The following is a 57671-nucleotide window of genomic DNA, read 5'->3' on the forward strand; positions in this document are numbered from 1 at the left end:
TCGTCGACAACACCCCCGGGGTGTCGCACACCGTGGTGGTCTCCGCTGACGGTCTGCTGCTCGCGATGTCCGAGGGCTTCCCCCGGGACCGGGCGGACCAGCTCGCGGCGGTGGCCTCCGGCCTCACCTCGCTGACCCAGGGCGCGTCCCGGATCTTCGAGGGCGGCAAGGTCTCGCAGACCGTGGTGGAGATGGAGCGCGGCTTCCTCTTCCTCATGGCCGTCTCCGACGGCTCCTCCCTCGCCGTGCTCGCCTCTCCGGACAGCGACATCGGCCTGGTGGGCTACGAGATGGCGCTGCTCGTGGACCGCGCCGGCACGGTGCTGACCCCGGCGCTCCGCGCCGAACTCCAAGGCAGCCTGCTGCACTGACGTGGTGTCGGTTCCGTGAAGGACCGATGAGAGATAGACCACCTCGGCCCGTGAATCCCGACCCGGTCGGTTCTCACGGGCCGTGGGCCCCGTACACTCCGGTGCCACTCCTGCCCGAGGCTTCGGCCCCGGGGAGGACGACCCTCAGGCACCACGAGCAGCACCCCGCAGCACGCCAGGCCCGCAACACGCAGGACCCGCCTCGCCGCGGAAAGCACGACGGCCGCTGCAGCGCACTAGGAGGACCGATGACGACACCGCACGGAGGCCACGGCGGCGCACGCCAGCCGCTGGTGCGCCCGTATGCGATGACGGGCGGCCGGACTCGTCCGCGCTACCAGCTCGCCATCGAGGCGCTGGTGACGAGCACGCCACAGGCCTACCGTTCCGGCACCCTGCTGCCGGAGCACGCGCGGATCGTGAACCTGTGCCGCGAGGTGAAGTCGGTGGCGGAGGTCTCCGCCCTCGTCCCCATGCCGCTGGGTGTCGCCCGCATCCTCGTCGCCGACCTGGCCGAGGCCGGCCTGGTCGCCATCCACCAGCCCGCGGCCGCCTCCGAGACCGGCGGCGCCCCCGACGTCACGCTGCTCGAAAGGGTGCTCAGTGGACTTCGCAAGCTCTAGTCCGGCCATGGCCGCCAGGGCCACCACCTCCGCGAAGATCGTGGTGGCGGGCGGCTTCGGCGTGGGCAAGACCACCCTCGTCGGCGCGGTGTCCGAGATCAACCCGCTGCGCACCGAGGCCGTGATGACCTCGGCCTCGGCCGGGATCGACGACCTGACCCACGTCGGTGGCAAGACCACGACCACGGTCGCCATGGACTTCGGCCGCATCACCCTCGATGCGGATCTGATCCTCTACCTGTTCGGCACGCCGGGCCAGGACCGCTTCTGGTTCATGTGGGACGACCTGGTCCGCGGCGCGATCGGCGCCGTCGTCCTGGTCGACACCCGCCGCCTGGCGGACTGCTTCCCGGCCATCGACTACTTCGAGAACAGCGGCCTGCCGTTCATCGTCGCGCTGAACAACTTCGACGGCTTCGCCACCCACAGCCCCGAAGAGGTGCGCGACGCGCTCCAGTTGGGGCCCGACACACCGATCATCGCCACGGACGCACGACGACGGGACAGCGCCAAGTCGGCGCTGATCACGCTCGTCGAGCACGCGCTGCTCGCCAGGCTGCGCTGAGACCCCCGACGGACGCCGTCACCGTTCCCGAGCCGGGGACGACCGCGCGCTGAACTTTCTATAACGGTTCGGCACGCATTTCCCACCCGGCTCTCACCAGCGGTAGGCGAACGCACACGCTGTGCCCACAGCAGCGTGGACATTCGCCGCCCGTGGGTGTTTATGTCCCATTTACAGCTGGATCCCAACGAACCGGAGGGTGTTTGGCCCAGGCCATTCGCCCGTGCTGAAATGCCAGCCACCGCCGGATGACCCCCGGATGCACGACAAGGCCGCCCCGGCCGAGAGGTTGAGTCGAGTGAGCCACAACGAGGCAGCTCCAGGTGCCGGTAGCGCACCCAAGGTCCGGCCTGCGGGTCGGCTCTCCCTGAGCAATCGCCGCCTGCCCTTCAAGCTGATCGCGATCCTCTTGGTCCCGGTCGTCACGGCACTGGCCTTCGCCGGCCTACGCGTCCAGAGCTCCTACACCACGTGGAAGGCAGCCCAGGACGCGGTGAAGACCGCGCAGATCGTCGAGGCGGCGACCGAGGTCGCACAGGACCTGGACGAGGAACGCGACAGCTCACTGCCGTACCTGATCAAGGGCGACACGAAGAATCCGGTGGTCACCGAGGCCCAGGCGAAGAGCAACGCCGCGATCTCGAACTTCCAGGCGCTGGCTGCGAACGCACCGAACGTGGGTCACCTCCAGGACCGTGTCAAGACGGCCAACGCGGAACTGAAGGGCCTGACCGACCTCCGGAACGGCACCTACCAGACGTACGACACCCAGACCGAAGAGGGATACTCCCACCTTCTGTCCGCGCTCCAGGCTCTCGACAACGAGCTCGTCGTCGGCAACGGCAGCAGCATCAACTCCGACGCCCGCTCCATCTACGCCATCACGCTCACCAAGGACGCGATGTCGGTGGACCGCGCCATCGGCCTGCACATGCTGCTGGAGAAGGTGCCCACCACCAAGGACGAGATCACCGGCCGCCAGAGCCAGATGATCCACCTGTGGAGCTTCCTCTTCCTGGAGCAGGTCGCCGAGAACGAGTTCGACAACGCGGCCGACCCGCAGTTCAAGCAGGCCCTCGCCAACGCGGAGGCCCAGGCGGCGCAGCAGGGCAAGACCCTGGCCACCCAGGCCGCGCAGCAGGCCGCGCAGGCCGGCAAGAGCTACGTGCCTCCGCCGGCCAACATCCAGGACATGGTGAACGACATCGCCAGCGGCTCGCTGAGCAACAAGCAGCTGGCCGCGAAGGGTGTCACCGTCCAGAACTGGACGGCCGTCATGACTCTCTCGTTCAACGCCTTCCGCGGCGTCGAGAAGCAGCTGACCTCCACCTCCGTGCAGCAGGCCTCGGCCGACGCCAACAAGGCCCGCAACGACGCGATCATGAACGGCGCCATCGTGCTCGGCGCCGTCCTGCTGGCCGGCCTGATCAGCGCGATGGTCGCCCGCTCGATGATCCGCAACATGCGCCGCCTGCGGGACGGCGCCCAGCAGATCGCCCAGCAGCGCCTGCCCGACCTGGTGCGTCAGCTCTCCAAGACCGACCCGGGCAAGGTCGACCTGACGGTCGCCCCGATCCAGGTGTCCGGCAAGGACGAGATCGCCGAGGTCGCCCGCGCCTTCGACGAGGTCCACAGCGAAGCCATCCGACTCGCCGCCGAGCAGGCCATGCTCCGTGGCAACGTCAACGCGATCTTCACCAACCTGTCCCGCCGGTCTCACGGCCTGATCGAGCGCCAGCTGGCGCTGATCACGGACCTGGAGAACAACGAGGCCGACCCGGACCAGCTGGAGAACCTCTTCAAGCTCGACCACCTGGCCACCCGCATGCGCCGCAACGGCGAGAACCTGCTGGTTCTCGCGGGCGAGGACGCCGGGCGTACCTGGGGTGAGCCGATCCCGCTGGTGGACGTGCTCCGCGCGGCCGCCTCCGAGGTGGAGCAGTACGAGCGCGTCGAGCTGGCCGGCATACCCGAGACCGACGTGGTCGGTCCCGCGGTCACCGACCTCGTGCACCTGCTCGCCGAGCTGCTGGAGAACGCCACCACCTTCTCCAGCCCGCAGACCAAGGTCCGGGTCACCGCGACCCGCCTGCCCGACCAGCGCGTGCTGGTCGAGATCCACGACAAGGGCATCGGCCTGACCGCCGACGACTTCGCGGAGATCAACGCCAAGCTGGCCGACCCGCCCACCGTGGACGCCTCCGTCTCCCGCCAGATGGGCCTCTTCGTGGTCGGCCGCCTGGCCGAGCGCCACGACGTCCGGGTCCAGCTGCGCCCCTCCGGCGAGTCCGCCGGCACCACCTCGCTGGTCATGCTGCCCGAGCGGCTCACCCAGGTCGGCGCCGTCACGCAGCCCGAGGAGGAGTTCACCGTCTCCCGCATCTACCCCGACTCGGGGCAGGGCGGCGACGCGCAGGGCATGCGCACCGCGAGCGAGCTGGGCTTCGACGACAGCCGCTACGACCGGTCCCTGGAGCCCGGCGACGGTTCGGCCCTGGACTCGGTGCAGCGCTCGCTGCGCCTCGGCCAGCGCCGCCAGCAGGCCGCGCTGGAGTCGGGCGACCCGTACGCCCCCGGCGCCCCCCAGGCTCCGGCCGCGGAGTACGGCGGGTTCGACGGCCAGCCGTACGGCGGCGGCCAGAACCTCGGTGGCCAGAACCTCGGCGGCCAGAACCTCGGCGGTCAGAACCTCGGCGGTCAGAACCTCAGCGGCCAGAACCTCAGCGGCCAGAACCTCAGCGGCCAGAACTTCGGCCAGAGCGCCGGTGGCCGGGACTTCGACGCCGAGTACCGCGCCGAGTTCGGGGCACAGTACGGCGCCGACTCCGGCGGCGGCTACAGCCGTGGTTACGGCGCGGAGGCCCCGACCGGCCACCCGCAGGACCTCGGCCAGGACCGCGGTCACGGCCGGCAGTCGTCCGGCTACCCGGCCCAGGACGGCGGCTACGAGGCCGGTCGCTACACCGCCCAGAACTTCGAGTCCGGCGTCGCCGAACAGGGCGGCTACGGCGCGGAGTACGGCGAGGACACCTACCTGACCCCCGGCTCCACCCCGGGCATGCAGCACTACGGCACCGGCAGCCAGGGGTACGAGCCCGGCCCGGCCCCCACGCAGGGCGCACAGCCGTCCGCCGGGGCCCCCGGCGGCCTGCCGACCCGGCGCCCCGGCGCCGCGCTCGGCGGCAACGCCATCGGCGCCCGGGAGACCGGCGAGCGCCCCAACTGGTTCACCGGGGCCAAGGAGTCCGGCCAGACCACCAGCGCCATGCCGGTCATGCCGCCCGCGAACGGCCGCCCCGCGGCCGCGCTGCCGGCGGCCGGCCCGGCCGGATCCGCGGCCCGGGAGACCAGCGACGGCGGCACCACCACGGCCGGTCTGCCCCGGCGCGTGCCCCGCCAGAACCTGCTGCCCGGTCAGATCCAGGACCCGGACGCCGCAGGCAACCCCGATCCGACGTCGTCGCAGCCCCAGCTGTCCCGCTCCCCCGAGGAGGTCCGGGGCAGGCTGACCAACCTGCGCCGCGGCATCCAGCAAGGACACAACGCGGGCGACACCCCCCACCAGGGCTCTGGCCCGTACGGCACCAACCCCCAGGAGCGTTGATCCAAGATGAGTCAGATGAGCCAGGCGGCCCAGAACCTCAACTGGTTGATCACCAACTTCGTCGACAACACCCCCGGGGTCTCGCACACCGTGGTGGTCTCGGCTGACGGTCTGCTGCTCGCCATGTCGGACGGCTTCCCCCGCGACCGGGCCGACCAGCTCGCCGCCGTCGCCTCCGGCCTCACCTCGCTGACCCAGGGCGCGTCCCGCATCTTCGAGGGCGGCAAGGTCACCCAGACCGTCGTGGAGATGGAGCGCGGCTTCCTCTTCCTCATGGCCGTCTCCGACGGCTCCTCCCTCGCTGTGCTCGCCTCTCCGGACAGCGACATCGGCCTGGTCGGCTACGAGATGGCGCTCCTGGTCGACCGAGCCGGTACGGTGCTCACTCCGGCGCTCCGCGCCGAACTGCAGGGCAGCCTTCTGCACTGAAACGGCGTCAGCTGACGCCGAAGCGAACCACGTCCGCACCATTTCGACTGTGAGGAGGAACCGTGACACCGCCCGAGGACCAGAACGGCCAGTACGGCGCTGCCTATCCGGGAACAGGCCATGACGCGTTCGGCGGTCCCGCCGGCGGCTACGCCCCGGCTCCTGGGTACCCCGGTTACCACCAGGCGCCCCACGCCGGGCAGTCCGGCTACTGGCAGGACCAGCAGCCGCAGGAGTGGCAGCAGCAGTCCGCACCGCACAACGGGCGCCCGCAGGCGCCGGTCGAGCCGGAGCCGGACGAGGAGCCGCTCATCCGCCCGTACGCGATGACCGGCGGCCGGACGCGTCCGCGGTACCAGCTCGCCATCGAGGCGCTGGTGTCGACCACGGCCGCCCCGGAGCGGATCGGTTCGCTGCTGCCCGAGCACCAGCGCATCTGCAGCCTGTGCAACGACATCAAGTCGGTCGCCGAGATCTCGGCGCTGCTGTCGATGCCGCTCGGTGTGGCCCGCATCCTCGTCGCGGACCTGGCCGAGTCCGGCCTCGTCGCGATCCACCAGCCTGCCGCCGGGGGCGAATCCGGCGGAACGCCTGATGTGACACTGCTCGAAAGGGTGCTCAGTGGACTTCGCAAGCTCTAGGCCGACTGCCCCGGCCGCGACCGGGGGCCGCAGCACGACCTCCGCGAAGATCGTGGTGGCGGGCGGCTTCGGCGTGGGCAAGACGACCCTCGTCGGCGCGGTCTCGGAGATCAACCCGCTGCGTACCGAGGCCGTGATGACCTCGGCCTCGGCCGGGATCGACGACCTCAGCCACGTCAGCGGCAAGACGACCACGACGGTCGCCATGGACTTCGGCCGCATCACCCTCGACGAGGACCTGATCCTCTACCTGTTCGGGACTCCGGGCCAGGACCGCTTCTGGTTCATGTGGGACGACCTGGTCCGCGGCGCGATCGGCGCCGTCGTGCTCGTGGACACCCGCCGCCTGGCGGACTGCTTCCCCGCGATCGACTACTTCGAGAACAGCGGCCTGCCGTTCATCGTCGCGATCAACGCCTTCGACGGCAGCCAGACCCACACCCCGGACGAGGTCCGCGAGGCCCTCCAGCTGGGCCCGGACACCCCGATCATCACCACGGACGCCCGCCGCCGTGACAGCGCCAAGTCCGCGCTGATCACCCTGGTCGAGCACGCCCTGCTCGCCCGCCTGCGGTAAGTCGCCGAACAGCCGAAAGGGGCGCGAGGAACCCTCCTCGCGCCCCTTCGGCGTTTCGTCAGGGATTCAGGCCGGCGCGCACGAGACCGAAGGTGTAGGCGTCGTCCAGGGCCTGCCAGGAGGCGCCGATGACGTTCTCGGCGACGCCGACCGTGGACCAGGTGGACTCGCCGTCGGTGGTCTCGATGAGGACGCGGGTCTTGGAGCCCGTGCCGTGCTGGCCCTCCAGGATGCGGACCTTGTAGTCCGTCAGTTCCAGCTTGGCCAGCTGCGGGTAGAAGCGGCCCACGGCGGCCCGCAGCGCGGCGTCCAGCGCGTCGACGGGACCGTTGCCCTCCCCCGTGGCGACGAGGCGCTCACCCTTGGCCCAGAGCTTCACCGTGGCCTCGTTGGCCGTCGAGCCGTCGGCCCGCTGCTCGGCGATCGCGCGCCAGGACTCGAGGGTGAAGAAGCGGTCCTGCGCGCCCTGCACCTCGGCGCGGAGCAGCAGTTCGAAGGAGGCGTCGGCGGCCTCGAAGGTGTAGCCGGCGAGCTCCTTCTCCTTGACCCGGTCGACCACGCGGCCCGCCAACTCACGGTCGGTGGACAGGTCGTAGCCGAGCTCCCGGCCCTTGAGCTCGACCGAGGCGCGGCCCGCCATGTCGGAGACGAGCATCCGCATGGTGTTGCCCACCAGGGCCGGATCGGTGTGCTGGTAGAGGTCGGGGTCGACCTTGATCGCCGAGGCGTGCAGGCCGGCCTTGTGGGCGAAGGCTGAGACGCCGACGTAGGGCTGGTGCGTGGAGGGGGTGAGGTTGACGACCTCGGAGATCGCGTGCGAGATCCGGGTCATCTCCGCCAGGCGGCCCTCCGGCAGCACACGCCGGTCGTGCTTCAGCTCCAGCGCGCCGACGACCGGGAAGAGGTTGGCGTTGCCGACCCGCTCGCCGTAGCCGTTGGCGGTGCACTGCACGTGCGTCGCGCCCGCGTCCACCGCGGCGAGGGTGTTGGCGACGGCGCAGCCGGTGTCGTCCTGGGCGTGGATGCCCAGGCGCGCGCCGGTCTCGGCGAGGACGTCGGCGACGATCTCACGGACGCCGCCGGGCAGCATGCCGCCGTTGGTGTCGCAGAGCACCACGACGTCGGCGCCGGCCTCGTGCGCGGCGCGGACGACGGAGAGGGCGTAGGTGCGGTTGGCCTTGTAGCCGTCGAAGAAGTGCTCGCAGTCGATGAACACCCGCTTCCCCTGGGCGCGCAGGTACGCGACGCTGTCGCGGACCATCGCGAGGTTCTCGTCCAGCGTGGTGCGCAGCGCCAGGTCCACGTGCCGGTCGTGGGACTTGGCGACCAGGGTGACCACCGGTGCGCCGGAGGCCACGAGCGCGCGCAGCTGGGCGTCGTCCTCCGCGGTGCCGCCGGCTCGCCGCGTCGCGCCGAAGGCGACCAGCTGGGCGTTCTCCAGCTTGAGTTCGGTCGCGGCCCGGGCGAAGAACTCGGTGTCCCGCGGGTTGGCGCCCGGCCAGCCGCCCTCGATGAAGCCCACGCCGAACTCGTCCAGGTAGCGGGCGATGGCGAGCTTGTCCGCGACGGTGAGGTTGATGCCCTCGCGCTGCGCGCCGTCGCGCAGCGTGGTGTCGAAGACGTGGAATTCGTCGGAGAGGGAACTCATGGCCGGGGATCTCCTGTCGGCGGGGGCTGCTCGTTGAACGAAAAAGACCCCTCGCGGGATGCGAGAGGTCTGCACGCTGGCTGGTTCTGCTTCCGAGAACTCAGGCCGGCGCGCTGCAGCTAATAATCAGTGCGAGCTTGGGCACGTTCGCAGTCTGGCACACAATCCACAGGACGGGCCGCGCATCTTGGGATACGAGATACGCGGCCGTCCTCGTAGTCGGCGGGGTCAGACGATCGGGTGCATCCAGCCGTGGGTGTCCTCGCGCCGACCGGTCTGCAGCGCCAGCAGGGTCTCGCGCAGCTTCATGGTGACCGGGCCGGGCTTGCCGTCGCCGACCTGCCAGTCGCCACGGGCGGACTTGACCGAGCCGACCGGGGTGATCACGGCGGCGGTGCCGCAGGCGAAGACCTCGGTGAGCGCGCCGGAGGCGTTGCCCTCGCGCCACTCGTCGGTGGAGATCTTCCGCTCCTCGGTGGCGTAGCCGAGGTCGCCGGCGATGGAGAGCAGCGAGTCGCGGGTGATGCCGGGCAGCAGCGAGCCGGACAGCTCGGGGGTGACGACCTTCGCGTTCTCGCCCTCGCCGAAGACGAAGTAGAGGTTCATGCCGCCCATCTCCTCGATCCAGCGGCGCTCCACGGCGTCCAGCCAGACCACCTGGTCGCAGCCCTGCTCGGCGGCCTGGGCCTGGGCGACCAGCGACGCGGCGTAGTTGCCGGCGCACTTGGCCGCGCCGGTCCCGCCGGGGGCGGCACGGACGTACTCCTCGGAGATCCACACCGAGACCGGCTTGACGCCGCCGGGGAAGTAGGCGCCGGCCGGGGAGGCGATCAGCATGAAGAGGTACTCGTTGGCCGGACGCACGCCCAGGCCCACCTCGGTGGCGAACATGAAGGGGCGCAGGTAGAGGCTGGCCTCCTCCTGGGTCGGCACCCACGCCTGGTCCTGGTTGACCAGGGCCTCGACGGCGCCGACGAACAGCTCCTCGGGCAGCTCCGGCATGGCCAGGCGCGCGGCGGAGGCCTGGAAGCGGCGGGCGTTGGCCTCGGGACGGAAGGTCTGGATCCGACCGTCGGCGGTGCGGTACGCCTTCAGGCCCTCGAAGATCGACTGACCGTAGTGGATGGTCATGTTGGCGGGGTCGATCTCCAGCGGGCCGTAGGGCACCAGCTGCGCGTCGTGCCAGCCCCGGCCCTCGGTCCAGCGGATGGTCACCATGTTGTCGGTGAAGAAGCGACCGAAGCCGGGAGAGGCCAGGCGGGCCTCCCGCTCGACGGCGGGAAGCGGGTGAGCCGAGGGCTTGAGCTCGATAGAGAGGGAGGTCATCGACGTTTGTCCTTCACCGTGTCGTCTGGTCGGGGTGCTCGGCGGGGGCGAGTCCCCACGGTCGATAGTCGCACCGATCGGGTTGCGAGCGACAGCCAGGTGGTGTGGTGAGGAGCGCAAACGCGCAGCACCGGGCCGTCGCCGGCCCGGTGCTGTGGTTGAGGCAGAGGGAGCCGGCGGGTCAGCCGGCTACTCGGGCGGCGAGCGCGTCGCCGATCTCCGAGGTGCTGCGCGGCGCCGCGAGGGCGGCGCGCTCGGCCAGGTCGGCGGCGACGGCCACCTCGATCTTCGCGGCCTCCGCGGCGTAGCCGAGGTGGCCCAGCAGCATGGCGACCGACAGGATCGTGGCCGTCGGGTCGGCCTTGCCCTGGCCGGCGATGTCCGGGGCGGAGCCGTGGACCGGCTCGAACATGGACGGGAAGGCGCCGGAGGGGTTGATGTTGCCCGAGGCGGCCAGGCCGATGCCGCCGGTGACGGCCGCGGCGAGGTCGGTCAGGATGTCGCCGAAGAGGTTGTCGGTGACGATCACGTCGAAGCGCTCGGGCTGGGTGACGAAGAAGATCGTCGCCGCGTCGACGTGCAGGTAGTCGGTGGCGACCTCGGGGTACTCGGCGGCGACCGCGTCGAAGATCCGCTTCCACAGGTGACCGGCGTGGACCAGCACGTTGTTCTTGTGGACCAGCGTCAGCTTCTTGCGCGGGCGCGCCTGCGCGCGGGCGAAGGCGTCGCGGACGACGCGCTCGATGCCGAACGCCGTGTTGAGGCTGACCTCGGTGGCGATCTCCTGGTCGGTGCCGGTGCGCAGCGAGCCGCCGTTGCCGACGTAGGGGCCCTCGGTGCCCTCGCGGACCACGACGAAGTCGATGTCCGGGTTCCCCGCCAGCGGGGAGGCGACGCCGGGGAAGAGCTTGCCCGGGCGCAGGTTCACGTGGTGGTCGAAGGCGAAGCGCAGCTTCAGCAGCAGCCCGCGCTCCAGCACCCCGGAGGGAACGGACGGGTCGCCGATGGCACCCAGCAGGATCGCGTCGGCGCCCTTGAGCTCCTCCAGCACGCTGTCCGGCAGGGTCTCGCCGGTCGCGTGGTAGCGGCGCGCACCGAGGTCGTACTCGGCGGTCTCCACCTTCACGTCGGCGGGGAGGGCCGAGGTAAGGACCTTCAGCCCTTCGGCCACGACCTCCTGGCCGATACCGTCACCAGGGATCACTGCGAGGCGGAGAGTGCGAGACATGTCGTCGACCATACTCCGCGCGTCCATCAGCTGACATCGACTGTCCGCGATACGGACCGCGCGGAGGCACGGAACCAGAACGTGTTCCTGGGCGTCCTTCCGGTGAACACCGCGTAAGGGGCGAAGAAACCTGCTCTTACCGCATGCTCTTGCACGTCTGGTCTATCGTGCAGCGGCAACCTTTAGGCAAGACGAGCGACACCCAAGCCGGAGTTGGTAGGGCTCCCCCCGCGATGAGGAACATTCAGGAGATGGCACCCATCACCCGCCGTCAGGCTCTGTGGCTGACCGGCGGCGCCGCCGCCACGGTGCTGGGGGCCGCGGGGGTGTGGCAGCTGATGCCCTCTGACTCGAGCCCCACGGACAACTCCGGCGGTGGCACCGGGACCGCCCAGAAGGCCGGGGATCTGCACGCCGCGTCCTATGTGCACGTGATCGCGCACGCGGACGACGGCCTCTTCTTCCACAACCCCGATCTGCGGCTCGCGATAGCCTCCGGCGCGCCCGCCGTCACCGTCTGCCTCACCGGCGGCGAGTCCGACGGCGTGAACGAGCCGCTGATCCTGCGCCGCAAGGACAAGGGGAAGAAGTTCCCGTCCAACCGCGCGAACTTCGTCCGGGCCCGGATGAACGGCCTGCGCGCCGCCCACGCCTACATGGCGACCGGCCGCTGGGACGCCCCCTGGACGATCGACACCGAGGAGCTGGTCCCCGGCTTCCAGGTCGAGAAGAACACGCTGCGGGACTTCCCGAACGTCAAGATCTACTGGATGGAGCTGCAGGAGGCGCGGGCGCTGGTCGCCCCGCGACCGGTCAGCCTGCGCGGCCTCTGGGTCGGTGCCACGGCGACCCTGCCCACCCTGCTCCCCACCGAGAGCCCGGTCGAGGGCCAGTACGCCTACAGCCGGCAGAACCTGATCGACAGCCTGGTCAGGATCTTCAGCCAGTACAACCCCACCGTGGTGCGCACCCTGGACCCGAGCCCGATCCACCGGCCGGCCCAGGACCCGAACTTCGACAACGGCAAGGGCGGGCCCCCGGTGCCGTCACTGCGGCTCCCGGAGTACCTGGACCACCAGGACCACACCTACGCCACCTACTTCGCCCAGCAGGCGCTCAACGAGTTCTGGGCGGCGGCGAAGACCACCCAGCACACCTCGGTCGAGCACTACCGCGGCTACATCAACGCGAACCTGCCCAACAACCTCGGCCCGGTCCTGCTCGGCCCGAAGCAGGAGGCCACCCAGCTGTACTCCTGGAGCGACGACCGCGACTGCGGCGACCCGGCCGGCTGCGGCGACCTCAAGGTCAGCACCTACGCCAGCGGCCCCTGGTCCCGCTCGACCCGCACCACCGCGCCCGGCTCGACGGACTGGGTCGCGCAGCTGAGCGACGGCCGCCTGGCCGCGTTCGCCCTGGTGAACGGCGGCGCAGTGGTCTGGACGGAGCGCCGGGCAGGCCAGGACGACTGGAACGAGCCGATCCGGATCCCCGGCAACGGCCTCTTCGGCGAGATATCCGCCGTCCGGCGCCCGGACGGCAAACTGACGCTCTTCGCGGTGCGCACGACGCTGGCGCAGGACGCCACCAAGCAGTTCCGCGAGGTGGTCACCTGCGCGCAGACCGGCTTCGACGCGCAGCAGGCGCCGACCTTCGGCGCCTGGCAGAGCCTCGGCTCGCCGGAGAACGACCCGCTCAAGTCGATCGAGATGGGCTTCCCCTCGGTCCTGGCCGACGGCAACGGCACCATCACCATGGTGGTCCGCAACTGGGCCGGCTCGATCAGCTACCGCCAGCAGCCCGCGAACGGCGCCTGGTCCGGCTGGACCTCCGTCGCTCCGCCGCCCGGCTCCGGCCCGGCCCCGAGGCAGCCCTGGGTCGGTGTCCAGGACGGCCTCGGCCTGGCCGCGACCCCCGACGGCAACCTGCACGTCTTCGGCGCGGCGACCACCGCCGTGGTGCAGTGGTCGACCAACGGTCCGGGGACCCCGCTGCGACCGGGCCAGCCGACGGGCCTGCCCGCCTCGTGCACCCCGGTCTCCGCGCTGGCCCTGCAGGACGGCACGATCCGGCTGATGTACCGGGAGCCCAACAGCGCCCAGGTGATCGTCGCGGACCTGCCGCAGGGCAGCCAGAGCTGGCGGGTCACCGACACCCTGGACACCGTCGGCGGCTACGGGCGCGTCGTCGGCGTCGAGGTGAACCCGAGCAGCACGCCGGGCCTGGTCCTGGCCACCCGGAACAACCTCGGCGGGGTCTCCGTCGCGGCGGCCTCCGGGGTCCCGGCCAGCTGGGCCGACGGCAACCGGTTCCACGTCCACGTGCCCGGCATCGCCCTGGACGCGAAGGGGCGCGCGGTGGTCGTCGCCCTGGGCTCCGACGGGACGCTGAGCTCGATCCGCAAGACCAGGGCGAGCGCCGACTCGCCGCTGACCCAGTGGCCCACCGCCGCACCGATCAGTCATTCGAATTGAGCACTCCGGTAGGCTTCGGAGTTCGGCCCGTGAGCGCGCGCCGTCGGCGTGTCGCCCACACCCGTGTCAAGCGCAGGAAGCAGGTAGGCAAGAGGTGTCCGCCACCGCCGATTCCACGACCGAGGCGAGCGGCATAACGGGAGCGCCCGACGCGGCGACCTCCCCCGTGCCGACGCTGCGGCCCCGGACGGAGCTGCTGGCCGGTCTGCTGGCCGCGGTTCTCGCCATGCTCGCCTACTGCGTCGCCATGGCCGCCCGCGGCACCTACCCCTTCGGCTCGCGCGGCCGCGCGATCAACGACCTGGGCAACCAGTTCGTGCCGTTCCACGCCCACCTGTGGGACCTGGCGCACGGCGCCGCCCCCGGCGACCTCTTCTACAACTGGAACAGCGCCTTCGGCGTGCCGTTCCTGGGCGACGCCTTCACCTACCTGGCCAACCCGTTCTCGTGGCTGACCGTCGTCTTCCCGCGCGACATGGTGGACCTGCCGGTCTTCCTCACCACGCTGCTGAGCATCGGGCTCGGCACCGGGCTGATGACGCACTACCTGGGGCGCCTGCGTCCCGGCTCGCCGTGGCTGCGGGCGCTGCTGGCCGTCGGCTTCGGCCTGTGCGCCTGGGCCGTCAACGACGCCTCCCCCGACCCGATGTGGTGCTGGGGCCTGGTCTCGGTGCCGCTGATCGGCATCGCGGCGGACTGGGCGCTGCAGGGCCGCCGCTGGGTGCTGGGCTCGCTGGCGGTCGCGCTGTGCTGGTTCGGCAACTTCTACACCGCGGCGATGGCCACCCTGGCGATCGGCCTGGTCACTCTCGTCCGCGTCTTCCTGCGCGACGAGGACCGCCGGGCGAAACTGCTGGGCCTGGCGCGGGCCGCCGGGATGGTCGTGGTCGGCGTGGCGCTGGCCGCGCCGGTGCTGCTGGTCTCGCTGAACGCCAGCAAGTCCGCGGCACCGATGCCGGACACCACGCTGAAGATGACGTCGATCGTCGACCAGGTCGCCATGCTGCTGCCGGCCTCGCGCTACAGCACCTCGGTGCCGAACATCGCGGTCGGCATGCTCGGGCTGATCCTGCTGCTGACCTTCCCGTTCGTCCGGCGCGTGCCGGTGCGCGAGCGGGTGGCCTGGCTGGTCATGCTCGCCGTGACCTGGGCCTCGATGATGCTCCCCGCCACGCTGATCCTCTGGCAGGGCGGCGCGAAGCCGAACGGCAGCCCGTTCCGTGACGTCTTCGTCTTCAGCGCGATGACGATCATGGTGGCCTGGCTGGCGCTGAGCCGCCGCCCTCAGCCCAGGGAACTGCTGGGCGGCACCGGCCTGCTGCTCGTGGTGGTGCTCTGCGCGGCCTTCGGCCCGGTCTCGCAGCACCACGGCTCGCAGGAGTACGTGTGGATCACGCTGGCCCTGTGCGGCGCGCTGACCCTCGGCGGACTGCTGGCGCTCAACTTCACCCGCGGCAAGACCGGCCCGACCCGCGCCGTCGGCGCGGTGCTGGCGTTCTCCGTCCTCGCCTGCGGCACGCTGTCCGTCTACGCCATCGACACGCTGCGCGACCGGGACCGGCCCTTCTTCACTCCGCACGCCACCGTGAACAGCCAGACCAAGGCGGCCAGGGCGGCACTCGCGGCCACCAACGACTTCCCGGTCTCACGGACCGACCCCGGCCCGCACCTGTTCGTCAACAACGACTCCGAGCTGCTGAACGGCCAGGGCGCCGACTACTACAGCAGCTACACCCCGCAGCAGACCGCCGAGGCCCTCGGCGCGCTGGGCTTCCCGTACACGATGGCCGGCCGGCACGTCTTCAGCCCGTCCGACCCGGCCTCGCGCGCGATCTTCGGCATCACCTCCTACCTGGAGACCGACAAGACGAACCCGAACGGCTTCGTCCAGCGGCACCAGGCGGCCTCGCCGCTGCTCACCGTGCACGGCGCCGCGCCGGCCGGCAAGGCGGCGGTCAACCCCTTCGCCAAGATGAACGACCTGCTCGGCGCGGACGTGTGGACCGTCCCCACGCTGACGCAGACCCGCGGCCCGGCGGCGACCCAGCACGCCGACGGCAGCATCACCGTGCCCGCGCACGCCAAGGGCTCCGCCTTCCCGACCTTCACCGCCACCGGCTGCACCGTCGGCGCCCCGGTCTACGTCAACACCGCCTTCGCCGCCGGCACCCTCCAGGTGAACGGCCAGACGGCGGACCTGGCCGGCACCTACCCGATGACCAAGGCGGGCCTGCGCCAGGTCGGCACCGTCGGCGCCGACGGGAAGATCTCGCTGGCGCTCGGCTCGTTCAAGGAGCAGAAGCTCCCCGCGGGCGTGCTGGGCTGCCTGGACACGGGCAGGCTCGACGGCGCCGTCGCCGCACAGAAGGCCGCCGCGCCGACCGACCTCAAGGTCGGCGGGCACGGCTTCAGCGCCACGCTCCCCAGTGGCAGCACCGGCTACGCGGTCATGGCCACCACCGTGCGCGACGGCTGGAGCTGCACGGTCGACGGACGCAGCGTCAAGCCGGTCGACTACGACGGCCTCTTCGGGATCCCGCTGGGAGCCCACGGGGCCAAGAACCTCTCCTGCTCGTACACTCCCCCCGGGCTCAAGTCCGGCCTCGCCGGCACCGGCGTGGGTCTGCTCGGGCTGCTCTCCCTGCCCGGCTACGCCTGGCTCCGTCGCCGCTCCACTCTCCCCCGCGCCCGCGCCTGATCCGACCCGGAATCGCCCATGAGACTGTCGATCGTCGTCCCCTGCTACAACGAGGAAGCCGTCCTCGCGCTGTTCGACGCCAAGATCCGGGAGACGCTCGACGAGCTGCCGCTCGAGTACGAGCTCTGCTACGTCGACGACGGCAGCCGTGACGGGACCCTGAACCAGCTGCGGATGCTGGCCAAGGACAACCCGGAAACCACCAAGTACGTCTCCTTCAGCCGCAACTTCGGCAAGGAGGCCGGCATGCTGGCCGGCCTGAAGGAGTCCACCGGCGACGCCGTCGTGCTGATGGACGCCGACCTGCAGCACCCGCCGGCGCTGATCCCGCGGATGCTGGAGCTCTACCAGCACGGCCACGACCAGGTCATCGCGCGGCGCTCCCGCGAGGGCGACAAGTTCGTCCGGACCGTGTTCAGCAAGCTCTACTACCGCCTGATCAACCGCGTGGTCGACGTCGAGCTGACGGACGGCGTGGGCGACTTCCGTCTGCTGTCGCGTCAGGCCGTGGACGCGCTGCTGTCGCTGCAGGAGTACAACCGCTTCTCCAAGGGCCTGTTCTCCTGGATCGGCTTCGACACCGTCACCTTCGACTACAAGAACGCGAGCCGCGAGGCGGGCGAGACCAAGTGGCGCTTCAGCTCGCTGCTGAACTACGCCATCGACGGTCTGATCTCCTTCAACAACCGCCCGCTGCGTCTGGGCATCCACGTAGGCCTGCTGCTGACCGCGCTCGCGGCGGCCTACGCGGCGATCATCACCATCCTGGCCATCGTCAACGGGATCACCGCGCCGGGGTATGTCACCCTGATCGTGGCGATCGTCGGCCTCGGCGGCCTGCAGATGGCCATGATCGGCCTGGTCGGCGAGTACATCGGCCGGATCTACTACGAGACGAAGCGACGCCCGCACTACCTGGTCAAGGAGCGCGCGGGGGATCGGCTGGACCGGCGGTGACGACCTTGACCACGGCGCGCGTGGACCGCAAGGACCTCTGGCAGATCATCAAGTTCGGCATGGTCGGCGGCGTCAACACGGCCACCTTCTACGGCTGCTACCTGCTGCTGCACCCGCACATGCCGTACTTCCTGGCCTACACGCTGGCGTTCGTGATCAGCATGGTCGGCTCGTTCTTCATGAACACCTACTTCACCTACCGGACCAAGCCGACCTGGGCGAAGTTCATCCGCTTCCCGCTGACCAACATCACCAACTACGTGATCACCAGCGTCGGGACGGTCGCGCTGGTCAGCGGCGTCGGCATGAACAACAAGATCGCGCCGCTGGTCGCGGCCGTCGTGGCGATCCCGTTCACCTTCGTGCTGTCCCGGAAGATCCTCACGAGGACGGCATGACACAGCAGGTCGAAGCCGGGTCCATAGCCACCGGCGGGACCCGGCCCGGGAGTGCGGCCACGGCCGGGGCGAGGCGCCTGGCGACCGTACCGGTCTGGGTCTGGCCCGCCGCGCTGACCCTGGTGCTGACGCTCTGGCAGATCGGCCGGCCGCAGCTGTGGCGGGACGAGAACGCCACCTGGAGCGGGGTGAGCCGCAGCTTCGGCGAGCTGCTGCACCTGCTCGGCAACGTGGACGCGTCCACCGGCGCCTACTATCTGGTGCTGCACACCTGGACGCAGGCCTTCGGGCTCTCCGCCGTCGCCATGCGGGTCCCGTCCGCGCTGTTCATGACCGTGGCCGCCGGGGCCGTCGCCTGCGTCGGCCGCCGCCTCTTCGGCGGCGCGGCCGGCCTGTCCGCCGGTGTGCTCTTCGCCCTGCTGCCCACCGTCTCGCGCTACGGCCAGGAGGCACGCGCCTACGCGCTCGTCGTCATGGCCGCGGCTCTGGCGACGCTGCTCCTGCTGCGCGCCCTGGAGCGCCCCGGCGTCACCCGCTGGGCCCTGTACGGGGTGGCGGCGGCACTCACGGGCGCCGCGCACCTGGTGGCGCTCACGGCGCTGCTCGGCCACGCCGCCGCGGTGCTGCTGCACGTGCGCCGCACCCGCTCGTGGAAGCCCGCCGTGGGCTTCGGCGTCACCGTGGCCTGCGTGGCCGCCGCGCTCTCCCCGCTGCTGCTGCTCAGCCACGCGCAGGTCGGCCGGCAGCTCTACTGGGTGCACCACCCCGACCTCACCCGCCCGTGGTCCACCTTCGGCGGCCTGGCCCAGGCCCTGGTCGGCTCGACCGCCGGGGCCGTGGTGCTCGCACTGTTCGTCCTGGCCGGGCTCTGCGTGGTCCGCGGGCGGGGCCCGGCACCGGCCGTCGCCGCCGCCGGTGCGGTGCTGCCGATCCTGGCCGTGGTGGTGGTGTCGGAGTTCGGCACCTCCTACTTCCTGGCCCGGTACCTGCTCTTCACGCTGCCCTGCTGGGCGGTTCTGGCCGGGGCCGGCCTCGCCGAGATCGGCCGCCGGGCGGCCCGCCCGCTGCCCGCCCTGGCAGGCCGGCGCGGGGTGGCCCTGGTCGCCGCCTGCGGCCTGGCACTGACCGGTGCGGTCACCCTGCACGACCAGCACGAGCTGCGCGGCTTCCGGGCCCACGAGTGGATCAGCTACCCGCTGCGGCCGCTGGACACCTACTTCTCCTACCAGGGCGCCGCGAACACGATCCTCGCCCACGCGCGCCCGGGGGACGGCCTGGTGTACGTGGCCTACTGGGGCGACATGATCGACCTGGGCGTGGACTACTACCTCGGCTCCCACGAGAGCTCGCTCGACCAGTTCTTCATGGCCCGCACCCCGCAGGCGAACGGCACCTACCGGCCGACCTACTGCAAGAACCCGGCCACCTGCGTCACGGGCGCCCCCGACCGCGTCTGGCTGGTCCGCCAGACGTCCGGCTTCACCCACCCCGGCGTTCCGTTCGACGCGCAGCTGGCGGTGCTGAAGCAGCAGTACCGGGTGGTGCACACCTACCGCCTGTCCCGGGTGGACGTCACGCTGCTGCAGCGCTGATTTGGGGCGCAAAACGTACGAATGGGAAGCGGCCGTAAGGTGAACATCCCGATCCGGTATATCGTCTCCGGGTGCAGACCTCAGCAGCGCCCCGCCGCCTGATACACCACAGCGGGGACACCGGCCGATCGGCGACGCGCCTCGACGCGCTGACCAGCCTGCGGTTCTTCGCCGCGTTCGCCGTGTTCGTGCACCACTTCAACGGCTTCGCGAAGAACGGCGGAGTCGCCCGGGTGCCGCTGCTGTACCCGTGGTCCACGATCGGCGCGCACGGGGTCACCTTCTTCTTCGTGCTCTCCGGCTTCCTGCTCACCTGGAGCTGGCGTCCCGGGCGGCAGAGCCTCGGCGGCTACTACTGGCGTCGCTTCGGGCGGATCTGGCCGGCCCATCTGGTCGCCACGATCCCGGCGATGCTGCTCTTCTACGACATCGGCTGGGGCTCGGACCACACCAACCTGCTCTCCACCGTCTCCTCGCTGTTCCTGCTCCAGACCTGGTTCCCCGGGGTGCAGCCCACCCTGCCCGGCAACCCGGTCACCTGGACGCTCAGCGTCGAGCTGCTGTTCTACGCGCTCTTCCCGTTCTTCGTCCGCTGGTTCGGCCGGCTGCGCACGCGCACGCTGATGCTGGTCAGCGGGGCGGGGCTGACGGCCATGTGGGCGGTGGACGTGTGGGCCTACTACCAGGCGCCCACCATGGAGTCCTGGATCCTGCGCACGCCGGTGGTCTATCTGCCGGAGTTCGCCCTCGGCATGGCGTTCGCCTTCGCGATCCGTCGCGGCTGGCGGATGCGGCTGCGCCCGTGGGTGGTCCTGGTGGCACTCGCCGCCTACGTGCCGGTGTACGCGCTGCACGCGGTCGGCCCCTACGGCTTCTACGGCATCCAGATCGAGGCGAGCGTGCGACCGACCGTCGCGGTGCTGTCGGTGCTGCTGATCGCCGCCTTCGTCCAGCGCGAGCTGGAGGGCCGCCGCGGGCTGCTGCACTGGCGGCCGCTGGTACTGCTCGGCGCCTGGTCGTACTGCTTCTACCTGGTGCACCAGCTGGTCATCCAGGCCATGTACGACATGGGCCTGTGGCAGCCCGCGGGCAACCGCAACATCTGGATCCTGCTGGTGACCTCGGCGATCGGCACCTTCTTCGCCTGGGCGCTCTACACCTTCGTCGAGGAGCCGGCCCGCAAGTGGTGGTCCGCGCGGGTGCCCCGCGCGGTGGAGAACTGGCGCAGGCCGGAGCCGAGCGGCCCCGCCGTCGCCGTCGAGCGGCCGTACACGCGGGACCGCGTCAGCTCCTGAGGTCCTGGACGTGAGGTCCTAGACGGCGGCCGGGGTCTGCGTGTGCAGCTCGTGCCCGGTGGCGCCGCCGTTGTCGCGGCGGTCCAGCGCGCGCTGCAGCGCGGCGGCGGCCTGGGCGCGGTCCTTGGCGGTGGCGGAGGTACGACGGGTACGCGTCTTGACAGCGTGCATGGGGAGACTCCTGGGGAGAGAGTACGGTCCGGTTTCTGGTGGGGATGCGGGCCGGACAGGGGTCTCCTGCGCGAAGGCCGAGCCGGACATGGCCGTGGATACGGCAGACCATCCGACTGCTTGCCATTTCACGTTACGACAAGGTTCTCCAACTGTCTCCACAGATACTTGGATTTCCTACTATCCGAGACGGGCGATCGGTCGGCGCCGTGCGCAACCGGGGTCTAGCCTCGGACTATGAGCTTCCAGGGTTGGCCGGCCGAGGCCCTCGAGTTCTACGAGGGCCTCGAGGCGGAGAACAGCAAGGAGTACTGGACGTCCCACAAGGACGTCTACGAGCGCTGCGTGCGGGAGCCGATGGAGGCCCTGCTGGAGGAGCTGGCGCCCCGGTACGGGGAGGCCAAGATCTTCCGCCCCAACCGGGACATCCGCTTCTCGGCGGACAAGTCCCCGTACAAGACCCACATCGGGGCGGTCCTGGAGCACGGCGGCTACGTCCAGCTCTCCGCCGACGGCCTCGGCGCCGGCAGCGGTTGCTACCAGATGGGGCCGGGCCAGCTCGCCCGGTACCGGGAGGCCGCGGCTGACGAGAAGTCAGGCAAGGCCCTGCTCTCCGTCATCGCCAAGCTGACCCGGGCCGACATCGAGCTCATGTCCCACGACCGCCTCAAGTCCGCGCCGCGTGGCTACCCGAAGGACCACCCGCGCATCGAACTGCTGCGCAACAAGAGCCTGGTGGCCTGGCAGCAGTGGCCGGTCGAGCCGTGGCTCGGCACACCGGAGGCCAAGACCCACGTGGCCGGCTTCCTGAAGGCGACCCGGCCCCTGGGCGACTGGCTCGCGGAGCACGTGGGCCCGGCGGACGACCGGCCCTGAGCCAGGCCGTAGACCGCGCGGCCCTCAGCCGGCCGGGGTCTCGACGGGCTGCTTGGGGCGGCCGCAGTCGGGACGCCCGGGGAGCGGCTCGGGCAGCGGGGTCCTCTCGACACCACCGATCCGGTTGGCCCACCAGACGGTCAGCTCGCGGACCGCGAAAAGCGGAATCCTCGGGTATTTATTGGTCTTGCGGAAGACGCCGACCGTGTCGCCCCAGTAGGCGTTCTTGGCGTCGATCTCGCCGTACTGGTGCCAGATTCCGTTCTTCGGCGGGAAATCCGTGAACGCCTCACGCAGTTCGAGCCCGGAGAAGGCGGCCATGGCCCGGTAGCCGTCCGGGTAGTACCGCCAGCAGTCCTGCGCGTCGTGGACGTGGCCGCGCGAGGGCGCGGTGATGAAGGCGTGGCCGCCGGGCTTCAGGATGCGGGCGATCTCCAGCATCGAGGCCCAGAAGAACGGGATGTGCTCGAAGGCCTGGCCGGAGAAGACGTAGTCGGCACTCGCGGACCGCACCGGGATCCGGTACGGCTTCTTCATCACCCGGTCGACGTTCGGCCCGTCGAGCACGTCGACGCCGATGTAGTCGATCTCGTGCTCGGCGAGCAGGGCGCGGTGCGTCAGCGTCTGCTTCGGGGAGATCCGGGAGCCCAGGTCGACCACGCGGTGGCGGCCCTGCGGCGGCATGTACTCCTTCACGCACAGTTCCATGTGTTCGTAAGCAGACCTGTGCATGGCGCCCCAATTCACAACAGCTGAACAGTACGGACCGAGCAAGTGCACAGCATCCAACAGAGAGCCCCGCCGGGACAAGGTCCCGGCGGGGCTCGACTTCGCTGCGATCAGGCCGAAAGGTTCACGCTACGAGCGAACTTGGCGCCGATCTCGGCGGTGATCTCGGCCAGCAGGTCCTGCGGGATCTCGCTGTCGACGGTGAGCGAGACGAGCGCGTCGCCGCCCTCCTCGTCACGGGAGACCTGCATCCCGGCGATGTTGATGCCGGCGTCACCCAGCAGCTTGCCGAGGGTGCCGACGACGCCCGGGCGGTCCTCGTAGCGGAAGAAGCCCATGTGGTCGGTGAGCGCGACGTCCACGTCGAACTCGTTGACGCCGACGATCTTCTGCTGGCGCTTCGGGCCGGTGAGCGTGCCCGCCACCGAGATCTCGCGGCCGTCGTTCAGGGTGCCGCGGACGGTGATGACGTTGCGGTACTCCGGGCTCTCGCTCAGCGTGGTGAGGCGCACCTCGAGGCCGCGCTCCTGGGCGAAGAGCGGGGCGTTGACGTAGGAGACCGTCTCCGCGACGACGTCCTCGAAGACACCCTTGAGCGCGGACAGCTCCAGCACCTTCACGTCGTGCTGGGTGATCTCGCCGCGCACCTCGACGTCCAGGCGGACGGCGACCTCGCCGGCCAGCCCGGTGAAGATGCGGCCCAGCTTCTCGGCCAGCGGCAGGCCCGGACGGACGTCCTCGGCGATGACGCCGCCCTGGACGTTGACCGCGTCCGGCACCAGCTCGCCCGCGAGGGCGAGACGCACCGAGCGGGCGACGGAGATGCCGGCCTTCTCCTGCGCCTCGTCGGTGGAGGCGCCCAGGTGCGGGGTGGCCACGACGTTGTCGAAGCCGAAGAGCGGCGAGTCGGTGCAGGGCTCCTTGACGAAGACGTCCAGGCCCGCGCCGGCGACCCGGCCCTCCTTGAGGGCGGCGGCCAGCGCCTCCTCGTCGACGATCCCGCCACGGGCGGCGTTGACGATGCGGACGGTCGGCTTGACCTTGTGCAGCGCCTCGTCGCCGATCAGGCCCACGGTCTCCGGGGTCTTCGGCAGGTGGACGGTGATGAAGTCGGAGACCTCCAGCAGCTCGTCCAGGGTGAGCAGCTTGACGCCCATCTGCGCCGCGCGCGCGGCCTGGATGTAGGGGTCGTAGGCGACGATCTTCATCCCGAAGGCGGACATGCGCTGCGCGACCAGCACGCCGATCCGGCCGAGGCCGACGACGCCGAGGGTCTTCTCCGCCAGCTCGACGCCGGTGTACTTGCTGCGCTTCCACTCGCCGCCCTTGAGGGCGTGGTTGGCGGCGGGGATGTGACGGGCCGTCGACAGCAGCAGGCCGCAGGCGAGCTCGGCGGCGGTGACGATGTTGGAGGTCGGCGCGTTGACCACCATGACGCCCGCCTTGGTGGCGGACGGGACGTCCACGTTGTCGAGACCGACGCCGGCGCGGGCGACGACCTTGAGCTTCTTCGCCGCGGCGATCGCCTCCGCGTCCACCTTGGTGGCGGAGCGGATCAGGATCGCGTCCACGTCCGCGATCGCGGGCAGCAGCTCGGCGCGGTTGGCGCCGTCGCAGTGGCGGATCTCGAAGTCCGGGCCGAGCGCGTCGACGGTGGCAGGAGAGAGCTCTTCAGCGATGAGAACTACAGGCTTGCTGCTCACGACAGTTGTCCTTACTGTCCGGTGTCCCCGAAGCCGTGCGATGGGGGTGGCACCCGCGTTGCGGCGGTGACGGCATGGAGGGGGAGGGTGGCATGCCGCGTTGGAGACGCACGACGCTGTGAGCCTGACGCGCAGATTGAGTCTATCGGCGGAGGCGCATCCGCCAGGCGCCCCAGCGGAAGAATCACCCGCCGGGGACCGTACGATCCGTACAACAAGAGGTGCGCGGCGCAGCCGCCCGAACAAGGGTGGTGGTGGGCGACGGGCGGGCGGGGGCGGTCCGCAGACCGCCCCCGCGGACAAGGCGGCTTACGCCTCCTCGTCCACCCAGCTCATCAGCTTGCGGAGCTTCTTGCCGGTGGTCTCGAGCAGGTGCTCGCTGTCGGCGTTCTTGTACTCGTTGTACTTCGGCAGACCCGCCTTGTACTCGGCGATCCAGGTGTTGGCGAAGGTGCCGTCCTGGATCTCGCCGAGGACCTTCCTCATCTCGGCCTTGGTCTGGTCGGTGATGATGCGCGGGCCGGTGACGTAGTCGCCCCACTCGGCCGTCTCGGAGACGGACCAGCGCATCTTCTCCAGGCCGCCCTCGTACATGAGGTCGACGATGAGCTTCAGCTCGTGGAGGCACTCGAAGTAGGCGATCTCGGGCTGGTAGCCCGCCTCGACCAGGGTCTCGAAGCCGGCCTTGACCAGGGCGGCGGTGCCACCGCAGAGGACGGCCTGCTCGCCGAAGAGGTCGGTCTCGGTCTCCTCGGTGAAGGTGGTCTTGATGACGCCGGCGCGGGTGCCGCCGATGCCCTTGGCGTAGGACAGCGCCAGCTCCAGGGCCTTGCCGGTGGCGTCCTGCTCGACGGCCACGATGCACGGAACGCCGCGGCCCTCCTCGTACTGGCGGCGGACCAGGTGGCCCGGGCCCTTCGGGGCGACCATGCAGACGTCGACCTCGGCCGGGGGCTTGATGAAGCCGAAGCGGATGTTCAGGCCGTGACCGAAGAAGAGGGCGTCGCCCGCCTTCAGGTTCGGCTCCACGACCTCCTTGTAGACGTCGGCCTGGATCGGGTCCGGCACCAGGATCATGATGACGTCGGCCTCGGCGGCGGCCTCGGCCGGCGTGACGACGCGCAGGCCCTGCTCCTCGGCCTTGGCGCGGGACTTGGACTCGGGCAGCAGGCCGACGCGGACGTCGACACCGGAGTCGCGCAGGGAGAGCGCGTGCGCGTGGCCCTGGCTGCCGTAGCCGAGGATGGCGACCTTGCGGCCCTGGATGATGGACAGATCGGCGTCGTCGTCGTAGAACAGCTCGGCCATCGCTGGCTTCTCCTTGCGGGATGGATTCCTTGGGGACACCGTACGCGCGATCACTTGCGCGGACGGTCGGGTCTCAACAGGTGAGATGAGCGTCTCACCGGTATTCGGGCAGCTCAGGCGCTGCGTTCGACCGCTCGCAGGGAGCGGTCGGTAATGCTGCGGGCGCCGCGACCGATCGCGACCATGCCGGACTGGACCAGCTCCTTGATGCCGTAGGGCTCCAGCATCTTGAGCATGGCCTCCAGCTTGTCGCTGCTGCCGGTGGCCTCGACGGTGACCGCGTCCGGGGAGACGTCGACCGTCTTGGCCCGGAACAGCTGGACGATCTCGGTGACCTGGCCGCGCGTCTCCGCGTCGGCCCGGACCTTGACCAGGACCAGCTCGCGGCGGACCGCCGCGTCCGGGTCCAGCTCGACGATCTTTATCACGTTGATCAGCTTGTTCAGCTGCTTGGTGACCTGCTCCAGCGGCAGGTCCTCCACGTTGACGACGATCGTCATGCGGGAGATGTCCGGGTGCTCGGTCGGCCCGACGGCCAGCGAGTCGATGTTGAAGCCGCGCCGCGAGAACAGCGCCGCGATCCGGGCCAGGACGCCCGGCTTGTTCTCGACCAGGACGGAGAGGGTGTGCTTGGACATGGCTTTCGAAAGGCCCCTTCGTCTCAGTCGTTCTCGTCGCCGAAGTCCGGACGGACGTCGCGCGCGGCCAGGATCTCGTCGTTGCTGACGCCAGCCGGGACCATCGGCCAGACCATGGCGTCCTGGTGGACGATGAAGTCGATGACGACCGGCGCGTCGTTGAGCGACATCGCCTTCTCGATCACCGCGTCCAGGTCCTCGGGGCGCTCACAGCGCAACGCGTGGCAGCCCATCGCCTCGGACAGCTTGACGAAGTCCGGGATGCGGGTTCCCTGCCACGGGCCACTGTCCTCGCCCTCGGCGGAGCCGCCGTTGTTCCCGGCCGGGCCGTCGTGCAGGACGGTGTTGGAGTAGCGCTTGTTGTAGAAGAGCGTCTGCCACTGGCGGACCATGCCCAGCGAGCCGTTGTTGATGATCGCGACCTTGATCGGGATGTTGTTCAGCGCGCAGGTGACCAGCTCCTGGTTGGTCATCTGGAAGCATCCGTCGCCGTCGATCGCCCAGACCTCGGCGTCGGGGCAGCCGGCCTTCGCGCCCATCGCGGCCGGGACCGCGTAGCCCATCGTTCCGGCGCCGCCGGAGTTCAGCCAGGTGGCGGGCTTGTCGAAGTTGATGAACTGCGAGGCCCACATCTGGTGCTGGCCGACGCCCGCCGCGTAGATCGCGTCCGAGCCGACCAGCTGCCCGATTCGCTCGATGACCTGCTGTGGGCTGAGCATGCCCTCGGGGGCGGGCTCGTAGCCGACGGGGTAGGTCTTGCGCCAGGTGTTCAGCTGCTCCCACCACTGGCCGTAGTCGAAGCGCTGCTCGCCCGCCGCCTGGCCGGCGGCCTGCTCCTGCTGGACCGCGACGATCAGGTCCGCGATGATCTCGCGGGCGTCGCCGACGATCGGGACGTCCGCCGCGCGGTTCTTGCCGATCTCGGCCGGGTCGATGTCGGCGTGGACGACCTTGGCGTGCGGGGCGAAGGTGTCCAGCTTGCCGGTGACCCGGTCGTCGAAGCGGGTGCCCAGCGCGAACAGCAGGTCGGCCTTCTGCAGCGCGGTGACCGCGGCGACCGAGCCGTGCATGCCCGGCATGCCCAGGTGCTGGTCGTGGCTGTCCGGGAAGGCGCCCAGGGCCATCAGCGTGGTGACGACGGGCGCGCCGGTCAGCTCGGCCAGGATGCGCAGCTCGGCGGTGGCGCCGGCCTTCAGCACGCCGCCGCCCACGTAGAGGACCGGGCGCCTGGACGCGGCCAGCAGGCGTGCGGCCTCGCGGATCTGCTTGGCGTGCGGCTTGGTCACCGGGCGGTAGCCGGGCAGCTGCGTCTCGACCGGCCAGCGGAACACCGTCTGCGACTGCAGCGCGTCCTTGGCGATGTCGACCAGGACCGGGCCGGGGCGACCGGTGCCCGCGATGTGGAACGCCTCGGCGATCACGCGCGGGATCTCGTCCGGGTCGGTGACCAGGAAGTTGTGCTTGGTGATCGGCATCGTGATGCCGCAGATGTCCGCCTCCTGGAAGGCGTCCGTGCCGATCGCCTTGGAGGAGACCTGGCCGGTGATCGCGACCATCGGGACGGAGTCCATGTACGCGTCCGCGATCGGCGTCACCAGGTTGGTGGCCCCCGGGCCGGAGGTCGCCATGCAGACGCCGACCTTGCCGGTCGCCTGCGCGTAGCCGGTCGCGGCGTGGCCCGCGCCCTGCTCGTGACGGACCAGGATGTGGCGCACCCGGGTCGAGTCCATCAGCGGGTCGTAGGCCGGGAGGATCGCGCCGCCCGGGATGCCGAAGACGGTGTCCGCGCCGACCGCCTCGAGAGAGCGGATGAGCGACTGGGCACCGGTCATCGGTTCGGGGCCCGCGTGCTGCGGGACGGGCGCTGCTGCCTGCTCGGTCATCTGCTGTTCCTTCGTGGCTGCTCGGACTTCTCGGAGGGGGATCTCTAGGGCGGTTCGCGCTGCGCCGGCTGCCTCACGGCAACAAAAAACCCCTCGTGCCCGTGCGGGCATGCGAGGGGTAGCGCGTCGGCCTGGTCAGCTCGGGAGTTGACTCCCGGCTCAGCCGACGCGCCCGCCAAGTACGAGAATTCGGGTGCGCATGCTGACGACCATCCTCCGACGCCCAGGGGAGTGTCAAGCTCACTCGTTTCGTGTCTCATCATGCGGAATCATCCTCGGACGTCCTGGCATTCGCCAGGAGCAGTTCCTGCAGTTCATCCTCCCTCATCGGCGGCGCGAAGTGCAGCCCCTGGCCACGTGAACAGCCGAGATCCCGCAGGATCCGGGCCTGCTCGGCGCGGTCCACGCCGTCGGCGACGGTCTCCAGCCCGAGCTCCCGGCCGATCCGCAGCACGGTCGAGGCCAGGGTGCGCAGGAACGCCGAGTCGAGCAGCCCGTCGACGACGCCGCGCTCCAGCTTGAGCGCGTCCACGGGCAGCCGGCGCAGCTCGCTGAGCGGCGTCGCGCCGCCGCCCAGCCCGTCCAGGACCAGGCCGACGCCGAGCTGCTTGAGCCGCCCGAGCCGCTGCACCAGCTCGTCGACGCCGTGGGCCCGCCCGTCGGGGAGGCCGCCCGGACCGCTCTCGCCGAGCTCCACCACCAGCCGGGTGGCGGGCAGGCCGCAGCGCCGCAGCGCCGCCTCCGCGGCCTCGACCAGCCCCGGCGCGGTGAGCGCGCGCGGTGAGAGCCGGACCGTGACGGGCAGCGCGCCGCCGCGCCGGGCGGCCTGCTGGACGGCATGCTCGACCATCCAGCGGGCCAGCCGCAGCGCGCGCTCCCCGCCGCCGGCGGCGTGCAGGAACTCCGCCGGGGTCAACAGCAGGCCCTGCGCGGAGCGCCAGCGGGCCTGCGCGGCCAGGCCGCTCACCGTGCCGCCGCGCAGCTCGACGATCGGCTGGTGGACCAGGGTGAACTCGCCCTCGCGCACCGCGACGCGCAGCCGCTGGTCCAGCTCGGTGCGACGGCGCAGCTCACTGCGCAGCTCCGGCGAGTACTCGTGCACCCGGTCCTTGCCGCGCTTCTTCGCCTGGTACATCGCCAGGTCGGCGCTGCGCAGCAGCTCGGCCGCGCCCTCGGGCCCGGCGCCCGCCTCGGCGAACGCGATGCCGATGCTCGCGGCGACCGTGTGCTCCTCGCTGGCGACCGCGTAGGGCGCCGAGACCGCGACGCGCAGCCGCTCGGCGATGCCGAAGGCCCGCTCCCGGTCGACCTCGCCGACCAGCAGCACCGCGAACTCGTCGCCGCCGAGCCGGGCGACGGTGTCGCCCTCGCGCACCGACTCGCGCAGCCGCTGCGCGGCCACCACCAGCAGCTCGTCGCCGACCTGGTGGCCGGCGGTGTCGTTGACGGCCTTGAAGCCGTCGAGGTCGACGAAGAGCACGGCCACGTCGGGGCGGCGCTCGGCCCTGGTGGTGAGCGCCTCCCGGCCGCGCTTGAGGAACAGCGCCCGGTTGGGCAGCCCGGTCAGCGTGTCGTGGAACGCGTTGTGCTCCAACTGCGCCTGCAGCCGCACGCGTTCGGAGACGTCACGACAGTTGAAGATCAGCCCGTCCCGGTAGCGGTTGACGGTGGACTCCACGTCCAGCCACTCCCCCGCGCCCGAGCGGACCCGGCACTCGATCCGCGCGGTCGGCTCCGTCGTCGTGCCGTGGGCCGGGGCCTTGGCGAGGTAGCGCTGCACCTCCCACAGCACGTGGCCGAGGTCGTCCGGGTGGACCATCTCCGGCAGCCGGGTGCCGACCAGCTCCTCGGCCGGGCGCCCGTAGACGCCCGCGGCGGCCGGGCTGACGTAGCGCAGCACGCCGTCCGGATCGGCGATCATGATGACGTCGCTGGAGCCCTGCACCAGCGAGCGGAAGTGCCGCTCCTGGTGGCTCAGCCGCTGCGCCAGCGCCAGGTTGTCCAGCAGCATCACGCCCTGACGCAGGATCAGCGCGATGACGACGGTGCAGCTGACGATGAGGACGAAGCGGTCCAGGTGGTGCTGGCCGAGCGCGTTGTAGAGCAGGCCGACGGTGCAGACGCCGGTGGCGGCGTAGGGCGTCAGCGCGCTGAAGGTGGACGCCACCCGCGGCCGCCGCACGGACTCGCGGGTGAGCGCGCGGCCCCCGCCCGCCCAGGGCGCCCAGGCCAGCAGCATCGAGCCGCAGAACCAGCCGGCGTCCAGCAGTTCGCCGGAGTGGTAGGCGTCCTTGAACGACTGGCTGGTGAAGACCGCGTCGCAGACCACCGTCAGGGCGAGACCCACGGTGGCCGTGTGCGCCGCCGCGCGGTTGCCGTCCTGGCGGCGGAAGCGCAGGCCGAGGACCATGCTGATGAGCAGGATGTCCAGCAGCGGGTAGGCGAGCCCGACCGCCAGCCGCAGCGGGCTGTGCTGGTCGCCGGAGGCGGTCCTGGCCAGCGCGAGCGACCAGCTGAGAGTCAGCAGCGAGCCGGCGATCAGCCAGCCGTCCAGCGCCAGGCAGAGCCAGCCGGCGGCGTTGCGCGGCCGCTTGGACAGCATCAGCAGCCCGAGGATGGCGGGCGGGGCGAAGAAGAGGAAGACGAAGTCGGCGATCGAGGGCGACGGCAGCGACTGGCCGAGCACGCACTCGTACCAGCCCCAGATGCCGTTGCCGAGCGCGACCATCAGCGAGCTCAGCCCGAAGCAGAACCAGGCGCCGCGGTGCCGCCCGCCGGAGAGCAGGCCGTAGCCGAAGCAGGAGAACGAGGCGGTCAGCGCGGCACCGGCCAGGCCGAAGTCGCCCATGAAGTCGGCCAGCCCCGGCGACCCCCAGCCGTAGGCCGCCCCCGCGAGGTAGAGCAGGCACACGAGCATCGCGAGTATCCGCGGCAGCCGGGCCGCGGCCTGGGAGAGCCGGAGTGGCTCGTGTGCGGTCACGTCGTGGCCCGCCGCGTCCGGCGACGGCGGCCCCGCGACGAGGTCGTCGGGGTGCTCCTGCTCCATCAGGTCGCTCTCGCCGTAGGCGAACGGCGAGGCGGCGGATCTGCCGTGCTCCTCGTCCGGCCAGGCCTGGCCGGACCGCGCGGACCGGCCAGGCTGGCCGGGCAGCAACCCCTCGGTGGTCAGTTCGGTCGTGCTCAGCTCAGTGCTCAGCATGGGCAATCCCCCTCCGGCCCCGGGCGTGATCGGACCAGCGGGGCGGACAACTCCGTACCGGTTCTCCCGGTCGGGAACCTACACCACAGTCGTCACTCAGAGACATGCACACTCAACTCAGAGTAATGGCGACCGTCGAGGTAGCTGTACCCGATTCGGACGAAAGCGTCCGGTGCTGCTGCGCAGGAAGGGGGTGCCCTGGGCGCACGCCGGGGGCGCACGGACGCGCGGTGCGCGTCAGCTCAGGTCGCCGAAAGGCTCACCGCGCTCGTAGCGGAGGATCTGCTCGCGCAGGATGCGCTTGGCCCGAGGCAGGAACGCACTGCTGGGCCCGCCGACATGAGGCGTGATCAGCACGCCGGGGGCGAGCCAGAGCGGGTGGTCCGCCGGCAGCGGCTCCGGCTCCGTGACGTCCAGCGCGGCCCGCAGTCGCTGCATGGTCAGCTCCTTGAGCAGGGCCTCGGTGTCCACGACGGGCCCGCGCGCCACGTTGACCAGCAGCGCCCCGTCCTTCATCCGGGAGAGGAACCCCGCGTCGACGAGGTGACGGCTCTCAGGGGTGAGCGGCGTCAACAGGACGACGACGTCGGCGGACGGAAGCAGAGCCGCCAACTCGTGTGCGCCGTGCACCTCCTCCTCGGGGCGCGCGCGACGTGCGACGCGGACCACGTCGCACTCGAAAGGCCGCAGACGTGCGTCGAGCGCGCGGCCGATCGAGCCGTACCCGAGGATCAGCACGCGCTTGTCCGCGAGGGACTGATGGAACTCCTGGCTCCAGCGGCCCTGGTCCTGCAGCCGGGTGAAGTGTGGGATCCCGCGCAGCGAGGCCAGGATCAGCGTCACCGCCAGCTCGGCGGTGCTGGCGTCGTGCAGCCCGCGCGCGTTGCACGCGGCGACCCCGGCGGGCACGTGCGGCAGCACGTCGTCCATCCCGGCGGTCAGCGTCTGCACCACCTTGAGCGCCGGCAGGCGCGGGATCACCGACAGCGCGGCGGCGTGCCGCATGTACGGCAGGCAGAAGAACTCCACCCCCGCCAGCTTCTCGTCCCCGGGCAGCGGCCCGTCCCCGTCCCACACCAGGGCGTCGAGTCCGGCGGGCAACCCGCCGATGGCGTCAGGAGCGTACGGGAGCAGATAGCGAGCACTCATGCCTCGACCTTAGCCACGCTCGCACCCCTTAGCGGGTGGCAACGAGCCGTAGGCGGTGGGCGACCGCGGCGGCTTCGCCGCGGCCGGTGACGTCGAGCTTGGCGAGGATGTTGGAGACGTGGACACTCGCCGTCTTCGGGGAGATGAAGAGCTCCTCCGCGATCTGGCGGTTGGTGCGGCCCAGGGCGAGGAGCTTGAGGACGTCCTGTTCGCGCGGGGTGAGGTGGAAGGTCTCGTCGTCCTCCTGCTGCGTCGCCGTCGTCGGCGGCGCGAGCCGGGCGCGGCCGGTGAGGGCCTGGAGGTCGTCGAGGAGGAGCTGGTTGCCCTGCTTGCGGGCGAGTTCGCCGGCAAGCAGGGCGGCCTGGGCCGCCTCCGCGCGGTCGCCCTCGGCGGCCAGGGACTCGGCGAGGCGGAAGAGGGCCAGGCCGCGGGGGAAGGGGCACTCCAGCACGGCGAGGGCGTCGGTCGCACGACGCCAGTGCGCGGTCGTCACCGTCCCCTCCGCGCGGGCGAGTTCCGCGTCGAGGACGGCCTGCCAGCCGGCGTACAGCGGGAGCTCGACGGTGAGGCCCGTGGCAGTGCACCGGATCCGGTCGAGGATCTCGGCCTGGCCGGGGGCCATCGTGGGCAGTCGGCGGGCGTCCGCCTCCACCGCCGCGCCGGCGGCCAGCAGGGCCCACCAGCTGCGGTCGTGGCCCTCGGGGCGGCCGCGGTCCAGGACCGAGACGAGCTCCGCGCGGGCCTCCGCGTACCGGCCCTGCGCCGCGGCGATCCGCATGGCCAGCAGCGACGTCGGGACGTACTTCTGCGGCTGCCACAGCACGCCCACCCGCCGGACCTCGGCGAGATGCTCGGCCGCGCCCGCGACGTCGCCGCGCAGCAGCGCGATCTCGCCGCGCAGCCGGTGCATGAAGTCGCGGTGGGCGCGCTGGCCGGACCAGTCGGGCTCCTCGGCGAGCAGCCGCTCCGCCTCGTCGAGCTCGCCGAGTGAGATCAGCGGCTCGGCGAGGTTGCCGAGGATGATCGTGCCGGAGTAGCCGGTCATGCCGTTGGCGCGGATCATCGCCAGGCCGGTGCGGGCCACCTCGGCGGCCTCGCGGGAGCGGCCCTGGGTCTCGTGGTGGCTGGAGAGGTTGGTGTAGACGCGGCTCAGCAGGTTCACGTCGCCGGCGGCCTCCGCACGCTCGCGGATCTGCGCGAGCAGCGCCGCGCCCTCCTCCAACTCGCCGAAGGAGCAGTGCAGCATGCCCAGCGTCAGCTGCGCGTGCAGCTTCAGCGACGCGGCGCCGACCTGCTCGGCGATCTCGACGGCGCGCCGGGCGCAGTCCAGGTGCTCCCGGCCGGGGATGCCCAGCATGCCGTCCAGGGCCTGACGGTGCAGCAGCTCGGCGAGGACCGCCGACGGCTTGCGGCCCTCCAGAAGGCCGAGGGCTTCCAGCATCTCCTTGTCCGGCCGGGCGCCGACGTCGTAGCTGAGCGCGTGGGCGCGGGCCAGCATGAACCAGACGGCGCGCTCAGGGGACTTCTTCTCGTCGATCAGGCGCAGCGCGCGCTTGGTGTAACGCAGGCTGCGGTCGGTCTCGCCGCTGAAGCGGGCGGCGACGGTGGCCTCGGCGAGCAGGTCGACCAGCTGGATCGCGCTGCAGTCGCCCGCGCAGTCACAGCCGCCCTCACAGGAGCAGGCCGGATAGCTCTCGTCGGCGTGGTCGTAGTCGCGCAGCGTGTCGCGGACCTCCGCCGGGACGTCCTCCCACAGCTCCAGGGCCCGGTCGAGCATCCGCAGCTGCTCGGCGAAGGCGTTGCGACGGCGGGCCTCGCGGCCGGCGTCGAGCACGGCGGGGACGGCGCGGGCCGCGTCGTGGGAGCAGTACCAGTAGCCGGCCAGGCGGGAGGCGCGCTGGTCGGTGGAGACGAGCGTGGGGTCGGCCTCGAGCGCCAGCGCGTAGCGGCGGTTGGCGCGGGTGACCTCACCGGGCATCAGGTCGTCGGAGACGGCCTCACGGACCAGGGCGTGGCGGAAGCGGTAACCGTCCCCGTCCGAGGTCTGCTGGATGATGTTGGCGCCGACGGCGGTGCGCAGCGCGTCGATCAGCTCGTCCTCGTCGAGGGTGCCGGTCGCCTCGACGACCGCGGCGAGCAGGCCGTGCTCGACGCGGGAGCCGCCCTGGGCGAGGAGGCGCAGCATCGTCTGGGTGGTCTCGGGCAGCGTCTCGATGCGGACCAGCAGCAGGTCGCGCAGCGTCTCGGTGAGGCCGGTGCGACACCCCTGCTGGGAGGCGACCGCGAGCTCCTCGACGAAGAACGGGTTGCCCTCGGAGCGCTTGAAGATCTGGTCGACCAGCTCGGCCTTGGGCCGGTCCGGGCTGAGGATGCCGGCCAGCTGACGGGCCACCTCGCGGCGCGCGAGGCGCGGCAGTTCCAGCCGCTGGACGGTGCGCAGCCGCTCCAGCTCGGCGAGGTAGGGGCGGACCGGGTGGCGCCGGTGCAGGTCGTCGCTGCGGTAGGTGGCGAGCAGGACCAACCGCGCCCGGTGCAGGGTGCGGATCAGGTAGGCGAACAGCTCGCGGGTGGACCGGTCGGACCAGTGCAGGTCCTCGACGGCCAGGACGAAGGTCCGGTCCGCCGCCAGCTGCTCGAAGAGCTGCGTGGTGTGCTCGAAGAGGCGGGCGCGGGCGTACTCGTCGTGGGCCTCGGGCGGGGCCTCGCCCATGTCCGGCAGCAGCCGGGCGAGGCTGCTCTCGCGTCCGACGGCGGCGGCGTCCAGCTCGGGGCCGATGGCCCGGTGCAGTCGGCGCAGGATCGTGGCGAAGGGCGCGTAGGGCAAGCCCTCCGCGCCCACCTCCAGGCAGTTGCCGACCACGGCCGTGGACCCCCGTGCCACGGCCGTGGCCTCGAACTCCTCAAGCAGCCTGGACTTGCCGACCCCTGCTTCTCCCCCGATCAGCAGGACCTGCGGTTGCCCCCCGTCGGCGCGCTCCAGCGCGTCGGTGAGGGCGGCCATCTGCGATCCGCGTCCGATGAACACGGGACTGACTGATATCCGCTCCACGTTCGGCAGCATCGCACACGACCCCGCTGATCAGCACGCATTTAGCGCGCCGGCCGAGGAGCTCGCCCGCCCTCGGGGCCGACGGCGGTCACTCTCCCTCCGGGCCTTGTTCGCGCGTCGTACCTCGCGGACGAGACGCTCGTGCTCGGCCTGGGCGATGAGCTCGTTGGTGCGGCTGACGATGAACTGGTACTCGAACATCTTGGCTCTCCCCTGTGGGTGGGCTGTCTCCCTGACAACCTCTAATTTCCTCTCCCAGGGGGGTGCCCGGCATCGGGCGCATGCCTGATCTTGGGCGCTCAGGAGGTCTTAGAAACGAAGGACCGCCGCCCTGAGTACACCTAAGTACTCAGGGCGGCGGTCCGTTCGGGCTAAGACGTCTTACTGCCTACTCCGGAGTGACGCCGAGCTTCTCGAAGATCAGCTCCTTGACGCGGGCGGCGTCGGCCTGACCGCGCGTCGCCTTCATGACCGCGCCGACCAGCGCGCCCGCCGCGGCGAACTTGCCCGAGCGGATCTTGTCGGCCACGTCCGGCTGGGCCGCCAGCGCCGCGTCGATCGCGTCGCCGAGCGCGGAGTCGTCGGAGACGACGGCCAGGCCGCGCTTGGCGACGACCTCGTCCGGCTCGCCCTCGCCGGCCAGCACGCCCTCGATGACCTGACGGGCCAGCTTGTCGTTCAGCTTGCCCTCGGCCACCAGCGCCGAGACCTTGGCCACCTGGGCCGGGCTGATCGGCAACGCGGCCAGCTCGACGCCGTCCTCGTTGGAGCGGCGGGCCAGCTCGCCCAGCCACCACTTACGGGCCTGGTCGGCCGGGGCACCGGCGTCGATCGTGGCCAGGATCAGGTCGATGGCACCGGCGTTGAGCGCGGACTGCATCTCGGTGGCCGAGATGCCCCACTCCTCCTGCAGACGCTGACGCCGCACCCGCGGCAGCTCCGGCAGCTCCCCGCGGAGCTGCTCGACCCACTCGCGCGAGGGCGCGACCGGCACCAGGTCGGGCTCGGGGAAGTAGCGGTAGTCCTCCGCCTCCTCCTTGATCCGGCCCGAGGTGGTGCTGCCGTTGTCCTCGTGGAAGTGACGCGTCTCCTGGACGATCGTGCCGCCGTCGTCGAGCACCGCGGCGTGGCGCTGGATCTCGAAGCGGGCGGCGCGCTCGACGCTGCGCAGCGAGTTGACGTTCTTCGTCTCGCTGCGGGTGCCGAACTTGGTCGCGCCCTTGGGCATCAGCGACAGGTTGACGTCGCAGCGCATCTGGCCCATCTCCATGCGGGCCTCGGACACGCCGAGGGCACGGATGAGCTCACGCAGCTCCGCGACGTACGCGCGGGCGACCTCGGGCGCGCGGTCACCGGCGCCCACGATCGGCTTGGTGACGATCTCGATCAGCGGGATGCCGGCCCGGTTGTAGTCCAGCAGCGAGTACTCCGCGCCGTGGATGCGGCCGGTGGCACCGCCGACGTGGGTGGACTTGCCGGTGTCCTCCTCCATGTGGGCGCGCTCGATCTCCACGCGGAAGACCTCGCCGTCCTCCAGCTCGACGTCCAGGTAGCCGTTGAAGGCGATCGGCTCGTCGTACTGCGAGGTCTGGAAGTTCTTCGGCATGTCCGGATAGAAGTAGTTCTTCCGGGCGAAGCGGCACCACTCGGCGATCTCGCAGTTGAGCGCGAGACCGATGCGGATCGCGGACTCCACGCCGGTCGCGTTGACGACCGGCAGCGAGCCCGGCAGACCCAGGCAGGTCGGGCAGACCTGGGTGTTCGGCTCCGCGCCCAGCGCGGTCGAACAACCGCAGAACATCTTGGTCTTGGTTCCCAGCTCGACGTGGACCTCAAGGCCCATCACCGGGTCGTACGAGGCGAGAGCCTCCTCGTACGGGACCAGGTCAATGACGCTCACTAAGGCGTCCTTTCGGGGTAAGGCTTGCGGTCTTGGTCAGTCGGCGAGGACGTCGTTCTTGGCCAGCTGGCGCAGCTCGCGGACGAGCAGCAACGTGCTCGTGACCAGGGCGAGCGCACCGACCGCGGCGTTGATGAGCTTGAGGGTGTCCGCCTCGGAGCGGGCCTTCTTCAGGTCCTTGACGATGCCGAAGGCACCGAAGGCGCTGCCGCCGATGCCCAGCATCAGGCCCGGCTTGGAGTGCTTGAAGCCCTTTGCCGTCTCGAGCTTGCTCATAGTGCCGGTGCCTCCTCCAGCAGGGGGTGTCCCCACTTGTCGTTGAGAGCCGCCTCGACCGCCGCACCCACGCGGTACAACCGGTCGTCGGCCAGCGCGGGCGCGATGATCTGCAGGCCGACCGGGAGATTGTCCTCCGGGGCCAGGCCGCAGGGCACCGACATGGCCGCGTTGCCGGCCAGGTTCGACGGAATGGTGCACAGGTCCGCCAGGTACATCGCCATCGGGTCGTCGGCGCGCTCGCCGATCGGGAAGGCGGTGGTCGGCGTGGTCGGGGAGATCAGCACGTCCACGTCCGCGAACGCGCGGTCGAAGTCGCGGGTGATCAGCGTCCGGACCTTCTGCGCCGAGCCGTAGTAGGCGTCGTAGTAGCCCGAGCTCAGCGCGTAGGTGCCGAGCATGATGCGGCGCTTGACCTCGGGACCGAAGCCGGCCTCGCGGGTCAGCGCGGTGACCTCCTCGGCCGAGCGCTCGCCGTTGTCTCCGACGCGCAGGCCGTAGCGCATGGCGTCGAAGCGGGCCAGGTTGGAGGAGCACTCGGACGGCGCGATCAGGTAGTACGCCGGGAGCGCGTAGGTGAAGGACGGGCAGGAGATCTCGACGATCTCCGCACCGAGGCTGCGGAGCAGCTCCACCGACTCGTGGAAGCGCTGCATCACGCCGGCCTGGTAGCCCTCGCCGCCGAACTCCGTGACGACGCCGACACGCATGCCCTTGACGTCCGCCTGCCGCGCCGCGGCGACGACCGCCGGGACGGGGGCGTTGATGGACGTCGAGTCCATCGGGTCCCAGCCGGCGATGGCCTCGTGCAGCAGGGCCGCGTCGAGGACGGTGCGGGCGCAGGGGCCGCCCTGGTCCAGCGAGGAGGAGAAGGCGATCAGGCCGTAACGCGAGACGCTGCCGTAGGTCGGCTTCACGCCGACCGTGCCGGTGACGGCGCCCGGCTGACGGATCGAGCCGCCGGTGTCGGTACCGATCGCCAGCGGCGCCTCGTACGCGGCGAGCGCGGCGGCGGAGCCACCACCGGAACCGCCGGGGATCCGGGAGAGGTCCCACGGGTTGCCGGTCGGGCCGTAGGCCGAGTTCTCGGTGGAGGACCCCATGGCGAACTCGTCCATGTTGGTCTTGCCGAGGATCACCACGCCCGCCTCCTTGAGGCGGCGGGTCAGGGTCGCGTCGTACGGCGGGCGCCAGCCCTCCAGCATCTTCGAGCCGGCGGTCGTCGGGATGCCCTTGGTGGTGAAGACGTCCTTCAGCGCGAGCGGCACGCCGGCCAGCGGGCCGAGCTCCTCGCCCGCGGCGCGCTTGGCGTCCACGGCGCGGGCGGCCTCGAGCGCGCCCTCGGTGTCCACGTGGAGGAAGGCGTGCACCTTCTCGTCCACGGCGCCGATGCGGTCCAGGTGCGCCTGCGCGACCTCGACGGCGGAGACCTCGCCGGAGGCGATCGCGTTCGCGGTCTGGGCCGCGGTGCTGCGGATCAGGTCAGTCACGTTTCTCAGTCCTCCCCGAGGATCTGGGGGACACGGAAGCGCTGCTCTTCCGCGGCGGGCGCGGCGGCCAGCACCTCGTCCGGACGGAGCGAGGGACGGACCTCGTCGGCGCGCATGACGTTCGTCAGCGGCAGCGGGTGCGAGGTCGGCGGAACGTCTTCGGCGGCGATCTCGCTGACGCGGGCGACCGCGTCGACGATGTCGTTCAGCTGCTCGGCGAAGTGGTCAAGCTCTTCGCTCTTGAGCTCCAGCCGCGACAGCCGGGCGAGGTGGGCGACCTCCTCGCGCGTAATGCCAGGCATGCAGCGATCCTCTGATGGGTGAAGGAAACGGACCTGGCCGAGTCTATTGACACGGAGGTGTCCCCATCCTACGGAGGTCCGGCGCCCGCCCGCAGCCGCGTTAGCGGCCGGCGCGTGGTGCCACGCTGAGCAAGGGGCGGAAGAAGCCCGCCGGGTGGGGTTCGCCCACGGGCTCGTCGTCGACCTGGATCCAGGCGTGGGCGGCGAAGGGGTGGGTGCGCACCCCCGTGCACCAGGTCGGCCAGCTGCCGCGGGCACGGCAGAGCAGCGCGGCGGCGATCGAGCGTTGGAGACAGTTGTTGCCCGCGCAGCGCATGCTCACGGAAACCACGTCCTCGCGGGCGCGCAGCGCCTGCTCCGCGCTCGCGGGCCTCGCCCCGCGGCGGGTGAACTCCAGGACCGTGCGCAGCTTCGCGGGCTTGACCCGCGCCAGGAGGCGGGCCGCGCCGACGGCGAGCAGCGGAAGGGGTCGGCGCCACAGCGGGAGGACCGCCCGGGCGTCCAGGGACATCTGCACGCTCATGGCAGCACCAGCTCCGCCGAGGCCAGCTGCGCCAGAACCGCCTTGACGTCGTCCTTGGCCCGCTCCGCGGCGACGCCGTGGGCAGTGGCGAGGGCGGTGGCGACCGCGGACGGCGCCTGGCCGCCGAGGAGGCCGTGGAGGACCTCCCGACCCGTCAGGTTGAGCTGGAAGTAGCGTCCGGTCCGGCCGTGCAGCAGGACGGTGCCGTCGTCGGTGTCGGTCATGGTGACGTCGGGATGGAGCCGCATGATCAGTCCTCAGGGCCGGAACGGGGGAGCGCGCGGAGCCAGGTCTCGCAGCCGACGAGGCTCTCCAGCGCCTGGACGGCGCTGTTGTCGGCCTGCGGGCCGGTGAGCCGGACGCGCAGGGCCGCCGGGTCGAGCAGGCCGCGGGCGGCCAACTGCGAGTCGGGGCCGAGCAGATCGAGCAGCGCGGGCAGGTGGGCGCGCAGGCCGCGCCGCACGTCCTCGCCGAACTCGCCCTTGGTGGCGCGGGTGCGGACCCGCTCGGGGACGATGCCGCGCATCGCCTCCGCCAGCAGCGGCTTGAAGCGCCACGGGCCGGCGTGCTCCTCGGGACGCACCCGCAGGACCGCCTCGACGACCCGGTCGTCGAGACAGGGCGCGTCGAGGGCGATGCCGCGCTCGGCGTAGAGGTCGCCGAGCAGGCGGTAGGTGCTGGTGTTGGAGCGGATCACGACCAGCGTCTGGTGTGAGCCGAGGTCCCGCGCGAGCGGCTCGGCGGTCTCCGCGGTGCGGCGCAGCGCCGCCCGGGCGAGGTCGGCGCCGGCCGGGGTGACCCAGCCGGGGGCGCGGATCGGTCCGAGGCCCCAGCCGAGGGCGGCGCGGCGCAGCGGCGGGCGCGGTTCGGTCAGCGCCTCGGCCTCACCGGCCCACCAGTCGGCGAACGAGCTCGGGCGCAGCAGTTCGGCGAGCGTGGCTCGCATGGGCCAGCGCCGTAGGGCGACGTGGGCGCGCAGGTGCCGCAGTGCGGTGAGCGGGCGGCGGCGCAGCAGCGGATGCAGGTAGCCGGGCATGGGCGAGAACAGCTCGTCTCCGCCGTGGCCGGACAGGTGCCGGACGGAGCCGTGTTCGGCCAGCAGCTCGGCGGTACGCCGGATCCGCGCGGTGGCGCGGGTGAGCGGGCTCGGCATTTCCGCGCTCACCGGAATTCCGGAATCGGCGAACATGTCCGGGAGCTCGCCCTGCGCGACGACGAGGTGCTCGGCCCGGTCGAGTTCCTTTGTCGCGAATTCCGCGAAAACGGTGTCGTCGTTTCCGCTGTCCGCCTCACCCCAGCGGAATGTGAGGATTTCGGGGTCCGCCCGGGCCGCGAGAAAGCAGATGGAACTGGAATCCAGTCCGCCGGAGAGATCGGCGCTGAGCCTTCCCTTTTCTGGTGACTTTCCCGCAGTCGCCGCCGACAGGGCGCTGCGCACCGCCTCGGCCCCCGCGGAAAGCGACAGTTCGGGTGCGGGCGGCTGCCACCAGCGGAGCTCGCCGAGGGTGTCGGCGTCCCACTCCAACGCGTGGTCCGGCGCGAGCGCGGAGACGCCCGACCAGAGGCTGCGGGCGTTCGCGGGGTAGGGCAGCTGCAGTCCGCAGACCACGCGGAGCGCGAGCGCCTCCTCGTCCAGGCCTGCTCCGGTGAGCGTGGCGAGCAGGTCGGCGCGGTCGGTGGCGACGGCGACGCCGCCCTGCCGGGCATGGAAGAGGCGGCGCAGTCCGGAGGCGCTGCCCTGGAAGCGAGACCAGTCCGGCAGCGAAACGCCCAGGTGACAGCTGCCGCGCAGGCCGGCGAGGACACGTGCGGCGTCGGCCGGGCCGCTGATCCGGCCGGCGAGCTCGGTCAGCCGGGAGCGGCTGACGGGAAGGTCGCCGACGACCGCGAGCCGCACCGGGCCGGCCTCGGCCATCGTCAGCGCCTCCACCGGCCAGTGGCCGAGAAGCCAGGGACGCCCGGAGGCGTGGGCGACGACGCGGGCGCCCTCCAGCAGGGGACGCGGAAGGCGCGGGAGGAGGTGCTCGGCCTGCGGCCGGTCCGGCAGGACCACGAACCCGGATCTCATGCTGCTTCCACCGTTTTCGGATCGACCGCGGACCGGGCCCGAAAAAAGCCCGGCCCGCAGCAAGGATCAGCTCGACGAATCAGTAGATCATGTTGAAGAACCAGTCCGGGACATTGCCCCAGCCGCCGAGGGTGTCCTCATTGAACTCACCGACCTCGACCAGAGCCGGTGCCATGTACTCGTTCGACTGCTCGGTGCTCTCAGCCATGGGAGCCTCCCAGATCCGAATCCGCCTTGACAAACCCCGGGAATTCCCGAGGGCGGGCCCGAATCTAGCATGTACACGCTCAGCGGTTAAGTGATCCACGTCACGCGATTTTCGGCCACGAATTCAGGCCGATTTCGTACGACAAGGTTTAGGTACGGATTGGCTGAATCGTGCCGGGTCAGCGCTGGTGCGGCGCGGTGACTCGGCTGCGCAGCCAGGCGGTGGCCTGGTCGGCCGGCATGGCCTTGGAGACCAGCCAGCCCTGGACGGCGTCGCAGCCCATGCCCTGCAGGCGCTTCCACGTCTCGTCGTCCTCGACGCCCTCCGCGACGACCGTCAGGCCGAGCGAGTGCGCGAGCTGGACGCTGCAGAGCACCACGGCCGCGTCGTGGTCGTCGGCGACCATCCGACTGACGAAGGAGCGGTCGATCTTCAGCTCCGCGACCGGCAGGCGGCGCAGCCGGACCAGCGAGGAGTAGCCGGTGCCGAAGTCGTCCAGCGACATGCCGACACCGTGGCCGCGCAGCTCCTCCAGCGTCTCGGCGGCCCGCTGGCCGTCCTCCAGCAGCAGCCGCTCGGTGATCTCCAGCTGCAGCGCGCCGGCCGGCACGCCGTACCGCTCCAGCCGCCCGGCGACGCCCGCGGCGAAGCCGGGACGGAGCACATCCCGCGGGGAGATGTTGACCGCGACGGGCACCTCGATGCCGTCCGCGCGCCAGCGGGCGAGCTGGGAGACCGCGGCCTCCAGCACATAGTCCGTCAACTGCGGCATCAGGCCGCTGGATTCGGCGAGCCCGACGAACTCCTCGGGGCTGACCGGCCCGCGGTCGGCGCGGGACCAGCGCACCAGCGCCTCCAGGCCGACGACGCTGCCGTCGAAGGCGACCTTGGGCTGGTAGTGCACCTGCACCTCGCCCTGGTCGAGCGCGCGGCGTAGCTCGCCCAGCAGGCCGAGGCGGAGCGGGGTGTCCTCCTCCTGGCCCGGCTGATAGAGCGTCACCCCGGCGCGGCTGCGCTGCGCGTGGACCATGGCGATGTCGGCGCGGCGCAGCAGCGACTCGGCGTCCGGGGCGTGGTCGGGCAGGACCGCTATGCCGGTGCTGGACTCCAGGATCAGCTGCAGGCCGCCGAACTGGATCGGTGCGGCGACCTCGGCCGCGAAGGCACGCGCGAGCCCGAGCAGCGCGCCGGACTCCTCCGGCGGCTCGGGCACCAGCACGGCGAACTCGTCCCCGCCGAGGCGCGCCACGAGCGCGCCGGTGTCGAGCGCGAGGGACTGCAGCCGTTGCGCGACCTGCACCAGCAGGCGGTCGCCGGCGAAGTGGCCCAGGGTGTCGTTGAGGGAGCGGAACCGGTCCAGGTCGATCAGCACGAGCGCGCTCCGGGCGCGCACCGTGGCCGCCTGCATCGCCGCGAGGTGCAGCGCGGCGCGGTTCGGCAGCCCCGTCAGCTGGTCGGTCACCCCCTCCCGCACCCGCTGCCGCCCGAACCACCAGGCGGCGAAGAGCACGGCGATGGGCACGCCGAAGAGTGGCAGCAGCGCGGGCGAGTGCCGCGCCACCACATCGGCCAACGGCACCAAGGGCGCCGCCCCGGCGAAGCCAACGCCGAGGAACACCGCCGCCCGGACGGCGAACCCGGCACGGTCAGGACCCAGCACTGACCGAGGCGTGCGCTCCATCGGTTTTCCTCTTGCTCCCCGGTCGCCCGGATGGGCCGCACAGGACGTACGGACCGACAGGATCGGGCTACCTCCAGCCTAGGCTGACTGCCCCTCGCGAGAGTGGCAATCAGCGGAGCTGTGACCGAGCGGTGTCCTCAGCCGATGGAATAATGACCTGATTACTCCCCTATGCCCGACAGCAGGGTGAGTAAAGAAACATGACAGACCACCACGGACCGCACCCACGGCGCGACTCCGCGTCACCTGACGCAGGGTCACCCCGCGCGGTGGCCCGCCGCCAACGCACCGCTGATAGCGTGCCCCTGACAGTCGGCGCACGGGGTCGTTCGGTGAGTCAGATCGCGCATGCCTTGGCGGAGGCGGCCCGAAAGGCCGGCCAGGGGCTCGCCAGGGACTTCTCGTCTGACGACCACGCGCTACGCCTACGACGCACACGGACGACTGGTCGAGGCTGACTCACCGGCCTCGGGAAAGCTCGCCCGGACCTTCGACGCGGTGGGCAGGCTGCTCAACGAAACGGTCGACGGCCGCACCCTCCGGTTCGGATACGACGCTCTCGGCCGTCCGACGCACCGTAGGACGCCGCGAGGTCATGGCACCGCCTGGTCCTATGACGACGCCGACCGGCCCGTACGGGTCGACTGCACGGGCGGCACCCTCGACTTCGCCTACGACGAGGCGGGACGCGAGCTGCGGCGCGTCCTGGCCGGCACGCTCAAGCTCACCAGCGACTGGGACGAGCGGGACCGGCTCATCAGCCAAACGCTGACCGCCGCCGGCAGCGGCCCCGACCGTCCGCTCCAGAGGCGACGCTGGAACCGGCGCCCGGACGGGCACCTGATCGGCGTCGACGAACAGACGGGCACGGCACGGTCGTTCGACCTGGACGCGGTCGGCCGGGTCACCGCGGTCCACGCCGAGGGTTGGTCCGAGCGCTACGCCTACAACGGCGCGGGTGACGTCACCGACGCCTCCTGGCCCGCCACAGCAGCCACGCGGGCAGCCGAAGGGCCACGCGAGTACGCCGGCAGCCGCCTGCTGTCCGCCGGGCGAGTACGTTATGAGCACGACGCGGCAGGCCGGGTGACGTTGCGCCAGGTGACCCGTCTCTCCCGCACGCCGGACAACTGGCGCTACCGCTGGAACGCGGAGGACCAGCTCACCGAGGTCACGACCCCGGACGGGACAGTCTGGCGCTACCGCTACGACCCGCTCGGTCGCCGCAGCGCGAAACTGCGCGTCGGCGCGGACGGTGCGACGGTGGTCGAGCGCACCGAGTTCACCTGGGACGGCGCAGTCCTGTGCGAACAGACCACCGAGGCCGACTACCTACCGGGTTCGCACACCCTGTCCTGGGACCACGACGGCTTCACGCCGCTCGCCCAGACCGAGACCATCACGGCGCAGGAGCGTTCCGATCGGCGCTTCTTCGCTATCGTCACCGACCTCGTCGGCACTCCGACCGAGCTGATCGACACCGGGACGCAGACCATCGCCTGGCGCGCGACCAGCATGTTGTGGGGCAATACGACCTGGCCGGCCGACAGCACCACCTACACCCCGCTGCGCTTCCCCGGGCAGTACTTCGACCCGGAGAGCCGCCTCCACTACAACGTCAACCGCTACTACGACCCCGAGACCGCCCGCTACACCTCGCCCGACCCGCTCGGTCTGCTCCCCGGCCCCAACCCGTGCGGCTACGTGGGCAACCCGCATGCGTGGACGGACCCGCTGGGGCTCTCGCCACACCCCCACGACGAGGATCCGGAGGTCTTCTACCGGGCCATGAGCGAGAAGGAGTACCGCCAGCTCGGGCCCAAGGGCGAGATCACCGTGAAGGGGACGGAGAACTTCGTCACGCAGTCCCGCGAGTACCTCCAGGGCTTGCGTGACCGCTTCACCAGGCGCGGCGGTCGAAACGCCGAGAAGTACACCATCCTGATGCGGTACGAAATGGCTCCCGGCACCCGCGACGCGATGGTCGCGGCGGGCAAGCTGCCCGAGGACATAGGCTCGGACATCAACGCCATCCACCTGAAGAGCGAGCGCGGCTCGGACACGTTCGGCCTGCGGCCAGGCTCCGTGGGGGTGTTCAACTCCAACATTCTGAAATCCGAACGAATGGATGACTGGTGATGCAGGACGGACCGTCTCCTGAGCTCGACGACCTGCTGCTCGCCGGCTACTTCACGCCGGAGCGGGCCGCGGAGCTCGACGCGGCGCAGCCCGGTACCCGGGGCTCCGTGCTCGGCTGGGCACGCGAGGCGCTCGCGGCGGGGAACTGGGCCCGGGCCGGTGGGCTCGTCAACCTCGCGGCTGCCCTGAGGGTGCCCGGTCTCGGCGAACTGCTGTGTGGGCTCGTCGAGACCGGGGATGTCCGCCCCGGCGGGCCCAACCTCGAGGACGCGGTGGACATCCTCGGCGAGCTCCAGGACGAGCAGGCTGTCGGCCCGCTGTTCCGCCTCGTACAGCGGGTGGTCGAGGCCGGCACCGATGCGCCGGCGTTCTGGCTCTGCCAGAAGGCCGTCTTCTCTCTCGCCGAGATCGGCACGGACGAGGCCGATGCCCGCCTCATCGAACTGACCGGTGAGGCGTGGCCCGGCCCGGTCCGCTGGCACGCCGCGGTCGCCCTGGGCGTCGAGGACGAGCTCGGATTCGACGAGGACGAGCTCCTCAACGAGCGCTGAGGCCGGGGACGGTCAGGGCTGCTCCCCCGCTACTCCTCGACCGGCAGCGCGGCCTCCCGGGCCGCGTCCGGGCCCTGCTCCAGGAGGACGGCGAAGCCGGCGTCGTCGAGGATGGCGAGCTTGAGCTGGACCGCCTTGTCGTACTTGGAGCCCGGGTTGTCGCCGACCACGACGAAGTCGGTCTTCTTCGACACCGAGCCGGTGACCTTGGCACCGCGCGACTGGAGCGCGTCCTTGGCGCCGTCACGGGTGTGGTCGGCGAGGGTGCCGGTGACCACCACGGTCAGCCCCTCCAGCGGCCGCGGGCCTGAATCCTCCTCGGAGACCTCGTCGACGAAGCGGACGCCTGCGGCGCGCCACTTCTCGATGATCTCCCGGTGCCAGTCCTCGGCGAACCAGTCGGCGACGGCCTTGGCGATGCCGGGGCCCACCCCTTCCACCCCGGCCAGCTCCTCCTCGCTGGCGTTGGCGATGCGGTCCAGGTCGCGGAACTCCCGGGCCAGCGCCTGCGCCGCGACGGGACCGACCCGGCGAATGGAGAGGGAGTTGAGAACCCGCCAGAGCGGCTGCCTCTTGGCCGCCTCCAGGTTCTCCAGCAGCTGGGTGGTGGTCTTCTTCGGCTGTCCGGCAATCGTCGCGAAGAAGGAGACAACCTTCTGCTCGCCCGTCTCCTCGTCGATCTTGGGCAGACCCGTCTTCGCGTCCCGGACGAGCGCCTTGATCGGCAGCAGGTCCTCGACGGTCAGATCGAACAGGTCGCCCTCGTTCTCGATCGGCGGGGTCGTGGGCTGCAGCGGCTGGGTCAGCGCGACTGCGGCGACATAGCCCAGGTGCTCCACATCCAGGCCCTCGCGGCTGCCGAGGAAGGCGACCCGCTCACGCAGCTGGGCCGGGCAGTGGCGAGCGTTGGGGCAGCGCAGATCCTTGTCGCCCTCGGTCAACGGGCGCAGCTCGGTGCCGCACTCGTGACAGTGCGTCGGCATGACAAAGGGGCGCTCCGAGCCGTCGCGCAGCGCGACGACCGGGCCGAGGATCTCCGGGATGACGTCGCCGGCCTTGCGGATGACGATGGTGTCGCCGATCAGCACGCCCTTGGCCTTCACCACGTCCTGGTTGTGGAGCGTGGCGTACTGGACCATCGAGCCCGCGACCTTGACCGGCTTCTCCAGCACCGCGTACGGCGTGGCCCGGCCGGTGCGGCCGATCCCGACGAGGATCCGATCGAGCTTGGCGTTGACCTCCTCCGGCGGGTACTTCCAGGCGATGGCCCAGCGCGGCGCACGAGAGGTGGAGCCGAGACGTCCCTGCAGCGCGATCTCGTCCACCTTGATCACGACGCCGTCGATCTCGTGCTCGACGCTGTGGCGCTGCTCCCCGAAGCGCTTGATGAACTCCTTCACCTCGTCGAGCGTGCTCACGACGGCGTTGTGCCGCGCGGTGGGCAGCCCCCACGACCGCAGCAGGTCGTAGGCGTGCGACTGGCAGTCGATGTCGAAGCCACGACGGGCGCCAATGCCGTGCACGATCATGTGGAGCGGGCGCTGGGCGGTGACCGACGGATCCTTCTGGCGCAGCGAACCGGCCGCGGAGTTGCGCGGGTTCATGTACGGCTCCTCGCCGGCGGCAACCCGGGCGATGTTGAGCGCGTCGAAGTCCTCGATGGGGAAGTAGACCTCGCCGCGGATCTCCACGAGCTCCGGCGGGTTCTCCCCTGCCAGCCGGTTCGGGATCTCCTTGATGGTGCGGACGTTGGCAGTGATGTCGTCGCCGACGCGACCCGTGCCGCGCGTCGCCGCGCGGACCAGCACGCCGTTCTCGTAGGTGAGGTTGACCGCGAGCCCGTCGATCTTCAGCTCGCACAGGTAGTGGAACTCCAGGCCGGCCAGGTCGCGCTCGACCCGCTCGGCCCAGGCATCCAACTCCTCGTCATTGAAGGCGTTGTCCAGGCTGAGCATCCGCTCCAGGTGCTCCACCTTGGAGAAGTCCGCTGTCGCCTCACCGCCGACGGTCTGCGTCGGGGAGTCCGAGGTGCGCAGCTCGGGGAACCGCTCCTCGATCCCCTCCAACTCGCGCATGAGGAGGTCGAACTCGCCGTCGCTGATCGTCGGCGCGTCCTGGTTGTAGTACCGGTTCCGGTGCTCCTCGATCTCCTGGGCAAGCTGCGCGTGCCGAGCGCGGTCCTCTTCCAACGACACTGCGTTCCACCCCTCACTCAGGTCACTCGGGATTGTCGGCCAGGCTCTGCGCCGCGATGACGCTGTGTGACAACGCGGCGCGCGCGTAGGACGGGGACGCCCCCGCCAGGCCGCAGGTGGGGGTGACCACGACGGAGCGCGACAGCAGCGCGGGGGCCAGGCCCAGACGCCGCCACAACGTCCTCACACCACTGACACTACCGGCCGGGTCTGACAATTTGACGTCCGTGGAGGGCACGACACCGAGCAGGAGGACGGTGCCGCTTTCGACCGCCTCGCCGATCGCGTCGTCGTCACGCTCGGTCAGCATGGATGCGTCCAGCGAGACCGCCGCGGCGCCCGCGCGGCGCAGCAGTGGGAGGGGGACGGACGGCGCGCAGCTGTGGACGGCGACCGGCGCGTCGACGCCGTCGATCACGCCGCGCAGGATCTCCTCCCCCACGCCGCGGTCGACCGCGCGCAGGCGCTGCCAACCGCTGGCCGTCTTCACCTGGCCGGCCAGGACCGCCGGAAGGGAGGGCTCGTCGAGCTGCAGCAGCAGCTCCGCGCCCGGGATCCGGCGGCGGACCTCGGCGAGGTGGAGGCGCAGGCCCTCGGTCAGCGAGGCGGCGAGGTCGCGCACCGCGCCGGCGTCGGCCAGGGCCTTCTCGCCGCGCTGGAGTTCCACCGAGGCGGCCAGCGTCCACGGGCCGACCGCCTGGACCTTGAGCGGGCCGCGGTACTCCTGAGTGAACTCCTCCAGCGCGTCCAGGTCCTCGCCGAGCCAGGAGTGGGCGCGGCGGGTGTCCCGGCCGGGGTGGTCGCCGAGGCGCCAGCCGGAGGGCTCGACCCGGGCGTAGAGCTCGACCAGCAGGCCGAGGCTGCGGCCGATCATGTCGGCGCCGGGGCCCCGGGCGGGCAGCTCGGCCAGGTGCGGGAGCGCCTCCAGCGAGCCGGTGACGGTCTTGGCCGCCTCGCGGGCGTCCGTGCCGGGCATCGAGCCGACCCCGGTCGCGCCGGGTGCCGACAAGGACGGGAACGGGAGCGCGCTCATCGACCGGGCCGCACCGTCACGTCAGTGATCTCCGCGTCGCGCGGCAGGTCGATCGCCGTCAGCACGGCGGTGGCGACCGACTCCGGGGCGATCCACGCCTCGGCGTCGTATTCCCGGCCCTCCTGGGCGTGGACCTTGGCCTGCATCGGCGTCGCGGTGCGGCCCGGGTAGACGGTGGTGACCCGCACGCCCTGGCCGTGCTCCTCCTCCCGGAGCGCGTCCGCCAGCGCCTTCAGACCGAACTTGGACGCCGCGTAGACGCCCCACTCGGCGTTGGCGCGCAGGCCCGCACCGGAGTTGACGAAGACGACGTGGCCCTGCGAGACGCGCAGCGTCGGCAGGAAAAGGCGGGTCAGCTCGGCCGGGGCGAGCAGGTTGACGGCGAACGTCTCCTGCCAGACCTTGGGCGTCATGTCGCCGAGCGCGCCGAGCTCGACGACGCCCGCGACGTGCAGCAGCGAGTCGATCCGGTCCGGCTGCGGCTGGTGGCTGAAGGCCCAGCTGAGCCGGTCCGGCTGGGCGAGGTCTCCCACCAGCGTCCGTGCGCCGGGGAAGCGCTCGCGCAGTTCCGCCGCGCGGCGGGCGTCCCGGGCGAGCAGCCACAGCTCCTCGCCCCGCTCGTCGAGCTTCGCGGCGACGGCCGCGCCGATGCCGGAGCCGGCTCCGGTGATCACATGCGTTCCCATGGGTTCATGAGTACCACGCCCGAGACCCTGTTCCGTGCGCCACCATGGTGATCATCAGCGCAGACGCGGACACTGGCTGCGGAGACGAGGGACGGGGAGACGGTGCGGGACGAGGGCGCGCACACGGAGGCCGGATCGGACGCGGGGCCGGGCGACGCGGCGAACGAGGAGCCGCGCGGGCACATGGTGGTGGTCGGCAACGACGCGCTGACCCAGCGTCTCGTCGGCGACCTGGCCAAGCTCTACCAGGAGCACGTGGTCGTCGTGGTGCCCGAGCCGCAGCAGGACCACGGGCCGCAACTGCTGGCGTTGCACCAGGAGTCGGGCCCGATCAGCGTCCTCGCCGGAGGCCGGCCCGACGAGGCGACACTGCGTCAGGCCGGTGTCGCCGACGCGGACGCGCTCGCGATCGTGCTCGACGACGACCAGGCCGTCACCGCCGCCGCGCTGACCGCGCGCAGCATCAACCCCACCGTCCGGCTGGCGCTGCGGGTGCACAGCAGCGCGCTCGGCAAGCGGCTGCAACGGCTGCTGGACCGGCCGGACGCGCCGACGAGCGTCGCCTCCGCCTCACAGACGGCCGCGCCCGCGCTGGTCTCCTCCGCGCTGCCGGACCAGGCGCAGGTGATCGCGGTCAACAGCGGCACCTGCACCGTCGTCTCCAAGGAGCTGTCACCGGAGGCGACCGCGTTGCCCGCCGGCCCGGACATCCCGATCGCGGTGCTGACGGAGGCCGAGGGAACGCTGCTGCCCGACCCGGAGAGCTGGGTGCCGCCGCAAGGCGAGCGCGTCACCGTGGTGGGGCTGCGGCACCACCAGGAGCCGCCCGCGCCGCAGGGCCCGGCCGCCTGGACGCGGGTGATGTCGGTGCTGCGCGCGTTCGTCTCGCGCAAGCTGCAGGTCGCCGCCGCCGGACTGTCCGCGGTGGTGGCCCTGTTGACGGTGCTGACCTGGCAGTTGACCGGCACCAACCTCGGCATGTCGCTCTACCTGGTGCTGCTGGACCTCTCCTCGGCGGGCAACCCGGCCTTCGGGCAGCCGCTGGCCCGTCAGGTGCTGCAGATCGTCACCATGTTCACCGGGATGCTGATCCTCGGCCTGGTCGCCGCCGTCGTGCTGGACACCGTCGGCGCGGTCCGTCCGAACGACGGCCCGCAGCGGGTGTCGCGCACGATGAACAACCACATCGTGCTGATGGGCATCGGCAGCGCGGGCACCGCTGTAGTCTCCCGGCTCGCGGACATGCGGCGGCCGGTGGTGGTCGTCGAGCGCAATCCGAACGCCCGCAACCTCGCCGCCGTCCGGGCGCGCGGCGTGCCGGTCGTGCTGGGCGAGTTCACCCGCGACTCGGTCTGGCGGGCGGCGCGCGGCGACCGGGCCTCCGCGGTGATGGCGCTGACCAACAACGACAGCGCCAACCTGCAGGCGGTCCTCTTCGCCCGGGAACGCCGCCCGGACGTGCCGGTGGTACTGCGCCTCTTCGACGAGGGCTTCGCCCGGACCGTCTACAAGGCGCTCCGCGAGGCGCACCCCCACTCACGCACCCGCAGCCGCAGTGTCTCCTACCTGGCCGCGCCCGCCTTCGCCGCGGCGATGATGGGCCGCCGGGTGCTGGCCGCGATCCCCGCTCGGCGCGAGATCCTGCTGCTGGCGGAGGTCACCGTCGCCGAGGGCGACGAGCTGGCCGGGCGGTCCGTCACCGAGGCCTTCCGGCCGGGCGAGTGGCGTGTGGTCGCGGTCCGTCCACCCGGGCGCGGCCAGCACTTCGACTGGAGCCCCGCCGGGACGCACCCGCTCGGCGTCGAGGACCGGGTCATCGTCGTGGCCACCCGGGCCGGCCTCGGCCGCCTGCTGCGCCGCGCGGACGCGCCGGCCGCCGCCGCGCAGCAGCCCACCGCGCAGCGGCCGCGACTGCCGGCTCAGGCCGAGGCGGAGACCGCGTCGTCGGCAGAGCCGTCCACGGCTTCCTCGGCGTAACGCAGGGCCGTCGCGCCGTCGGGAGCGAAACGCACCAGCTCGTCCAGCGGGCGGGGCAGGAAGCCCTCCTGGTCCATCCGCCGCAGCTGGGTGCGCATACCGTCGTAGAAGCCGTCGGTGTCGAGCAGCACCACCGGCTTGTCGTGCAGCCCGTGCTTCTTGAGCTCCAGCACCTCGGTGACCTCGTCGAGGGTGCCCAGCCCGCCGACCAGCACGACGAGCGCGTCGGCGCGCTCCAGCAGCTGCGCCTTGCGCTCGGCCAGGTTCGCCGTGGTGACCAGCTCGTCCGCGCCGGAGTAGGCCTTGTGGGCCAGCATCTCCACCGAGATGCCGACCAGCTTCGCGCCCGCGGCCTTCGCCTCGTCCGCGACGACGCCCATCAGGCCCGCGAAGGAGCCGCCCCAGACCAGCGTGTGCCCGCGCTCGCCCAGCGCCCGCGCGAAGTCCCGGGCGGGCGCGGTGTAGCGGTCGTCGAGCGCGGCGGCGGAGCAGAAGACGGTGATGTTCATGCGGGTCCCCCCGGTCGTTCGGTGGTTCGGCGGTTCGATGGCTGAGCCGTCCGCGGTCAGGCGGTGACGGCGGGCTCGGTCTCGACGCGCTCGGTGGTGGCGATGGTCGCGGAGCCGACGACGCGGGTGCCGTCGTAGAGGACCACCGCCTGGCCGGGCGCGATGCCGCGCAGCGGCGCGTCCAGGACGACCCGCAGGCCGCCGTCGGCGGCCACCTCGGCGGTGACCGGCACCTGCTCGCCGTGCGCGCGGATCTGCGCGAGGTACCGCGCCGTCCCGACCGGGGCCTCGGCGCCGCACCAGCGCGGCTTCACGCCCGTCAGCGCGACGATCTCCAGCGCCTCCGCCGGGCCGACGGTGACGCGGTTGTCCACCGGCGAGATGTCCAGCACGTAGCGCGGCTTGCCGTCGGCCGCCGGACGCCCGATCCGCAGGCCCTTGCGCTGCCCGATGGTGAAGCCGTAGGCGCCGCTGTGCTCGCCGACCACGGTCCCGTCGACGTCCACGATCTCGCCCGGTGCGGTGCCGAGGCGCTGGGCGAGGAAGCCCTGCGTGTCGCCGTCGGCGATGAAGCAGATGTCGTGGCTGTCCGGCTTCTTCGCCACGGCGAGGCCGCGGCGCTCGGCCTCGACCCGCACCTGGTCCTTGGCGGTGTCCCCCAGCGGGAACATGGCATGCGCGAGCTGCGGAGCGTCCAGCACACCGAGCACGTACGACTGGTCCTTGGCCGGGTCGACGGCGCGGTGCAGTTCGCGTCCGCGCGCCGGGTCGTCGACGATCCGGGCGTAGTGCCCGGTACAGACGGCGTCGAAGCCGAGGGCGATCGCCTTGTCGAGCAGCGCGGCGAACTTGATCTTCTCGTTGCAGCGCAGGCAGGGGTTGGGCGTCCGCCCCGCCGCGTACTCGGCGACGAAGTCGTCGATCACGTCCTCACGGAAGCGCTCGGCCAGGTCCCAGACGTAGAACGGGATCCCGAGCACGTCGGCTGCGCGCCGGGCGTCCCGCGAGTCCTCCAGCGTGCAGCAGCCGCGGGCCCCGGTCCGGAAGCTCTGCGGGTTACTCGCCAATGCGAGATGCACCCCGGTGACCTCGTGCCCCTGTTCCACGGCCCGCGCGGCGGCGACGGCGGAGTCGACCCCACCGGACATCGCCGCGAGCACGCGCAGCTTGCCGCTGGGGAGCGCGGTGGCGGAAGGGTCTGGGGCGCCAGGGAAGTCAGACATAGTGCCTACAAGAATACGGGTCCGTTGCACTCACCTCAGGGGCGCGGGGCTCTGCCGATGTGCGGCTCCGCCGCGTGGGCGCGAGAACCCACCCCAGGAGGATGGCCCTGTCCGCTCGGGATCTCAATGACCTGGGTGGCTTGGCGCGCAGTTCCCCGCGCCCCAGGCGGGAGTGCAGCTACCGCTTCGCGGTCGCGCTGGCCATGAGGGCCCGTTCCACGACCGGGGCGATCGCCTCGGCCAGCGCCTTCACGTCCGACTCGGACGACGTGTGGCCCAGGGAGAAGCGCAGCGAGGCCCGTGCCAGCGCGGGCTCCGCGCCCATCGCCAGCAGGACGTGGCTGGGCTGCGGCACCCCCGCAGAACACGCGGAGCCGGTGGAGCACTCGATGCCGCGGGCATCGAGCAGCATCAGCAGGGCGTCGCCCTCGCAGCCGGGGAAGGAGAAGTGGGCGTTGGCCGGCAGGCGGCCCGCCGGGGCCGGGTCGCCGTTGAGGATCGCGTCGGGGACGGCCGCGCGGACCTCACGGACCAACGCGTCGCGCAGCGCGCCGATCTCCGTGGCGAACCGCGGCCGGCGTTCCGCGGCGACCGCAGCGGCCGCGGCGAAGCCCGCGGTGGCCGGGACGTCCAGCGTCCCACTGCGGACGTCCCGCTCCTGGCCGCCACCGTGCAGCAGCGGGACCGGGGACGCGCTGCGCGACAGCAGCAGCGCGCCGACGCCGAAGGGGCCGCCGACCTTGTGGCCGGTGACCGTCATCGCGGAGAGGCCCGACTCCTCGAAGGAGAGCGGGAGCTGGCCGAAGGCCTGGACCGCGTCCGCATGCATCGGGATGTCGAACTCGCGGGCCACGGCCGCGAGTTCGTGGACCGGCTGGACAGTGCCGACCTCGTTGTTGGCCCACATCACGGTGACCAGCGCGACGTCGTCGGGGTTGGCGGCGATCGCCTCCCGCAGGGCCTCGGGGTGGACCCGGCCGAGGGAGTCGACGGGGAGCCAGTCCACCCGGGCGCCCTCGTGCTGCTCCAGCCAGAGCACGGCGTCCAGGACGGCGTGGTGCTCGACCGGGCTGCACAGGATGCGACGGCGAGCCGGATCGGCGTCGCGGCGCCACCAGTACAGGCCTTTAACGGCGAGGTTGTCGGACTCGGTGCCGCCGGCGGTGAAGACGATCTCACTGGGGCGCGCACCGAGCACGGAGGCCAGCGTCTCCCGGGATTCCTCGACGACCCGTCTGGCCCGCCGGCCGGCGGCGTGCAGGGACGAGGCGTTGCCGGTGCGGCCGAACTGCGCGGTCATCGCCGCGACCGCCTCGGGCAGCATCGGAGTCGTGGCGGCGTGATCGAGATATGGCATGGCCAACCAAGTCTATGGCCCGCCGGGCCTCCGCCCTGCGGAAAGCCCACATTCCGAATACGCATCAACCGTTGCAGCCCGCGCAACGGCTTCCTAGGATCCGGCGCACACGGTCCTGTCGGGGGACCCCGTCCGACGACAGGGGGACGGATGTCGCAGTCGGTCGACCGGGCGCTGACGGTCCTGGCCTCGCTCGCGGACGGCCCCGCCTCGCTCGAGCAGGCGGCGGCCCGGATCGGCGTGCACAAGTCCACGGCACTGCGGTTGCTGCGCACGCTGGAGGAGCACGGTTTCGTGCACCGCCAGGCGGACTTCCGCTACCGCCTGGGCGGGGGGCTCTTCTCGCTGGCGCAGACCGCGCTGGAGAGCATCGACGTACGGGCGGTGGCCGCGCCGCATCTGGCCGCGCTGCACGCCGCCTGCGGGCACACCATTCACCTGGCCGTCTACGAGGACGGCGAGGCGACCTACGTCGACAAGCTGGAGAGCCGCTATCCGGTGCGGATCCACTCCCGGATCGGCAAGCGCGCGCCGCTGACCGCGACGGCGGTCGGCAAGGTGCTGCTGGCCGGGCTGCCGGAGGCCCGGCGGATCGAGCTGGCGCAGCGGCTGGAGTACCCCGCCTACACCCCGCGCTCGCTGCGCACGCCCGAGGCGCTGCTGGCGGAGTTGGAGACGGTGCGCCGGCAGGGCTGGGCGATGGACCGCAGCGAGCACGAGGAGAACGTCAACTGCATCGCGGTGCCGGTCCGCGGCATCGACGGCCGGGTGATCGCGGCCTGCTCGGTCTCCACGCCCGCGGTCGTGGCCCCGTTGAGCGCGCTGCGACGGCTGGTCCCGGAGCTGATTGCGACGGCGGACGCGATCTCCGGGGAGTACGGCGGCCGGAGCAGTTGACCGCGTGCTCACGTCTCGCCGCTGTTGGAACTGCCGCGGTGCCAGGCGCGCGGCGCGCGCCACTCGTATCGGATGGCCAGCATGCGGATCCCGAAGGCGAACAGGGCCGAGGCGCTGCCGGTGACGCCGTCGAGACTGTCCGTGCTGATCAGCAGCGCCGTCAGCACGCTGCCGACGATGGCCGGCACGGCGTACAGGGAGCGGTCCCAACGCAGCAGGGACGGCGTCTCGTTGGCCAACACGTCGCGGATCACGCCGCCGCCGGCCGCGGTGATGGTGCCGAGCGCGATCGAGGCGACCACACCGAGCCCGTAGTCGTGGGCCTTGGCCGTGCCGGTGACGCAGAAGAGCCCGAGGCCGAGCGCGTCCAGGGTCTGTACGGTGCGGTTGATCCGGGCGACCTCGGGGTGCAGGAAGAACACCACGACCGCGGCCAGCAGCGGGGTGACGAGGTATCCGGTGTTGGTGAAGGCGGCGGGCGGCACCGCGCCGATGACCAGGTCGCGGATGACTCCCCCACCGAGCGCCGTCGCCTCGGCCAGGACGGCGATGCCGAAGACGTCGAAGTTCTTCCGCACCGCCAGCAGGCCGCCGGAGAGCGCGAAGACGAAGATGCCGGAGAGGTCGAGCACCTGCTCGACGTCGGGGGAGAAAAGCTGCGAGGTCACCTCGCATTTCTACAGGGAAATGCGAGGTGACCTCGGCAGGGGTTCAGCTCTTGGTCTCGCCCTTGGCGTCGGCGCCCTCGGTGGACTCCGCAGCCTCGGTGGACTCCACAGCCTCGGTGGACTCCTCGGCGGCGGCCTCCGCAGCCTCGGGCTCGGCGTCGGCCGGAGCCTCCTCCGCCGCGGCGACCTCGGCCACCTCAGCGGTCTCAGCGGCCTCAGCCGTCTCCTCGGCCTTGGCGGCGACGGCGGCCTCCGCGGCCTTGGCGACGGCCTCGCCCGCCTCCTTGGAGACGGTGATCGTCTCGGCGATCACGTCCGTCGGCGCGTTCTCCGGGTAGTGGCAGGCCACCTGGTGCCCGGTCTTCAGCGCCACCAGCGGCGGCTCGATCTCCGCGCACTTCTCCGTCGCCTTCCAGCAGCGGGTGCGGAAGTGGCAGCCGGAGGGCGGGTTCACCGGGGAGGGGACGTCGCCCGTGAGCAGGATGCGGTTGTGCTCCTGCTTGCGGCTCGGGTCCGGCACCGGCACCGCGGACATCAGCGCGTTGGTGTACGGGTGCATCGGCGACGCGTACAGCGAGTCCCGGTCGGCGATCTCGACGATCTTGCCCAGGTACATCACCGCGACGCGGTCCGACACGTGGCGCACCACGGAGAGGTCGTGGGCGATCACCACGTAGGTGAGGCCCAGCTCCGTCTGCAGGTCGTCCAGCAGGTTGACGACCTGCGCCTGGATCGACACGTCCAGCGCGGAGACCGGCTCGTCCGCGACGATCATCTTCGGCCGCAGCGCGAGCGCCCGGGCGATGCCGATGCGCTGGCGCTGACCGCCGGAGAACTCGTGCGGGTAGCGGTTGTAG

The 57671-nt window shown here is 71.4% G+C and carries 47 protein-coding genes and 1 pseudogene (1 of these 48 running past the window's edge); 18 read left to right on the forward strand and 30 right to left on the reverse strand.

The window, feature by feature from the left end; translation table 11 throughout:
* The 7 genes from DN069_RS29470 to DN069_RS29500 form a co-directional block, all read left to right on the forward strand.
* A partial coding sequence (locus tag DN069_RS29470; protein WP_111506109.1) for a roadblock/LC7 domain-containing protein occupies window positions 1-371 on the forward strand: 371 nt, incomplete at its 5' end.
* Between the two features lie 248 nt (window positions 372-619).
* On the forward strand, window positions 620-994 hold the full coding sequence (locus tag DN069_RS29475; RefSeq protein WP_111506111.1) for a DUF742 domain-containing protein: 375 nt from the start codon (window positions 620-622) through the stop codon (window positions 992-994).
* Window positions 975-1559 carry a GTP-binding protein gene (locus DN069_RS29480; RefSeq protein WP_111506113.1) on the forward strand — a complete coding sequence of 195 codons (585 nt, stop codon included), beginning with the start codon at window positions 975-977 and terminating at the stop codon, window positions 1557-1559. The genes DN069_RS29475 and DN069_RS29480 overlap by 20 nt, the downstream gene beginning before the upstream one ends.
* A 298-nt stretch (window positions 1560-1857) precedes the next feature.
* Entirely contained in the window at window positions 1858-5163 is a 3306-nt protein-coding gene (locus tag DN069_RS29485; RefSeq protein WP_243639893.1) for a sensor histidine kinase, read from the forward strand.
* 15 nt (window positions 5164-5178) lie between these two features.
* A complete protein-coding gene (locus DN069_RS29490) occupies window positions 5179-5592 on the forward strand; it encodes a roadblock/LC7 domain-containing protein (protein WP_111506117.1) in 414 nt (137 codons plus the stop codon).
* Between the two features lie 62 nt (window positions 5593-5654).
* Window positions 5655-6233, forward strand: coding sequence for a DUF742 domain-containing protein (locus DN069_RS29495; RefSeq protein WP_111506119.1), 579 nt, complete (start codon window positions 5655-5657; stop codon window positions 6231-6233).
* The gene (locus DN069_RS29500; protein WP_111506121.1) at window positions 6214-6810 is read left to right on the forward strand and encodes a GTP-binding protein; all 597 of its coding nucleotides are present in this window, start codon (window positions 6214-6216) and stop codon (window positions 6808-6810) included. The genes DN069_RS29495 and DN069_RS29500 overlap by 20 nt, the downstream gene beginning before the upstream one ends.
* Window positions 6811-6868: 58 nt before the next feature.
* On the opposite strand, the gene cimA is transcribed toward DN069_RS29500, so the two are convergent.
* From cimA to DN069_RS29515, 3 genes are all read right to left on the reverse strand, one after another.
* Complete coding sequence (cimA, locus tag DN069_RS29505) at window positions 6869-8458, reverse strand: citramalate synthase (RefSeq protein WP_111506123.1); 1590 nt, start codon at window positions 8456-8458, stop codon at window positions 6869-6871.
* A gap of 228 nt (window positions 8459-8686) precedes the next feature.
* The gene (locus DN069_RS29510; RefSeq protein WP_111506125.1) at window positions 8687-9784 is read right to left on the reverse strand and encodes a branched-chain amino acid aminotransferase; all 1098 of its coding nucleotides are present in this window, start codon (window positions 9782-9784) and stop codon (window positions 8687-8689) included.
* A 181-nt stretch (window positions 9785-9965) separates the two neighbouring features.
* Window positions 9966-11012, reverse strand: a complete 1047-nt coding sequence (locus tag DN069_RS29515; protein WP_111506206.1) for a 3-isopropylmalate dehydrogenase — start codon at window positions 11010-11012, stop codon at window positions 9966-9968.
* A gap of 251 nt (window positions 11013-11263) precedes the next feature.
* Between DN069_RS29515 and DN069_RS29520 the strand changes: the two genes are divergently transcribed.
* From DN069_RS29520 to DN069_RS29545, 6 genes are all read left to right on the forward strand, one after another.
* A complete protein-coding gene (locus DN069_RS29520; RefSeq protein ID WP_165845696.1) occupies window positions 11264-13486 on the forward strand; it encodes a PLL family lectin in 2223 nt (740 codons plus the stop codon).
* A 94-nt stretch (window positions 13487-13580) separates the two neighbouring features.
* Window positions 13581-16184 (forward strand): YfhO family protein, encoded by a 2604-nt coding sequence (locus tag DN069_RS29525; RefSeq protein WP_111506129.1) that lies wholly within the window; start codon window positions 13581-13583, stop codon window positions 16182-16184.
* A gap of 18 nt (window positions 16185-16202) precedes the next feature.
* The gene (locus DN069_RS29530; protein ID WP_111506131.1) at window positions 16203-17141 is read left to right on the forward strand and encodes a glycosyltransferase family 2 protein; all 939 of its coding nucleotides are present in this window, start codon (window positions 16203-16205) and stop codon (window positions 17139-17141) included.
* 59 nt (window positions 17142-17200) lie between these two features.
* Complete coding sequence (locus tag DN069_RS29535) at window positions 17201-17539, forward strand: GtrA family protein (RefSeq protein WP_111506207.1); 339 nt, start codon at window positions 17201-17203, stop codon at window positions 17537-17539.
* Window positions 17536-19131, forward strand: coding sequence for a glycosyltransferase family 39 protein (locus DN069_RS29540; protein WP_111506133.1), 1596 nt, complete (start codon window positions 17536-17538; stop codon window positions 19129-19131). Before DN069_RS29535 ends, DN069_RS29540 begins: the two co-directional genes overlap by 4 nt.
* A gap of 71 nt (window positions 19132-19202) precedes the next feature.
* Window positions 19203-20426, forward strand: a complete 1224-nt coding sequence (locus tag DN069_RS29545) for an acyltransferase family protein (protein WP_111506135.1) — start codon at window positions 19203-19205, stop codon at window positions 20424-20426.
* A gap of 18 nt (window positions 20427-20444) precedes the next feature.
* On the opposite strand, the gene DN069_RS40410 is transcribed toward DN069_RS29545, so the two are convergent.
* Window positions 20445-20597 (reverse strand): hypothetical protein, encoded by a 153-nt coding sequence (locus DN069_RS40410; protein ID WP_165845697.1) that lies wholly within the window; start codon window positions 20595-20597, stop codon window positions 20445-20447.
* A gap of 237 nt (window positions 20598-20834) precedes the next feature.
* Here DN069_RS40410 and DN069_RS29550 point away from each other — a divergent pair, with 237 nt between their 5' ends.
* Entirely contained in the window at window positions 20835-21473 is a 639-nt protein-coding gene (locus DN069_RS29550; RefSeq protein ID WP_111506137.1) for a DUF2461 domain-containing protein, read from the forward strand.
* Window positions 21474-21497: 24 nt separating this feature from the next.
* Here DN069_RS29550 and DN069_RS29555 read toward each other — a convergent pair whose 3' ends face one another.
* From DN069_RS29555 to DN069_RS29635, 18 genes and pseudogenes are all read right to left on the reverse strand, one after another.
* The gene (locus tag DN069_RS29555; protein ID WP_111506139.1) at window positions 21498-22205 is read right to left on the reverse strand and encodes a methyltransferase domain-containing protein; all 708 of its coding nucleotides are present in this window, start codon (window positions 22203-22205) and stop codon (window positions 21498-21500) included.
* Window positions 22206-22312: 107 nt separating this feature from the next.
* Complete coding sequence (gene serA, locus DN069_RS29560) at window positions 22313-23905, reverse strand: phosphoglycerate dehydrogenase (protein WP_111506141.1); 1593 nt, start codon at window positions 23903-23905, stop codon at window positions 22313-22315.
* Between the two features lie 309 nt (window positions 23906-24214).
* Window positions 24215-25213, reverse strand: coding sequence for a ketol-acid reductoisomerase (ilvC, locus tag DN069_RS29565; RefSeq protein WP_111506143.1), 999 nt, complete (start codon window positions 25211-25213; stop codon window positions 24215-24217).
* A gap of 113 nt (window positions 25214-25326) precedes the next feature.
* A complete protein-coding gene (gene ilvN / locus DN069_RS29570; RefSeq protein WP_111506145.1) occupies window positions 25327-25851 on the reverse strand; it encodes an acetolactate synthase small subunit in 525 nt (174 codons plus the stop codon).
* 23 nt (window positions 25852-25874) lie between these two features.
* Window positions 25875-27845, reverse strand: coding sequence for an acetolactate synthase large subunit (locus DN069_RS29575; RefSeq protein ID WP_111506147.1), 1971 nt, complete (start codon window positions 27843-27845; stop codon window positions 25875-25877).
* A 148-nt stretch (window positions 27846-27993) separates the two neighbouring features.
* On the reverse strand, window positions 27994-30933 hold the full coding sequence (locus tag DN069_RS29580; RefSeq protein WP_243639895.1) for a putative bifunctional diguanylate cyclase/phosphodiesterase: 2940 nt from the start codon (window positions 30931-30933) through the stop codon (window positions 27994-27996).
* A 237-nt stretch (window positions 30934-31170) separates the two neighbouring features.
* On the reverse strand, window positions 31171-32082 hold the full coding sequence (locus DN069_RS29585; protein ID WP_111506149.1) for a 2-hydroxyacid dehydrogenase: 912 nt from the start codon (window positions 32080-32082) through the stop codon (window positions 31171-31173).
* Between the two features lie 28 nt (window positions 32083-32110).
* The gene (locus tag DN069_RS29590; protein ID WP_111506151.1) at window positions 32111-35143 is read right to left on the reverse strand and encodes a helix-turn-helix transcriptional regulator; all 3033 of its coding nucleotides are present in this window, start codon (window positions 35141-35143) and stop codon (window positions 32111-32113) included.
* A gap of 18 nt (window positions 35144-35161) precedes the next feature.
* A complete protein-coding gene (locus DN069_RS40415) occupies window positions 35162-35332 on the reverse strand; it encodes a hypothetical protein (protein WP_165845698.1) in 171 nt (56 codons plus the stop codon).
* Between the two features lie 187 nt (window positions 35333-35519).
* A complete protein-coding gene (gene gatB / locus DN069_RS29595; RefSeq protein ID WP_111506153.1) occupies window positions 35520-37031 on the reverse strand; it encodes an Asp-tRNA(Asn)/Glu-tRNA(Gln) amidotransferase subunit GatB in 1512 nt (503 codons plus the stop codon).
* A gap of 36 nt (window positions 37032-37067) precedes the next feature.
* The gene (locus DN069_RS29600) at window positions 37068-37307 is read right to left on the reverse strand and encodes a hypothetical protein (protein ID WP_111506155.1); all 240 of its coding nucleotides are present in this window, start codon (window positions 37305-37307) and stop codon (window positions 37068-37070) included.
* A complete protein-coding gene (gatA, locus tag DN069_RS29605) occupies window positions 37304-38797 on the reverse strand; it encodes an Asp-tRNA(Asn)/Glu-tRNA(Gln) amidotransferase subunit GatA (protein ID WP_424556339.1) in 1494 nt (497 codons plus the stop codon). The genes DN069_RS29600 and gatA overlap by 4 nt, the downstream gene beginning before the upstream one ends.
* A 5-nt stretch (window positions 38798-38802) precedes the next feature.
* Entirely contained in the window at window positions 38803-39099 is a 297-nt protein-coding gene (gene gatC, locus DN069_RS29610) for an Asp-tRNA(Asn)/Glu-tRNA(Gln) amidotransferase subunit GatC (protein ID WP_042385005.1), read from the reverse strand.
* 100 nt (window positions 39100-39199) lie between these two features.
* Window positions 39200-39622, reverse strand: a complete 423-nt coding sequence (locus DN069_RS29615; protein WP_111506159.1) for a lasso peptide biosynthesis B2 protein — start codon at window positions 39620-39622, stop codon at window positions 39200-39202.
* The gene (locus tag DN069_RS29620; protein ID WP_111506161.1) at window positions 39619-39870 is read right to left on the reverse strand and encodes a lasso peptide biosynthesis PqqD family chaperone; all 252 of its coding nucleotides are present in this window, start codon (window positions 39868-39870) and stop codon (window positions 39619-39621) included. Before DN069_RS29620 ends, DN069_RS29615 begins: the two co-directional genes overlap by 4 nt.
* A gap of 2 nt (window positions 39871-39872) precedes the next feature.
* Window positions 39873-41690, reverse strand: coding sequence for a lasso peptide isopeptide bond-forming cyclase (locus DN069_RS29625; protein ID WP_111506163.1), 1818 nt, complete (start codon window positions 41688-41690; stop codon window positions 39873-39875).
* Between the two features lie 79 nt (window positions 41691-41769).
* Window positions 41770-41898: a lasso RiPP family leader peptide-containing protein gene (locus DN069_RS29630; protein WP_111506165.1), complete on the reverse strand. Its 129-nt coding sequence runs from the start codon at window positions 41896-41898 to the stop codon at window positions 41770-41772.
* 178 nt (window positions 41899-42076) lie between these two features.
* Window positions 42077-43555 (reverse strand): annotated as a pseudogene (locus DN069_RS29635) (putative bifunctional diguanylate cyclase/phosphodiesterase); the annotation flags it as partial.
* Between the two features lie 522 nt (window positions 43556-44077).
* Here DN069_RS29635 and DN069_RS41060 point away from each other — a divergent pair.
* Together DN069_RS41060 and DN069_RS29645 are read left to right on the forward strand one after the other, a co-directional pair.
* On the forward strand, window positions 44078-45718 hold the full coding sequence (locus DN069_RS41060) for an RHS repeat-associated core domain-containing protein (protein ID WP_243639899.1): 1641 nt from the start codon (window positions 44078-44080) through the stop codon (window positions 45716-45718).
* Window positions 45718-46269 (forward strand): HEAT repeat domain-containing protein, encoded by a 552-nt coding sequence (locus tag DN069_RS29645; RefSeq protein WP_111506171.1) that lies wholly within the window; start codon window positions 45718-45720, stop codon window positions 46267-46269. The genes DN069_RS41060 and DN069_RS29645 overlap by 1 nt, the downstream gene beginning before the upstream one ends.
* 29 nt (window positions 46270-46298) lie before the next feature.
* Here DN069_RS29645 and ligA read toward each other — a convergent pair whose 3' ends face one another.
* Genes ligA through DN069_RS29660 form a run of 3 tightly spaced genes read right to left on the reverse strand, consistent with a single transcriptional unit; the run spans window position 46299 to window position 50183 of the window.
* Window positions 46299-48464, reverse strand: a complete 2166-nt coding sequence (ligA, locus tag DN069_RS29650; protein WP_243639901.1) for an NAD-dependent DNA ligase LigA — start codon at window positions 48462-48464, stop codon at window positions 46299-46301.
* Window positions 48465-48486: 22 nt separating this feature from the next.
* On the reverse strand, window positions 48487-49497 hold the full coding sequence (locus tag DN069_RS29655) for a methionine synthase (protein WP_111506175.1): 1011 nt from the start codon (window positions 49495-49497) through the stop codon (window positions 48487-48489).
* A complete protein-coding gene (locus tag DN069_RS29660) occupies window positions 49494-50183 on the reverse strand; it encodes an SDR family oxidoreductase (RefSeq protein ID WP_111506177.1) in 690 nt (229 codons plus the stop codon). The genes DN069_RS29655 and DN069_RS29660 overlap by 4 nt, the downstream gene beginning before the upstream one ends.
* Before the next feature lie 102 nt (window positions 50184-50285).
* Here DN069_RS29660 and DN069_RS29665 point away from each other — a divergent pair, with 102 nt between their 5' ends.
* Entirely contained in the window at window positions 50286-52160 is a 1875-nt protein-coding gene (locus tag DN069_RS29665) for an NAD-binding protein (protein WP_111506179.1), read from the forward strand.
* Here DN069_RS29665 and DN069_RS29670 read toward each other — a convergent pair.
* The 3 genes from DN069_RS29670 to DN069_RS29680 all read right to left on the reverse strand — a co-directional run bounded on the left by DN069_RS29670 (window position 52103) and on the right by DN069_RS29680 (window position 55249).
* Entirely contained in the window at window positions 52103-52669 is a 567-nt protein-coding gene (locus DN069_RS29670; protein ID WP_111506181.1) for an LOG family protein, read from the reverse strand. The genes DN069_RS29665 and DN069_RS29670 overlap by 58 nt on opposite strands.
* Before the next feature lie 56 nt (window positions 52670-52725).
* On the reverse strand, window positions 52726-53892 hold the full coding sequence (gene mnmA / locus DN069_RS29675) for a tRNA 2-thiouridine(34) synthase MnmA (protein ID WP_207892314.1): 1167 nt from the start codon (window positions 53890-53892) through the stop codon (window positions 52726-52728).
* A 178-nt stretch (window positions 53893-54070) separates the two neighbouring features.
* Window positions 54071-55249 carry a cysteine desulfurase family protein gene (locus DN069_RS29680; protein WP_111506183.1) on the reverse strand — a complete coding sequence of 393 codons (1179 nt, stop codon included), beginning with the start codon at window positions 55247-55249 and terminating at the stop codon, window positions 54071-54073.
* Window positions 55250-55399: 150 nt separating this feature from the next.
* On the opposite strand from DN069_RS29680, the gene DN069_RS29685 reads away from it, so the two are divergent.
* A complete protein-coding gene (locus DN069_RS29685) occupies window positions 55400-56146 on the forward strand; it encodes an IclR family transcriptional regulator (protein ID WP_111506185.1) in 747 nt (248 codons plus the stop codon).
* 8 nt (window positions 56147-56154) lie between these two features.
* Here DN069_RS29685 and DN069_RS29690 read toward each other — a convergent pair whose 3' ends face one another.
* Window positions 56155-56814, reverse strand: a complete 660-nt coding sequence (locus tag DN069_RS29690) for a trimeric intracellular cation channel family protein (RefSeq protein ID WP_111506187.1) — start codon at window positions 56812-56814, stop codon at window positions 56155-56157.
* Between the two features lie 43 nt (window positions 56815-56857).
* Window positions 56858-57671, reverse strand: the 3' portion of a protein-coding gene (locus DN069_RS29695) for an ABC transporter ATP-binding protein (protein WP_111506189.1). It continues 506 nt past the right edge of the window; only the last 814 of its 1320 coding nucleotides appear in the window; the start codon falls outside the window, past its right edge; the stop codon is at window positions 56858-56860.

It is taken from the genome of Streptacidiphilus pinicola (assembly GCF_003258295.1).
GTDB lineage: Bacteria > Actinomycetota > Actinomycetes > Streptomycetales > Streptomycetaceae > Streptacidiphilus > Streptacidiphilus pinicola.

What these genes read in the sequence shown, in the direction of transcription:
- DN069_RS29475 (WP_111506111.1), top strand. Translation starts at nt 620, where the DNA reads ATGACGACACCGCACGGAGGCCACGGCGGCGCACGCCAGCCGCTGGTG.
- DN069_RS29490 (WP_111506117.1), top strand. Translation starts at nt 5,179, where the DNA reads ATGAGCCAGGCGGCCCAGAACCTCAACTGGTTGATCACCAACTTCGTC.
- cimA (WP_111506123.1), bottom strand. Translation starts at nt 8,458, where the DNA reads ATGAGTTCCCTCTCCGACGAATTCCACGTCTTCGACACCACGCTGCGC.
- DN069_RS29510 (WP_111506125.1), bottom strand. Translation starts at nt 9,784, where the DNA reads ATGACCTCCCTCTCTATCGAGCTCAAGCCCTCGGCTCACCCGCTTCCC.
- DN069_RS29515 (WP_111506206.1), bottom strand. Translation starts at nt 11,012, where the DNA reads ATGTCTCGCACTCTCCGCCTCGCAGTGATCCCTGGTGACGGTATCGGC.
- DN069_RS29520 (WP_165845696.1), top strand. Translation starts at nt 11,264, where the DNA reads ATGGCACCCATCACCCGCCGTCAGGCTCTGTGGCTGACCGGCGGCGCC.
- DN069_RS29530 (WP_111506131.1), top strand. Translation starts at nt 16,203, where the DNA reads ATGAGACTGTCGATCGTCGTCCCCTGCTACAACGAGGAAGCCGTCCTC.
- DN069_RS29535 (WP_111506207.1), top strand. Translation starts at nt 17,201, where the DNA reads ATGGTCGGCGGCGTCAACACGGCCACCTTCTACGGCTGCTACCTGCTG.
- DN069_RS29540 (WP_111506133.1), top strand. Translation starts at nt 17,536, where the DNA reads ATGACACAGCAGGTCGAAGCCGGGTCCATAGCCACCGGCGGGACCCGG.
- DN069_RS40410 (WP_165845697.1), bottom strand. Translation starts at nt 20,597, where the DNA reads ATGCACGCTGTCAAGACGCGTACCCGTCGTACCTCCGCCACCGCCAAG.
- DN069_RS29550 (WP_111506137.1), top strand. Translation starts at nt 20,835, where the DNA reads ATGAGCTTCCAGGGTTGGCCGGCCGAGGCCCTCGAGTTCTACGAGGGC.
- DN069_RS29555 (WP_111506139.1), bottom strand. Translation starts at nt 22,205, where the DNA reads ATGCACAGGTCTGCTTACGAACACATGGAACTGTGCGTGAAGGAGTAC.
- ilvC (WP_111506143.1), bottom strand. Translation starts at nt 25,213, where the DNA reads ATGGCCGAGCTGTTCTACGACGACGACGCCGATCTGTCCATCATCCAG.
- ilvN (WP_111506145.1), bottom strand. Translation starts at nt 25,851, where the DNA reads ATGTCCAAGCACACCCTCTCCGTCCTGGTCGAGAACAAGCCGGGCGTC.
- DN069_RS29575 (WP_111506147.1), bottom strand. Translation starts at nt 27,845, where the DNA reads ATGCCCGCACGGGCACGAGGGGTTTTTTGTTGCCGTGAGGCAGCCGGC.
- DN069_RS29580 (WP_243639895.1), bottom strand. Translation starts at nt 30,933, where the DNA reads ATGCTGAGCACTGAGCTGAGCACGACCGAACTGACCACCGAGGGGTTG.
- DN069_RS29585 (WP_111506149.1), bottom strand. Translation starts at nt 32,082, where the DNA reads ATGAGTGCTCGCTATCTGCTCCCGTACGCTCCTGACGCCATCGGCGGG.
- DN069_RS29590 (WP_111506151.1), bottom strand. Translation starts at nt 35,143, where the DNA reads ATGCTGCCGAACGTGGAGCGGATATCAGTCAGTCCCGTGTTCATCGGA.
- DN069_RS40415 (WP_165845698.1), bottom strand. Translation starts at nt 35,332, where the DNA reads ATGTTCGAGTACCAGTTCATCGTCAGCCGCACCAACGAGCTCATCGCC.
- DN069_RS29600 (WP_111506155.1), bottom strand. Translation starts at nt 37,307, where the DNA reads ATGAGCAAGCTCGAGACGGCAAAGGGCTTCAAGCACTCCAAGCCGGGC.
- gatC (WP_042385005.1), bottom strand. Translation starts at nt 39,099, where the DNA reads ATGCCTGGCATTACGCGCGAGGAGGTCGCCCACCTCGCCCGGCTGTCG.
- DN069_RS29615 (WP_111506159.1), bottom strand. Translation starts at nt 39,622, where the DNA reads ATGAGCGTGCAGATGTCCCTGGACGCCCGGGCGGTCCTCCCGCTGTGG.
- DN069_RS29620 (WP_111506161.1), bottom strand. Translation starts at nt 39,870, where the DNA reads ATGCGGCTCCATCCCGACGTCACCATGACCGACACCGACGACGGCACC.
- DN069_RS29625 (WP_111506163.1), bottom strand. Translation starts at nt 41,690, where the DNA reads ATGAGATCCGGGTTCGTGGTCCTGCCGGACCGGCCGCAGGCCGAGCAC.
- DN069_RS29630 (WP_111506165.1), bottom strand. Translation starts at nt 41,898, where the DNA reads ATGGCTGAGAGCACCGAGCAGTCGAACGAGTACATGGCACCGGCTCTG.
- DN069_RS29645 (WP_111506171.1), top strand. Translation starts at nt 45,718, where the DNA reads ATGCAGGACGGACCGTCTCCTGAGCTCGACGACCTGCTGCTCGCCGGC.
- DN069_RS29655 (WP_111506175.1), bottom strand. Translation starts at nt 49,497, where the DNA reads ATGAGCGCGCTCCCGTTCCCGTCCTTGTCGGCACCCGGCGCGACCGGG.
- DN069_RS29660 (WP_111506177.1), bottom strand. Translation starts at nt 50,183, where the DNA reads ATGGGAACGCATGTGATCACCGGAGCCGGCTCCGGCATCGGCGCGGCC.
- DN069_RS29670 (WP_111506181.1), bottom strand. Translation starts at nt 52,669, where the DNA reads ATGAACATCACCGTCTTCTGCTCCGCCGCCGCGCTCGACGACCGCTAC.
- mnmA (WP_207892314.1), bottom strand. Translation starts at nt 53,892, where the DNA reads ATGTCTGACTTCCCTGGCGCCCCAGACCCTTCCGCCACCGCGCTCCCC.
- DN069_RS29680 (WP_111506183.1), bottom strand. Translation starts at nt 55,249, where the DNA reads ATGCCATATCTCGATCACGCCGCCACGACTCCGATGCTGCCCGAGGCG.
- DN069_RS29685 (WP_111506185.1), top strand. Translation starts at nt 55,400, where the DNA reads ATGTCGCAGTCGGTCGACCGGGCGCTGACGGTCCTGGCCTCGCTCGCG.